This window comes from Halorubrum rubrum (assembly GCF_024494685.1).
Taxonomy (GTDB): domain Archaea; phylum Halobacteriota; class Halobacteria; order Halobacteriales; family Haloferacaceae; genus Halorubrum; species Halorubrum rubrum.
Genome location: NZ_JANHDM010000014.1, coordinates 55292 through 109137, shown reverse-complemented (window position 1 = coordinate 109137; position 53846 = coordinate 55292). Strand labels below are relative to the sequence as shown.

57 protein-coding genes and 1 pseudogene are annotated in these 53846 nt (G+C 67.1%); 29 read left to right on the top strand and 29 right to left on the bottom strand.

Annotated elements, in window-relative coordinates; translation table 11 throughout:
* Positions 1 to 128: 128 nt before the first annotated feature.
* Positions 129 to 719: pseudogene (locus NO889_RS16565) on the top strand (Eco57I restriction-modification methylase domain-containing protein); the annotation flags it as partial.
* Between the two features lie 16 nt (positions 720 to 735).
* Here NO889_RS16565 and NO889_RS14630 read toward each other — a convergent pair.
* Positions 736 to 2412 (bottom strand): DUF262 domain-containing protein, encoded by a 1677-nt coding sequence (locus NO889_RS14630; RefSeq protein ID WP_256412967.1) that lies wholly within the window; start codon positions 2410 to 2412, stop codon positions 736 to 738.
* Between the two features lie 173 nt (positions 2413 to 2585).
* Between NO889_RS14630 and NO889_RS14625 the strand changes: the two genes are divergently transcribed.
* A complete protein-coding gene (locus tag NO889_RS14625) occupies positions 2586 to 3635 on the top strand; it encodes a Cdc6/Cdc18 family protein (protein WP_256412966.1) in 1050 nt (349 codons plus the stop codon).
* A 211-nt stretch (positions 3636 to 3846) separates the two neighbouring features.
* Here the strand turns inward: NO889_RS14625 and NO889_RS14620 are convergent, their stop codons facing one another.
* Positions 3847 to 4731, bottom strand: a complete 885-nt coding sequence (locus tag NO889_RS14620) for a DUF8172 family protein (RefSeq protein WP_256412965.1) — start codon at positions 4729 to 4731, stop codon at positions 3847 to 3849.
* Positions 4732 to 4848: 117 nt separating this feature from the next.
* Here NO889_RS14620 and NO889_RS14615 point away from each other — a divergent pair, with 117 nt between their 5' ends.
* The 4 genes from NO889_RS14615 (at position 4849) to NO889_RS14600 (ending at position 6606) form a co-directional block, all read left to right on the top strand.
* Positions 4849 to 5112: a hypothetical protein gene (locus NO889_RS14615; protein WP_256412964.1), complete on the top strand. Its 264-nt coding sequence runs from the start codon at positions 4849 to 4851 to the stop codon at positions 5110 to 5112.
* 385 nt (positions 5113 to 5497) lie between these two features.
* Positions 5498 to 5893 (top strand): DUF7718 family protein, encoded by a 396-nt coding sequence (locus tag NO889_RS14610; protein ID WP_256412963.1) that lies wholly within the window; start codon positions 5498 to 5500, stop codon positions 5891 to 5893.
* A 47-nt stretch (positions 5894 to 5940) separates the two neighbouring features.
* Entirely contained in the window at positions 5941 to 6108 is a 168-nt protein-coding gene (locus tag NO889_RS14605) for a hypothetical protein (protein WP_256412962.1), read from the top strand.
* Positions 6109 to 6240: 132 nt separating this feature from the next.
* Positions 6241 to 6606, top strand: coding sequence for a hypothetical protein (locus tag NO889_RS14600; protein WP_256412961.1), 366 nt, complete (start codon positions 6241 to 6243; stop codon positions 6604 to 6606).
* A 504-nt stretch (positions 6607 to 7110) separates the two neighbouring features.
* On the opposite strand, the gene NO889_RS14595 is transcribed toward NO889_RS14600, so the two are convergent.
* Positions 7111 to 7668: a lamin tail domain-containing protein gene (locus NO889_RS14595; RefSeq protein ID WP_256412960.1), complete on the bottom strand. Its 558-nt coding sequence runs from the start codon at positions 7666 to 7668 to the stop codon at positions 7111 to 7113.
* 681 nt (positions 7669 to 8349) lie between these two features.
* Here NO889_RS14595 and bcp point away from each other — a divergent pair.
* Positions 8350 to 8817 carry a thioredoxin-dependent thiol peroxidase gene (bcp, locus tag NO889_RS14590; RefSeq protein ID WP_256412959.1) on the top strand — a complete coding sequence of 156 codons (468 nt, stop codon included), beginning with the start codon at positions 8350 to 8352 and terminating at the stop codon, positions 8815 to 8817.
* A 38-nt stretch (positions 8818 to 8855) separates the two neighbouring features.
* On the opposite strand, the gene NO889_RS14585 is transcribed toward bcp, so the two are convergent.
* Both NO889_RS14585 and NO889_RS14580 read right to left on the bottom strand, forming a co-directional pair.
* The gene (locus NO889_RS14585; RefSeq protein WP_256412958.1) at positions 8856 to 9782 is read right to left on the bottom strand and encodes a DMT family transporter; all 927 of its coding nucleotides are present in this window, start codon (positions 9780 to 9782) and stop codon (positions 8856 to 8858) included.
* A gap of 163 nt (positions 9783 to 9945) precedes the next feature.
* Positions 9946 to 10314, bottom strand: coding sequence for an Hsp20/alpha crystallin family protein (locus tag NO889_RS14580; RefSeq protein WP_256412957.1), 369 nt, complete (start codon positions 10312 to 10314; stop codon positions 9946 to 9948).
* Positions 10315 to 10508: 194 nt separating this feature from the next.
* On the opposite strand from NO889_RS14580, the gene ggt reads away from it, so the two are divergent.
* On the top strand, positions 10509 to 12137 hold the full coding sequence (gene ggt, locus NO889_RS14575; RefSeq protein ID WP_256412956.1) for a gamma-glutamyltransferase: 1629 nt from the start codon (positions 10509 to 10511) through the stop codon (positions 12135 to 12137).
* A 30-nt stretch (positions 12138 to 12167) separates the two neighbouring features.
* Here ggt and lipA read toward each other — a convergent pair whose 3' ends face one another.
* Complete coding sequence (gene lipA / locus NO889_RS14570; protein WP_256412955.1) at positions 12168 to 13157, bottom strand: lipoyl synthase; 990 nt, start codon at positions 13155 to 13157, stop codon at positions 12168 to 12170.
* A gap of 129 nt (positions 13158 to 13286) precedes the next feature.
* On the opposite strand from lipA, the gene NO889_RS14565 reads away from it, so the two are divergent.
* Positions 13287 to 14477 (top strand): trans-sulfuration enzyme family protein, encoded by a 1191-nt coding sequence (locus NO889_RS14565; protein ID WP_256412954.1) that lies wholly within the window; start codon positions 13287 to 13289, stop codon positions 14475 to 14477.
* 40 nt (positions 14478 to 14517) lie between these two features.
* Here the strand turns inward: NO889_RS14565 and NO889_RS14560 are convergent, their stop codons facing one another.
* Positions 14518 to 15117, bottom strand: a complete 600-nt coding sequence (locus NO889_RS14560; protein WP_256412953.1) for a cysteine hydrolase family protein — start codon at positions 15115 to 15117, stop codon at positions 14518 to 14520.
* Positions 15110 to 15985 carry a YqcI/YcgG family protein gene (locus NO889_RS14555; RefSeq protein WP_256412952.1) on the bottom strand — a complete coding sequence of 292 codons (876 nt, stop codon included), beginning with the start codon at positions 15983 to 15985 and terminating at the stop codon, positions 15110 to 15112. The genes NO889_RS14560 and NO889_RS14555 overlap by 8 nt, the downstream gene beginning before the upstream one ends.
* Before the next feature lie 153 nt (positions 15986 to 16138).
* Here NO889_RS14555 and NO889_RS14550 point away from each other — a divergent pair, with 153 nt between their 5' ends.
* A complete protein-coding gene (locus tag NO889_RS14550) occupies positions 16139 to 17239 on the top strand; it encodes a pyridoxal-phosphate-dependent aminotransferase family protein (RefSeq protein WP_256412951.1) in 1101 nt (366 codons plus the stop codon).
* A 35-nt stretch (positions 17240 to 17274) separates the two neighbouring features.
* Here the strand turns inward: NO889_RS14550 and NO889_RS14545 are convergent, their stop codons facing one another.
* The gene (locus NO889_RS14545) at positions 17275 to 19956 is read right to left on the bottom strand and encodes an AAA domain-containing protein (protein WP_256412950.1); all 2682 of its coding nucleotides are present in this window, start codon (positions 19954 to 19956) and stop codon (positions 17275 to 17277) included.
* An 89-nt stretch (positions 19957 to 20045) separates the two neighbouring features.
* Here NO889_RS14545 and NO889_RS14540 point away from each other — a divergent pair, with 89 nt between their 5' ends.
* Together NO889_RS14540 and NO889_RS14535 are read left to right on the top strand one after the other, a co-directional pair.
* Positions 20046 to 20414, top strand: a complete 369-nt coding sequence (locus NO889_RS14540) for a hypothetical protein (protein ID WP_256412949.1) — start codon at positions 20046 to 20048, stop codon at positions 20412 to 20414.
* Between the two features lie 107 nt (positions 20415 to 20521).
* Positions 20522 to 21073, top strand: a complete 552-nt coding sequence (locus NO889_RS14535; protein ID WP_256412948.1) for a hypothetical protein — start codon at positions 20522 to 20524, stop codon at positions 21071 to 21073.
* Positions 21074 to 21094: 21 nt separating this feature from the next.
* Here NO889_RS14535 and NO889_RS14530 read toward each other — a convergent pair whose 3' ends face one another.
* On the bottom strand, positions 21095 to 22225 hold the full coding sequence (locus NO889_RS14530) for a mandelate racemase/muconate lactonizing enzyme family protein (protein WP_256412947.1): 1131 nt from the start codon (positions 22223 to 22225) through the stop codon (positions 21095 to 21097).
* Complete coding sequence (locus tag NO889_RS14525) at positions 22225 to 23154, bottom strand: 1,4-dihydroxy-2-naphthoate polyprenyltransferase (RefSeq protein WP_256412946.1); 930 nt, start codon at positions 23152 to 23154, stop codon at positions 22225 to 22227. Before NO889_RS14525 ends, NO889_RS14530 begins: the two co-directional genes overlap by 1 nt.
* Before the next feature lie 145 nt (positions 23155 to 23299).
* On the opposite strand from NO889_RS14525, the gene NO889_RS14520 reads away from it, so the two are divergent.
* Positions 23300 to 23842, top strand: a complete 543-nt coding sequence (locus NO889_RS14520) for a carboxymuconolactone decarboxylase family protein (RefSeq protein WP_256412945.1) — start codon at positions 23300 to 23302, stop codon at positions 23840 to 23842.
* Positions 23843 to 24181: 339 nt separating this feature from the next.
* On the opposite strand, the gene NO889_RS14515 is transcribed toward NO889_RS14520, so the two are convergent.
* Together NO889_RS14515 and NO889_RS14510 are read right to left on the bottom strand one after the other, a co-directional pair.
* Positions 24182 to 24322 (bottom strand): hypothetical protein, encoded by a 141-nt coding sequence (locus NO889_RS14515; RefSeq protein WP_256412944.1) that lies wholly within the window; start codon positions 24320 to 24322, stop codon positions 24182 to 24184.
* Between the two features lie 355 nt (positions 24323 to 24677).
* Positions 24678 to 25103, bottom strand: coding sequence for a universal stress protein (locus NO889_RS14510; RefSeq protein WP_256412943.1), 426 nt, complete (start codon positions 25101 to 25103; stop codon positions 24678 to 24680).
* A gap of 401 nt (positions 25104 to 25504) precedes the next feature.
* On the opposite strand from NO889_RS14510, the gene NO889_RS14505 reads away from it, so the two are divergent.
* The 10 genes from NO889_RS14505 to NO889_RS14460 all read left to right on the top strand — a co-directional run bounded on the left by NO889_RS14505 (position 25505) and on the right by NO889_RS14460 (position 35490).
* The gene (locus NO889_RS14505; RefSeq protein WP_256412942.1) at positions 25505 to 25831 is read left to right on the top strand and encodes a DUF7111 family protein; all 327 of its coding nucleotides are present in this window, start codon (positions 25505 to 25507) and stop codon (positions 25829 to 25831) included.
* A gap of 225 nt (positions 25832 to 26056) precedes the next feature.
* On the top strand, positions 26057 to 27238 hold the full coding sequence (locus NO889_RS14500) for a LeuA family protein (protein ID WP_425498824.1): 1182 nt from the start codon (positions 26057 to 26059) through the stop codon (positions 27236 to 27238).
* A 436-nt stretch (positions 27239 to 27674) separates the two neighbouring features.
* Positions 27675 to 29507, top strand: coding sequence for a biosynthetic-type acetolactate synthase large subunit (ilvB, locus tag NO889_RS14495; RefSeq protein ID WP_256412941.1), 1833 nt, complete (start codon positions 27675 to 27677; stop codon positions 29505 to 29507).
* Positions 29504 to 30157: an acetolactate synthase small subunit gene (ilvN, locus tag NO889_RS14490; protein WP_094530690.1), complete on the top strand. Its 654-nt coding sequence runs from the start codon at positions 29504 to 29506 to the stop codon at positions 30155 to 30157. The genes ilvB and ilvN overlap by 4 nt, the downstream gene beginning before the upstream one ends.
* A gap of 7 nt (positions 30158 to 30164) precedes the next feature.
* Positions 30165 to 31217, top strand: a complete 1053-nt coding sequence (ilvC, locus tag NO889_RS14485; protein WP_256412940.1) for a ketol-acid reductoisomerase — start codon at positions 30165 to 30167, stop codon at positions 31215 to 31217.
* Between the two features lie 64 nt (positions 31218 to 31281).
* Positions 31282 to 32742, top strand: a complete 1461-nt coding sequence (gene leuC / locus NO889_RS14480) for a 3-isopropylmalate dehydratase large subunit (RefSeq protein ID WP_256412939.1) — start codon at positions 31282 to 31284, stop codon at positions 32740 to 32742.
* Positions 32742 to 33350, top strand: a complete 609-nt coding sequence (leuD, locus tag NO889_RS14475) for a 3-isopropylmalate dehydratase small subunit (RefSeq protein ID WP_256412938.1) — start codon at positions 32742 to 32744, stop codon at positions 33348 to 33350. Before leuC ends, leuD begins: the two co-directional genes overlap by 1 nt.
* Before the next feature lie 94 nt (positions 33351 to 33444).
* Complete coding sequence (locus NO889_RS14470) at positions 33445 to 34437, top strand: isocitrate/isopropylmalate dehydrogenase family protein (protein ID WP_256412937.1); 993 nt, start codon at positions 33445 to 33447, stop codon at positions 34435 to 34437.
* 84 nt (positions 34438 to 34521) lie between these two features.
* Positions 34522 to 34902 carry a DUF555 domain-containing protein gene (locus NO889_RS14465; RefSeq protein WP_256412936.1) on the top strand — a complete coding sequence of 127 codons (381 nt, stop codon included), beginning with the start codon at positions 34522 to 34524 and terminating at the stop codon, positions 34900 to 34902.
* A 48-nt stretch (positions 34903 to 34950) separates the two neighbouring features.
* Positions 34951 to 35490 carry a CBS domain-containing protein gene (locus NO889_RS14460; RefSeq protein ID WP_256412935.1) on the top strand — a complete coding sequence of 180 codons (540 nt, stop codon included), beginning with the start codon at positions 34951 to 34953 and terminating at the stop codon, positions 35488 to 35490.
* A gap of 51 nt (positions 35491 to 35541) precedes the next feature.
* Here NO889_RS14460 and NO889_RS14455 read toward each other — a convergent pair whose 3' ends face one another.
* Both NO889_RS14455 and NO889_RS14450 read right to left on the bottom strand, forming a co-directional pair.
* Positions 35542 to 35739: a hypothetical protein gene (locus NO889_RS14455; protein ID WP_256412934.1), complete on the bottom strand. Its 198-nt coding sequence runs from the start codon at positions 35737 to 35739 to the stop codon at positions 35542 to 35544.
* A complete protein-coding gene (locus tag NO889_RS14450; RefSeq protein WP_256412933.1) occupies positions 35736 to 35900 on the bottom strand; it encodes a hypothetical protein in 165 nt (54 codons plus the stop codon). Before NO889_RS14450 ends, NO889_RS14455 begins: the two co-directional genes overlap by 4 nt.
* A 216-nt stretch (positions 35901 to 36116) precedes the next feature.
* Between NO889_RS14450 and NO889_RS14445 the strand changes: the two genes are divergently transcribed.
* The 3 genes from NO889_RS14445 (at position 36117) to NO889_RS14435 (ending at position 38619) form a co-directional block, all read left to right on the top strand.
* The gene (locus NO889_RS14445) at positions 36117 to 36425 is read left to right on the top strand and encodes a DUF8134 family protein (RefSeq protein WP_256412932.1); all 309 of its coding nucleotides are present in this window, start codon (positions 36117 to 36119) and stop codon (positions 36423 to 36425) included.
* 120 nt (positions 36426 to 36545) lie between these two features.
* Positions 36546 to 38321: a nitrite/sulfite reductase gene (locus NO889_RS14440; protein WP_256412931.1), complete on the top strand. Its 1776-nt coding sequence runs from the start codon at positions 36546 to 36548 to the stop codon at positions 38319 to 38321.
* Position 38322: 1 nt separating this feature from the next.
* Positions 38323 to 38619, top strand: coding sequence for a DUF6360 family protein (locus NO889_RS14435; RefSeq protein ID WP_256412930.1), 297 nt, complete (start codon positions 38323 to 38325; stop codon positions 38617 to 38619).
* Positions 38620 to 39054: 435 nt separating this feature from the next.
* Here NO889_RS14435 and purM read toward each other — a convergent pair whose 3' ends face one another.
* From purM to NO889_RS14420, 3 genes are all read right to left on the bottom strand, one after another.
* The gene (gene purM / locus NO889_RS14430; protein ID WP_256412929.1) at positions 39055 to 40110 is read right to left on the bottom strand and encodes a phosphoribosylformylglycinamidine cyclo-ligase; all 1056 of its coding nucleotides are present in this window, start codon (positions 40108 to 40110) and stop codon (positions 39055 to 39057) included.
* A gap of 68 nt (positions 40111 to 40178) precedes the next feature.
* The gene (locus tag NO889_RS14425; RefSeq protein ID WP_256412928.1) at positions 40179 to 40847 is read right to left on the bottom strand and encodes a zinc metalloprotease; all 669 of its coding nucleotides are present in this window, start codon (positions 40845 to 40847) and stop codon (positions 40179 to 40181) included.
* A gap of 6 nt (positions 40848 to 40853) precedes the next feature.
* Entirely contained in the window at positions 40854 to 42599 is a 1746-nt protein-coding gene (locus NO889_RS14420) for a TraB/GumN family protein (protein WP_256412927.1), read from the bottom strand.
* Between the two features lie 156 nt (positions 42600 to 42755).
* Here NO889_RS14420 and NO889_RS14415 point away from each other — a divergent pair, with 156 nt between their 5' ends.
* The 3 genes from NO889_RS14415 (at position 42756) to NO889_RS14405 (ending at position 44680) form a co-directional block, all read left to right on the top strand.
* Positions 42756 to 43505: an ArsR/SmtB family transcription factor gene (locus NO889_RS14415; RefSeq protein ID WP_256412926.1), complete on the top strand. Its 750-nt coding sequence runs from the start codon at positions 42756 to 42758 to the stop codon at positions 43503 to 43505.
* Between the two features lie 122 nt (positions 43506 to 43627).
* A complete protein-coding gene (locus NO889_RS14410; protein WP_256412925.1) occupies positions 43628 to 44080 on the top strand; it encodes a bifunctional nuclease family protein in 453 nt (150 codons plus the stop codon).
* 156 nt (positions 44081 to 44236) lie between these two features.
* Positions 44237 to 44680 carry an acyl-CoA thioesterase gene (locus NO889_RS14405; RefSeq protein ID WP_256412971.1) on the top strand — a complete coding sequence of 148 codons (444 nt, stop codon included), beginning with the start codon at positions 44237 to 44239 and terminating at the stop codon, positions 44678 to 44680.
* Here the strand turns inward: NO889_RS14405 and NO889_RS14400 are convergent.
* The 11 genes from NO889_RS14400 to NO889_RS14350 form a co-directional block, all read right to left on the bottom strand.
* Positions 44677 to 45174 (bottom strand): GIY-YIG nuclease family protein, encoded by a 498-nt coding sequence (locus tag NO889_RS14400; protein WP_256412924.1) that lies wholly within the window; start codon positions 45172 to 45174, stop codon positions 44677 to 44679. The genes NO889_RS14405 and NO889_RS14400 overlap by 4 nt on opposite strands.
* 4 nt (positions 45175 to 45178) lie before the next feature.
* Positions 45179 to 45613, bottom strand: coding sequence for a thiol-disulfide oxidoreductase DCC family protein (locus tag NO889_RS14395; protein ID WP_256412923.1), 435 nt, complete (start codon positions 45611 to 45613; stop codon positions 45179 to 45181).
* Positions 45614 to 45688: 75 nt separating this feature from the next.
* Positions 45689 to 45973 carry a DUF7545 family protein gene (locus tag NO889_RS14390; protein ID WP_112078223.1) on the bottom strand — a complete coding sequence of 95 codons (285 nt, stop codon included), beginning with the start codon at positions 45971 to 45973 and terminating at the stop codon, positions 45689 to 45691.
* Positions 45974 to 46098: 125 nt separating this feature from the next.
* Positions 46099 to 47175 carry a metal ABC transporter permease gene (locus tag NO889_RS14385; protein WP_256412922.1) on the bottom strand — a complete coding sequence of 359 codons (1077 nt, stop codon included), beginning with the start codon at positions 47173 to 47175 and terminating at the stop codon, positions 46099 to 46101.
* Positions 47172 to 47915 (bottom strand): metal ABC transporter ATP-binding protein, encoded by a 744-nt coding sequence (locus NO889_RS14380; protein ID WP_256412921.1) that lies wholly within the window; start codon positions 47913 to 47915, stop codon positions 47172 to 47174. The genes NO889_RS14385 and NO889_RS14380 overlap by 4 nt, the downstream gene beginning before the upstream one ends.
* Positions 47916 to 47986: 71 nt before the next feature.
* The gene (locus tag NO889_RS14375; RefSeq protein ID WP_256412920.1) at positions 47987 to 49024 is read right to left on the bottom strand and encodes a metal ABC transporter solute-binding protein, Zn/Mn family; all 1038 of its coding nucleotides are present in this window, start codon (positions 49022 to 49024) and stop codon (positions 47987 to 47989) included.
* Positions 49025 to 49165: 141 nt separating this feature from the next.
* Positions 49166 to 50143, bottom strand: a complete 978-nt coding sequence (locus NO889_RS14370; protein ID WP_256412919.1) for an alpha/beta hydrolase — start codon at positions 50141 to 50143, stop codon at positions 49166 to 49168.
* Positions 50144 to 50246: 103 nt separating this feature from the next.
* On the bottom strand, positions 50247 to 50777 hold the full coding sequence (locus tag NO889_RS14365) for a YbaK/EbsC family protein (RefSeq protein WP_256412918.1): 531 nt from the start codon (positions 50775 to 50777) through the stop codon (positions 50247 to 50249).
* Between the two features lie 142 nt (positions 50778 to 50919).
* Positions 50920 to 51645, bottom strand: coding sequence for a ribosome assembly factor SBDS (locus tag NO889_RS14360; RefSeq protein ID WP_256412917.1), 726 nt, complete (start codon positions 51643 to 51645; stop codon positions 50920 to 50922).
* Between the two features lie 39 nt (positions 51646 to 51684).
* A complete protein-coding gene (locus NO889_RS14355; protein WP_256412916.1) occupies positions 51685 to 51861 on the bottom strand; it encodes a DUF7576 family protein in 177 nt (58 codons plus the stop codon).
* 106 nt (positions 51862 to 51967) lie between these two features.
* The gene (locus tag NO889_RS14350; RefSeq protein ID WP_256412915.1) at positions 51968 to 53386 is read right to left on the bottom strand and encodes a CRTAC1 family protein; all 1419 of its coding nucleotides are present in this window, start codon (positions 53384 to 53386) and stop codon (positions 51968 to 51970) included.
* Between the last annotated feature and the right edge of the window lie 460 nt (positions 53387 to 53846).

Genomic DNA, 53846 nt, shown 5'->3' with positions numbered 1-53846 from the left:
CGTCGGCGTATCTTCACGCGAAAATACTTCTTGATCGCGTGCTTTCGCAACCACGCGGTCGAGCATCTTCGAATCACCAATTCAACCATGCTCGGCCGCATTCTTCACGCTAAGGTTGACACCCTTTTGACCACCTCGGTAAGACAGTTATAAAAGAGTCGTCTAGTCTGACCCTTCGTGAGGCCGGGTTACTACAACCAGCGAGTAAGGATGGCCAATCATCGCTAGAAAAATCAAAAGACGATCTAGATAACCTCCGAATCGGCACTGCACGCGTCGAGCGAGAGTCCCCGAACACGGTCCTGATCGAGGCCACGGCTCGCTACAAGCCCGACGACGAGGACGCCTACGAAACGGACCAGTGGGGCTACACGGAGACGGAGTACCTGCCGGCGTTCCGGATCACGGACCTCACCGAGCGGGAGGCGGACCTGATCGAGCACTTCGTGCCGGTTGCCGTCGACGAGGCGGACGGCTTCGCGAACTTCCGGGAGACGGCGACGAAGACGAACTCGCTTATCGACCGGCTGAAGGCGATCGAGTTGCCCGACGTCGACGACGTGGCCGACGACCTGGAGAACTACCTGCGGACGAAAGAACGCGCCGAGGAGCTCGACGCGAAGATCGAGAAGACCGACTCGCTGATCGACGAGATCGTCTACGAGCTGTACGGGCTCACCGACGAGGAGATCGAGATCGTTGAGGAGGCAGTAGGGTAGAATAACAGAGCTCGAGTCAGATCGACCACCGCTCGATGAGTTCTTTCGCTAACCGTTCATTCCTCTCTTCTATCTGGTCATCATCCCACTCATCGTACTTGGCAACCTCTTCAGCGATTTTCACATCCGAATTTGTGTACGTGTGCTTCTTGCTCTCGAATGAAGTCTCATCCAGACTCGAATGATCGTTTGGCAGGAGTAGGGTGAGATTTCCGAGCTTGTCTTTTCTATCCTCAAATTCTTCTTCATCTAACATCCGCCGCCAGTCTGCGTATTTGGTGTTGCCGAACGTGTTTCGTGGTGCGATATGTTCGATATCTAGATTTGGAAGTTCCATTTTGAGTGGACCACGTCGCTCTTCTTCTATACTTACCAATTTGAGGAGAGTTCGGAAGTTCCATTGTCCTCGAATTGTCATCTGATTCGCCTTCAAGTGTTCCAAAATTTCGGCATCAGACGGTGTCTTAGAATCAATTGCATCTCTGATCACTTTTCGAATTTCTGTTGGATCTTCTTCTCGTCGTACCTCTCTCGCTGTCGTATAGATCGCGTCACGTGTACTAGCTGATGAACTGCCACCCATCTCCATGCGCATCGCTAGGACCGATGCGAGACGGAAGTTTTCTCTTAGAGAGATGTCCTCTTCAACGCTATTGTAAATTGACAGAGAGAGAACTTCAGAGTGGGTTGATGCTGAATTAAGATATTGTAGATGTCGGATCGCGTCGTCTGGGATCCCTCTTCCTGAAATGTCGTACCGGTTGCTACTGATCTCAAGATAGATATCCACCTGTTCTTGAAACCATTCAACGAACTCAGTGACGCTATCGTATTGATCGAGAACTTTCTCGAATTCACGATATAGAGCCCCCTTATCGATCTGAGTAGGCGTGGGAACGTGTGAGTTGATAAGAATCTGAGTCATCGGTCGTCGGACTCGGAGAGCTTCTTGGAATCTAGGTGTATCAAGGTTCTTCCTAAGCAGATTGTAAATATGATCCCAGCGTCCTCTCACCTCGCGCTGATCTACTTCGTCATCAAGATCTTCAGCGGCACCATGTACCCGTGCTTTTGCCAGAATTTCGGGGGAGACTTCTTTGCCTCGATCGTTTTGAGATTGGAAGACCGTGTATGCTAAACTCGTATCTTTCGCCATTGTTTCGACGACTCGGAGATATTTCGCAATATTGTCCAACAGAATATGAAGTTCTTCAGAATTGTAATTCCTGATCTGATCTACATAGTAATCATATGCTTTCTTAACTTGCCCCTCTGCCTTTCCCGAATCACCTTCCCAGATTAATTCATAATTGTCGTCGGCTTCCTTGTCTGCCAATTCCAATTTCCTCTCGCTCTCATTAGCAGGATATGTATTGATGATATCATCAATCCGCATATCATTAGGGTCTTCAAGATTGGGAGAGTCGCGGATAGCCATCATAATAATCGATAGTGTGACCATTCGTTGTTGACCGTCTACAATCTCATATATTTCGCCTGCTTTTCGCTCTAAAAGAATAATGCTTCCAAGATAGTGTTGATCGACGTGTGTATTGATCCGGTTAAGATCTAGCCATAGATCTTCCCACTGCCTCTCATCCCACTCATAGCCTCGCTGATATGGAGGGACGCGAAAAGTGACACCACGCTTGCCACCGAATAGACTCCGAATCTGCTTATATCGAGCTTCCATGAATCAATCAGTTAGACTGATAATGTATAAATTCTAGACAATAGGCGATTCTATGAAGAATATGGCTCTGTTGGGATCTCTAGAACTATCGTGTGGTAATCGGACTACTTTCAGTTTCACCCCGGAAGTCCGACTCGCTTTTTTATAACCCGTCTGCGTTAGCTGTCAGCAACATGATCGTCCGTCAGCAGATCTTCGACGACGAGACACCCCCGCCGGATCTCCGCCACCGTGAGTCACAGATCCAAGAATTGATCCGGCTGCTCCACCGGGCACGAGAGCGAACGCAGGGCGTTCTCATTACGGGTCCGAGCGGCGTCGGCAAGACCGTCCTCGGACGGACCGTCCTCGAGCGATACGCACACGAGTACGGGGTGGATTGGGCGTGGATCCAGACGCTCGGGCTCACGACGGGCGATGTCTTCCGCAAGGCCATCCGTGCCGCCGGCGGCGACGTCAGTCACAACACGCCGAACGCGGAGCTACCGCATCGCCTTCGCGAGGCCATCTCGGGCGACTACCTGTTACTGCTCGACGAGGGCGACGATCTCGCCGGGACGGGAACGCTTCGCCAGCTAGACGACGTTCCCGGTGTCGAGGTCGTCGTCGTTTGTCACGAGCCCGACGATTGGTTAGCTCGCGCCGAACACGACGTTCGGCAGCGACTCCACGGGGGGAAGATCGAACTGACGCGCTACGGCGTGGACGAACTCGCGGACATCCTCGGGGACCGGGCGCGAGTCGGGCTCGTCGACGGCGCGATCTCTCGCGAGCAACTCGAGGAGATCGCCGACGGCGTCGCCGGCGTCGCTCGCGAAGGGATCCAGACGCTCCGGTCGGCTGCCGAACTCGCGAGCGAGCGAGATCACGGGCGGATCCGCTCGGTCGACGTCGAGGACGGCTTCGAACGCGCCAAGCGGCGCATTCGGAAGGCACACCTCAACTCGCTTCCCTTCCATCACCTCGTACTCTACGAGTTGATCCGCTCGAACGGCGGGATCACCGGACGCGATCTCCACCGGCTGTATGAGGATCGGAGCGAAGAGTTGTACGCCGGCCGCAAACTGACCCCGATCAGCGACCGAGCCCGTCGAACGAAGCTCCAGAAGCTCCAGGAGTACGAGCTGATCGAGCGAGAGCGACTCGATCATCGGTGGCTGTACACGCCGATGGACCCGAGCCTTCAGGCGGATTGTAACGTCTCCGTGTCCCGACTCGTGTAACCTCCTTGGTACATCTACTGACCTGTCGAGTGCTTTTTCTCGTACAAAAGCTTCATATCGCCACCACAACTAGCAGTAGCCAGATGACCACCACCACCACCACCACCTCCCACGACGCTATTCGCGATGCCGTGGAACGACGTTCGGCAGAGCGTTCCGAGCTAGCGAAGGGCGCAAAGGAGGCGGGACGTCGCGTTGGAAATCTCCCTGATTAAGAAGAGGCTTTCAGGCGGTCGATAAACACCTGCTTTCCTTTGTCGTCCATTTCTGCTAGGTGTGAGTGGCCAGTTCGCTCAAGCAATAGATCAATAAAATCACGGCTCCTTTCCAAATGACGCCGCTTATAATACGCACGATGGTTGTTCCGATCAAAATCAACCTCCGTTAGATCGATTTCAGCACCGTCCTTTCGCCGAACTTTATCATAACCACACTTGTGCGCGTATTTTAGTAAAGAAAGCTTACGTCTGAGTGTCAAGAGTCGCTTAGAATCGAATATGAAATCCGAAGCCCAGGGATACCAACTCTGATCTTCGCCAGTATCCGGCATAGCAAAGTCGGAGTCATACGATGCCATGTACCGATCCACGACACCCAATGCGGTACGATGATTTGAGTTCGGCATCGGGTGGATCAGTATGAATTTGGATAGCAGCTCCGCCGCGACCGCTGCGACTGATTGCTTCCACTGAACACGGTTGGGCACTCTCAGTAAATCACCGTGATTCATTCTTTTGTACAGCTCCATGTAGGAATCCTCCGAATCAACCGTCTCAATAACGCCCTCAAACGCGTCAAAAACAAGTAGTAGAAACTGTGCGTCGTCCTCGCTTAATGATGTGATCCACTCCTCATAATCCATCTCTCCTTGGTATGACTTTAGATATTCGTCAGGGTTGTTCCGCGTGTAAATATGGTAGACAGCGTTCCCCTCTATCTCAACTGTTCCACCTACGACATCGGTTGAAGGATCGTCTTCATACTGCTGCCGTCTTGTTTTACCCCGTTCAATGTCATCCGAAATATACGCAATTGAGTATCGATTGTCCGTCGGTAGATGATATTTGAGTACTGGTGAGGAGTCGATCTCGGTCATTAGGAGATAAGGTGAGATTGCTGGGCTATTATGTTAACTTTCGCTTCAACTCTCGATAGGCACCCCCCGGAAGTTCGACCCCCTTTTTAGGAAATTCCTCTCGCACGTCGAGTCGCGATGGCCGCACACAACACGGCAACCCGCAAAACGATCGATGTCCGCGATCTCGGCTTCGAGCCGGGCGGTTCCTTCGGGACCGACGTCGACGTCCACGTCGACGACAGCGACGACGGGACGTTCGTCGAGGTCACCTACGAAGAGTGGGTGTGGACGCTGGAGTTCGACCGCTACGGCGACCTGACGGATGCCCCAACGCAGTCGGCTCCGCGGTGGCTCGGACCGGTGATCAAGAAGGCAGCGCCGCAACTCCGGGTGACGTAGATGCCCGTCGTGATCGAGCGGAAAACTGTCGACGAAGTCGGTGTCGGCGAGGTGCGCGTTCGGTGACCGAGCTACTCTCGAGGCGGCGCTCATGGGTTCCTCCCGCCACTCGGGTCCGGATTCAGATCGTGGCATTGTGAATATATCGAGAACACTGCCTATCGGCCTTGTTTAGACGCGGAGTGAATCGGACGAACCGGTCGCTGTCGAAAAACGAAATCGAACGGAGAGGCTCTCACAGACAGATCCTGTTCAGCCGACACAGACACCAGCCCACGTTATCGAGGGCGTCTAAACAAGGCCCTGCCTATCAATTGGTGGCTCGTGTAGTACGATGTTCCGGCCTTGGGTGAAGGTTTTGTCCCGTTCGGATAGTGTGTGTCTCGTGTCGCGTGGTGGCTATGAGAACGTCCACATCAAGGGGGTCCCAGGCACCGGCTTTCGCCGCGTTTCGCGCTTTGATACGGGTTCGGGTGAAGTGACTCGGTTCGCAGCGCAGTTACAGAAACCGCGTGAACTCGAGGAATACGAGACGATCGCCCAGTTCGACTACGATCCGATCTCTCCGGGTGGACACGACGTCTACAGCGAGGGCATCCACATCGACGTATACCGGCGGAATGCGACGGACATCAAGCTCTGGCCGAGTCACACGGGGTTACCGGACTCTCGTGGGAAGCTGCTGCGGTGGTGTAGTGAGTACTTGGAGGAGAACGCAAAGTGGCTCGGCTCGGTTCATCTGGGTGTGAAGGAACCAACGGACCCGCCGAGATATCCCTAGGGGATCCGGCGGTAGCCTTAATGATACGCGGTATCCTACAGTAGGGTATGCCGGAGAACCGCCAGCGAAACGAGTCCGATTCCACGTCGGAACTGTCGGAGTTCATCGCGGAGCACACGGACGAGTCCGCCGAAGAGATCGACTCTGGCGAGCCGACGTTCGCTCCTCCGTGGTACTCGTCGGTAGAGGAAATCGACTCCGAAGACGAGCAGTAGTTCAGAACGGATCGAAGGCGGCGACGATCGACGCCTACTCGCCGCCCTCGCGTTGATTTTTGATACGGTTTAGTTTCAGTTTCACTCCGGGTCTGGATTACTGTTTTTAAACGGACCTGCATCGGTCGGTGTATGTCGAAAACGCGCGACGGGAAGGGAGAACCACTGGAGGAACTCGTTCGCAACGCCGACGGCTCGATTCCCGACCCGATCGGCTTCGATCCGTTCGATACTGTGGGGGTTAAAACACGCTACGTCGACGACGTGGTGAAGGCGCACACGTTTCCGCTCAGTCACATTCATTGTCTCGAACGGAGGTTCACCACCCCGTGTAATCCCGATCTCGACGTAGATCAGTTGGTTGTAACGAGTCACGAGCCACGGGAAGAGCATCGGCTTCGTGTGACGCTACCCGACACAGTTACGAACGAATTCTACAACCGACTGGAGAAGTGTAAGAGAGTGAACCCGGAGCAGATCGGGTTGGAACTGGAGTGACCGGTCTTTCCTCCACCCCACGTGACATCCTCTCCGCCGTAAACGGCGGAGCTTCCCACAAGCGAAAGCTTGCTAGTTTGGGAGATTTACGGTTTAACATTCCCGAGAGAATGCTGGCAGTGCCACGCTACCGTTACCCCTATCCTCGGCGGTGAGGCGGGGATTCGGGGGTATCTTGGGCTTCTTACACCCTGTTCGTCTGATGGAAGGGTGCCTTCCACGACGAAAGGGCGAATCCCGATACTGTCTCATTGGGATAGGGCGAGTAGACCGCCTCGGTTAGCATTCAACACGTCGTAGAATCCCTTAAAACCACATGCGGGCGCTGTATCCCCGCGCTGAAGCGCGAGGTTTTAGCGCCCTATCCCGCTAGATAATAGTAGTTGTAGGCTCTGTTGAAATCCTCAGCAGCTGATAGTTTTTCACCCCAATCGCTCAGTACAGGAGACGTACGTATCGCTTCAATCATAGAGTTTCTCTCTATTGTGCGGATAAATGCTGTCCTCAACTCTCCGAACTAATTGAGTGGAGACACGCCGTCTCGTCGCCGGTCTCAGTCTCGCCGTCACATCCGAAATTCTCGTAAGAAACCGTAGCGACGAGTTCGTTCTCCGTGTCTCGGACACGTACGGTCCCTCTCTTACCGAGTAGCGGAGCCGTATCAGCTGCCAGATACCGGAGATGAAGAGGTGGACTCATTTGGAACACCGAGTCCTCTCCATCCCGGCTCATTAGGGCGAACTGTGCGCCCGGTTCGAGCACGAGATCCGCTATCTGGTGGGAGTAACCGGTTGGGTACTCAACAACATATCCCGAGACATCGAGCGGGTCCGTACTGGTATTCTTCATGAGGAGATACTCTCCGTCGAGAAACTCCCGATCGATGTCGTCTGCGTAGACCCCAACGATGCGCAAACCGTTGGTTGTGTCTTCAGCTCTGTTGTCCGTCGGTGTGGTCTCCGGTTGCTCCGAATCGTCACTTCGGTTGAGTAGGGTCTGACAACCGGCGATTCCGACGGCGAGTCCCACGCAACTCGTTGCGAGGAACGTGCGTCGATTCATATCTGTGGGTCGGCGCGTCCGTCGAAAAGCCCTTCAAAAGCACAAATTACTCTTTGCGTCTCAGGCGATGATGCAGAAATCTCCGCAAGGACGCAGTATAACGATTCAAATGTAAATAAATTGAACTCAAACCCGTTTCATGACCAACTCGTGCGTCGTATCTCACACAGCTAGCAGCATATCAATTGGGGCTGAGATCATCTCTGTGGCCGATAAGCACTCTTCAGCGACTGGCTGTTTCTGGCAGTAATATGTCTGAAGAAGAGGATTTCAACGGAGCCTAGTTGTACAAAGATTATCTCAGGGATCGAAGTTGGAGCCGTGTAGGGTTTCCCTGCTACCCTAGGAGGTGTGAAGCGGGATGAGAACTCGTAGTGTCAGGGTAGAATTCGCTCTTTCCAAGCTCATCACCTAGATGGAATTGGTGGTCAAGCCCTGAATCGATATTTTCTATGATCGGTGAGGTTTGAGCTTCACGAACGTCCGAGGGACGGTGACGAATACGAACTCGCTTCGCTCGCGGCGAACGACGAGGCGACCGCAGAGGGTCTCACGCGTTTCGATTCGAAGAGATCACGAACATAACGCCGAGATCGGCTCTACGCCGGTCGTAGCGAGGTCGTCCGGTTCGATTCGGCGACGGATCGGAGCCGATAAGCGGCCGCCGGCTCGACGGGCGGTATGCTCGACCCCGGTACGGAGGCTCCGGCGTTCACGCTCGAGAACCAGCACGGCGAATCGATCTCGCTCGGCGACGGCGACGCCGCCTACACGGTCGTCTACTTCTATCCGCGGGCGGACACCCCCGGCTGTACGGCGGAGGCGTGCGGCTTCCGCGACGAGTGGGACGCCTTCGAGGCGGCCGACGTCGACGTCCTCGGGATCAGCGACGACCCCGTCGAGGACCTCGCGGACTTCGCGGCGAAACACGACCTCCCCTTCCACCTCCTCTCGGACCCCGACGGCGAGGTCGCGAGCGCGTACGACTCCTACGGCGAAAAGGAGATGTTCGGGGACGTCTTCGACGGCGTCTTCCGGAACACGTACGTCGTCGACGCCGCGGGAAGGATCGTGCTCGCGTACGAGGGCGTCTCCCCGGAGGAGCACGCCGCGCGGATCCTCGAGGACGTCGCGGCGCTCGAGGACTGATCCGGCGCGTTCGACGCGGAGGCCTTCGCGGCCCTCCGTCAGAAGAACCCGCCGACCTGCGAGACGAGCTTCGGCACCTCCTCGGCGATCGCGTGCCGTTTGACCAGTCCGAAGCCGCCGAGGATGGTGACGAACCCGGCGACGGTCGTCGCCGTCACCGGCTCCGCGAGGAGGACCGCGCCGGCGACCGTCGCGACCACGGGGACGACGTAGGAGACGAGGTTGATCTCGAACGCGCCGAGCCGGTCGAGAAGCGTGAAGTAGATCGTGTACGCCACCGCCGAGGAGAGCACGCCGAGGAATCCCAGCGCGACGAGCGCCGGGAGTTCGGTCGCGGGGAGCCGCTGTCCCTCGCCGAGCCCGAGGCTGAACCCGTGCATCGCGAGCCCGCCGAACAGCATCGCCCACCCGGTGAGCGCGACGCTCGAGAACGTCGTCTCCACGACGCGGAGCCCGACGCTGCTGAAGGAGACGGAGACCACGCCGACGAAGATCAGCGCGACGCCGATCGTCACCCCGCCGGCCAGGTTCGCGGGGTCCGGCTGGGCGACGAGGCCGACGCCGACGAACGCGAGGACGACGCCGAGGCTCCCCCGGAGGTCGAGTCTCGACTCGCCGATCCACAGCGCCGCGACGGCCGCGGTGACGATGGGGACGAGGCTGTAGGTGATCGAGGCGATCCCGCTCGTCGTGTACTGCTGGCCGGTGAAGAGCAGCGAGTTGTTGACGGCCACGTTGAACCCGCCGCTGAGCCCGATCGCGGCGAGGTCGCCGCGGGTCCGCGGAAACGGGCTCGAATCGGTGAGCAGGACGTAGGTGACGAGGACCAGCGCCGCGATGTCGAAGCGGTAGGCCGCGTACAACACGGGCGGATAGTACGCCAGTCCGACCTCGATGGCGACGAACGAGCCGCCCCAGAGGGAGGCGAGGAGGAAGAACAGGAGGACGTCGCGGTACCTGGACACGCTGGTGGAGACGACGGCCTCCCGTATATCGGTGTCCGTTCCGGTCACCGATCGGGGGGATCGACCTCGATGGCGCGAAAAACGACGCGTGCCGAACGGACGCGAGAGAAACGGCGTGACGGCGAACTTCGGGGGATCGGCGATCGACGGGGAACCGAGCCCGTCAGCTCTCGATCTCGATCTCGGTGCCGGTCATCACGGCGTCGACCGCGATCGGGAGCCGGACCGTGAGGATGCCGTTCTCGTACTCGGCTTCGATCTCCTCGTCGTCGATCGTCTTCGGGAACCGGAACCGACGGTGGTAGGTCCGGCGTGTGCCGCGGGTTTCGTCCTCGTGCTCGCCGGAGACGTTGAGCATGCCGTCGTCCCACGTGACGGTGAGCTCCGCCGGGTCGAATCCAGGAAGCTCGACCGTGAGGACGAACTCGTCGTCCTGTTCATACAGTTCGTAGTCGGTACCGTCGCGTTCGAACAGTCGACTCGGGAGGTCTAGACCTCCGTTCCACGCGTTTGCGGGTCGTGGAAGCGCCATATGTACCACCTCGTACCCACTTGGCGATATGGTTGCGGTTCGTAATAAAATAAACGGTTCATGTTTCATGCTACCATTTTCAAGCACGTCGACGGACCTGCGAGTACCGTCGTGCCGTCTCGGGCGAGCAGAAAAGAGGCACCATCCGTCAGGGATATCGGGTTATTTAGGCCGTTACCTCGTGAGCGTGAGCCATGGAACCAGATCTCGACCGGTTCACGTCGCGTCGTTCGACCGTCTACGGTCAAGGTGGAGTCGTCGCCACGAGCCAGCCGCTCGCGAGCGAGGCGGGCATCGGCGTCCTGCGGGACGGCGGAAACGCCTTCGACGCCGCGGTGGCGACGGCGGCCGCGCTCAACGTCGTGGAGCCGACCTCGACCGGGCTGGGCGGCGACGTGTTCGCGCTGTACCGGACCGCCGACGGCGACGTGGGCGCGATGCGCGCCTGCGGCGGCGCGCCCGCGGACGCGACGATCGAGAACGCTCGGGAGGCCATCGCCGCCGACGATGAGAGTGACGTCGACGACCCGGCGGAGGCCGAAATGCCGACGACCGGTGCGCACGCGGTCACCGTCCCCGGCACCGCCCGCGGCTGGGAGGCCACCGCCGAGACGCTCGGGACGATGGACCTCGGCGACCTGCTCCGACCCGCGATCCGGCTGGCGACGGAGGGATACCCCGTCTCGGAGGTCGTCTCCGCGCAGTGGGAACACGGCGAGGAGCTCTTCGAGACCGACCACGCGCGCGAGGCGTTCCTCTTCGACGGGGAGTCGCCGTCGGTCGGCCAGCGGGTGACGCTCCCGCGGCTCGGCCGGTCCATGGAGCGGATCGCAGAGGAGGGTGCGGACGTGGTCTACGAGGGCGAGATCGCGGAGGCGATCGCGGCGGAGGTCCAGCGCGCGGGCGGGTTCATGACCGTCGACGACCTCGCGGACTTCGAGGTGGAGTGGCCCGAGCCGGTCTCGACGACGTACAACGGCGCCGAGGTGTACGAGCTCCCGCCGAACAACCAGGGCCTCATCGCGCTCGAGGCGCTCAACGTCGCCGAGGAGCTGGGCGCGGGCGAGTACGACTACGACTCCGCCGAGCGCGTCCACTACTTCTCGGAGGCGCTGAAGGTCGCCTTCCACGACGGCCACCGATACATCACCGATCCGGAGTACGAGGACCACCCGCCGCTGGGGTCGAAGGCGTGGGCGAGGAAACGCGCCGCGGAGATCGGCGAGACGGCGAACCACGACGTGAGCTTCGGCGTGCCCGACGCGAACGCCGAGGACGCCGACACCGTCCTCCTCACCGTCGCCGACGAGGCGGGGAACGTGGTCTCGTACATCAACTCGCGGTTCGCCGGGTTCGGCTCCGGGCTCGTCGCCGGCGACACCGGGATCGCCCTCCAGAACCGCGGCTCGTCGTTCTCGCTCGACCCCGACCACCCGAACAGCCTCGAGCCAGGCAAGCGGCCGTTCCACACCCTCATTCCGGGGCTCGCCCGGTTCGGCGAGGACGACTGGGCCGCCTTCGGCGTGATGGGCGGGTACATGCAGCCGCAGGGACACGTCCAGACGATCGCGAACGTGGTCGATTACGGGATGCCGATCCAGCGCGCGCTCGACGAGCCGCGGTGGCGGTACCGCGAGGACGGGACGCTGGCGCTGGAGCCGCACTTCGACGACGACGTGGCGGCGAAGCTCGTCCGGAGGGACCACGACGTGCGGACGCTCTCGCCGTCGGCGTTCGGCGGCGCGCAGATCGCACGGAACGAGGGGGGCGTCCTCTCGGCGGCGACGGAGCCGCGAAAGGACGGCAACGCACAGGGGTACTGACGCGCGGAGGGACCCGACGAACCGGACCGCTCAGTCCCCGCCGGCCGCCCGTGCCCGCCGTCTCGCGTCCTCCGGCGAGCGCCCCTCTCGGAGGAGGGCGTCGACGAACAGCTCGCCGGCCTTGTACGACGAGCGGACCATCGGCCCGGACGCACAGTAGAGGAAGTCGAACTCCGTCTCGGCCACCTCGCGCCACGTCTCGAAGACGTCCGGGTGGACGTACTCGAAGACGTCGAGGTGCGAGCGCGACGGCTGGAGGTACTGGCCGAACGTGACGACGTCGACGCCGACCTCCCGGAGGTCGCCGAGCGTCCGGTACACCTCGTGGTCGTACTCGCCGACGCCGAGCATGAGGCTCGTCTTGGTGTGGATCTCGGATTCGCGGTCGACCCGGTCGAGCACCGAGAGCGACTGCTCGTAGGTCGCCCGGCGGTCGCGCACGGGCCACTGGAGCCGCTCGACCGTCTCGACGTTGTGGGCGATCACGTCGGGGCCGGCGTCGATTATCCGATCGACGGCCCCGGGATCGCCGCCGAAGTCCGGGATCAGCGTCTCGACGAGGATCCCCGGATCGCGCCGTTTGATCGCGCGGATCGTCTCGGCGAAGTGCGCGGACCCCCCGTCCGCGAGGTCGTCGCGGTCGACGGACGTGAGGACGACGTACTCCAGGCCGATCTCCGCGACCGCGTCGGCGACGTTCTCCGGCTCGTCGGGGTCGAGCGGCTCCATCCCGCCGGTTTCGACGTCACAGAAGTTACACCCGCGCGAGCAGCGGTCGCCCATGAGCATGAACGTCGCCGTGCCCGGCCCGCCGCGGCCGCCCTCGGCGGCGTCCGACGCCTCGTCGTTCGGAGGCGCGTTCGTGCCTCCGGACCAGCACTCGCCCATGTTCGGGCAGTTGGCCTCCTCACAGACCGTGTGGAGGCCCCGATCGCGGAGGATCGCCTTGATCTCCGTGAACCGGCTCCCCGAGGGAGGACGCGACTTCAGCCAGTCCGGTTTCCGCCGGCCGCGTTGCATGCTCGATCCCTCGGGGGGCGGGAGCAAAAGCGTGCGGGTCGATCGAGGTCGCCGAAGGCGTCGAAGGCGTCGGAACCGGCTTCCCGGCGACGGGAGAAGCTATATGGAACCCCTCCACGCTGGAGACGTATGGACGATCCTCCGGAGCGTTCGAACGACGCCTTCGAGACGAAAGCGATCCACGCCGGCGAGGAACCCGACCTCGACCCCGGCGGCACCGGCGACCTCGTGTCGCCCATCCACCTGTCGTCGACGTTCGCGATGGACGAGGCCGGCGACCCGAGCCACGGATACAAGTACTCGCGACTGGGGAATCCGACCCGTGAGGCCCTCGACGAGCGCGTGGCGACGCTGAGCGATGCGAACCACGCGATGACGTTCGCGTCCGGCATGGCCGCCATCGCGACGACGTGCCTGAGCGTGCTCGAATCCGGCGACCACGTCGTGGCGTTCGACGGCATCTACGGCGGAACGAAGGTGTTCTTCGACGACTACCTCGCCGAGCACTTCGACGTGGCCGTCGAGTACGTCGACGCGACCGACGCGGACGCCGTCGCCGACGCCGTCGCCCCCGAGACCGCCCTGCTCTGGATGGAGTCGCCGACGAACCCGCTCTTGAAACTGTGTGATATCGCGGCCATCGGCGGGATCGCCGACCGCCACGACGTCCTCCTCGCGGTTGACAACACCTTCGCGACGCCGTACTTTCAGCGCCCCCTCTCGCTGGGTGCGGACGTGTCGGTCTACAGCACGACGAAGTACCTCAACGGCCACACCGATTCGATAGGCGGTGCGGTCGTGACGAACGACGACGCGCTCGCCGATCGGATCCGGTTTGTCCAGGAGTACGCACTCGGTGCGATGCTGCCGCCGTTCGACTGTTACCTCGTCCTCCGCGGTAGCAAGACCCTCCCGCTTCGAATGCGCCAACACGAGGCGAACGCGAAACGTGTCGCGAGGTTCCTGTCGGAACACGACGCGGTCACCGCGGTCCACTACCCTGGGCTCGAAACGCACCCGCAACACGGCCTCGCCGCGCGTCAGATGGACGGCTTCGGCGGCGTCGTGTCGTTCGAGATCGACGGCACGGGCGCGGAGGCGAGGGCGTTCGTCGAGTCGCTCGACCTCTTCACGGTGGCCGTCAGCCTGGGGAGCGTCGAGTCACTGATCGAGCATCCGGCGAGCATGTCCGCCTCGTACGTGCCGGAAGAAGAGCGACTGGCGTCCGGCATCACGGACTCGCTGATCCGGGCGCCCGTCGGCGTCGAGAGCGCCGACGACCTGATCGCCGACTTAGAGCGGGGGTTACGACACCTCTAGTGCCGGCTCCGCCCCCCACGCCGGTCGACGTCGGTCGAACTCAGCCGAGGTCGGCCGCCTCGACTACCGTCGCGAACTCGCCGGAGAGGTGTGCGAGAGCGACGCGATGGGAGGTCTCCGGGTCGATCCGTCCCCCGTCCGGCCCCTCGCGCTCGTGGGTCGCGGTCGCGTCGGCGACGACGTACGCGTCGTAGCCGCGATTCTCCGCCATCCGGACCGTCGTCGAGACGCAATGGTCCGTGGTGAGCCCGCAGACGACGAGGGTGTCGTGGCCGCGCTCCGTCAGCCAGTCGTCGAGGTCGGTTCCGAGGAACGCGCCGTTGACCGACTTCACGAAGGTCGCCTCGCCGTCGGCCGGGGCGGTCTCCGCCTTCCAGGCGAACCCCGGCGCGTCCCCCCGGAGCGGCGATTCGGGTTCGGTCGAGTCGTGTCGGACGTGTACGATCGGGCGGTCGGCGGCGCGCCAGCGCGCGAGCAGGTCGGCGGCGACCCCCTCGGCCTGGGGATTGTTGCGCTCGCCCCATCCCGGCTCGTCGAAGCCGGTCTGGAAGTCGACGAGGAGCAGGACCGCGTCGTCGGGGAGCGAGACGGCGTCCGCGGGCGGCGAGGCGGCGTCGTCCGAGCCGACGGGATCAGTCATCCCCGACCCCCGAGACGGTCGCGGCCGACTCGTCCGGGTCGTCGGAGCCACCGTCCGCGAAGCGCCGCCACGCGCCGCGTTCGAGCAGCTCTCCGGACGCTTTGGGGTGCTCGCGGGTCGGCTCCAGCGGACACTCGTCGGGACTCTCCGCGTCGTCCTCGCGGAAGAGGTACTGTCTCCACTCGCGGTCCCCCTCCGCGCCCCAGTCGCCGAGGTCGGCGTGCGGACAGACGCCGTCGTACGCCTCCATTCGGGAGCGGATCGCGTCGCGGGCACGCTCGCCGGCCTCGGTGTCCGCCGTGATCCCCTCGAAGACCGCCCGCGGCTGGAAGGTGATCTCCAGGCCGACCGGCGAGTACCGACTCCGGCGGTCGTCGTAGAACGGGGCCCGCGAGGTGGGAAACAGCGGCTCGCCGCCGAAACAGAACTCCCAGCAGGGGTCGTCGGGGTCGGTCGGGATCTCCTCGGGCCACGGCTCCGGGTCGTGGACGTGGAGGAACTCGAGGACGTGCCAGAGCGCCTCGTGGTAGTCGGCCTCCGTCGCCTCCTCGTCGAGGGGGGCGAAGAACACCGCGAGCGGCGCGCGGTCGGCGTGGTCCGGGTACGTCTCGAGGTACTCCAAGAGGACGTCGCGAAGCCGGAGGAGCGCGGCGGGATCGCTCGTGGACGAACACGCCGCGTACAGCAGGTCGCCCTCGCGTTCGACCTCGATCCCGAAGTAACACGGGAACGGTGACCCGTCACGCTCGCCCAGCATCGACTCGCGGAACGTGCGGTAGTGCTCGGCGAGCCAGCCGGGCGCGTCCCCGAGCCGACCGTGGAGCGTCCCCTGATCCAACAGCACGCCCTCGGTTCCGGGCTCGTTCATGGGCTCACTCCGTGCGCGACCGGCTTTTGGCTTTCGGCGGGACCCGCTTCGTGGGACCGGCGTTCCACCCGCGACCGCCCAGGTCCCCTCCTCGCCGACGCGTGCCGCCACACCCGGCGGGGCGTTTATCACGACGGCCGCGAGTGACGAGGTATGCTCATGACGCCCGGACCGACCGCGGTCCCAGAGCCCGTCCGCGAGGCGATGAGCCGCGAGCTGATCAACCCCGACGTCGACCCCGCCTTCCAGGGGATCTACGCCGACCTGGTGGACCGGCTCGAGACGGTGTACGGCGTCGGCGGATCGGCGGACTCGACCACGGACGACGCCGCGGCCGCCTCACACGACGTCGTCGTCCTCGGCGGCGAGGGGATCTTGGGGCTCGAGGCCGCGATCGCCTCGCTCGTCCAGCCCGGCACCGAGGTGTTGTGCCTGTCGAACGGGCTCTACGGCGACGGCTTCGCCGACTTCGTCGAGTCGTACGGCGGCGAGGCGACCGTGATCGACGCCCCCTACGACGCGCCGCTTCCGCTCGAGAGCCTCGACGCCGCGCTCGCCGAGGCCGACGCCGACTACGACCTCGCGACGATGGTCCACTGTGAGACCCCCACGGGAACGCTCAACGACCTCGGCCCCGCGCTCGACCGGTTGGAGGCGGCTGACGGGGAGATCATCACGGTCGTCGACGCGGTCTCCTCGCTCGGGGGGGTTCCGGTGCCGACCGACCGGATCGACGTCTGTCTGGGGGCCTCCCAGAAGTGTTTCAGCGCGCCGCCGGGACTCACGACCGCCGCGATCAGCGACCGCGCGTGGGCGGCGATGGAGGCGCGCGAGCCCCACTCGCTGTACACGAACTTCCTCCCGTGGCGCGACACCGACGGGGGATTCCCGTACACCCACCTCACGACGAACGTCGTGGCGCTCGAGGAGGCGCTCTCGCTGCTGCTCGAGGAGGGCCTCGACGACGTCTACGCCCGCCACGAGGCGGCCGCGGAACGGTGTCGCGGGCGCGGCGCGGAGATCGGGCTGGAGCCGTTTCCCGACCCCGAACGCGCGTCGCCGACCGTGACGGCCTTCGAGGTCCCCGGTCGAGCCGGAACGCTCCAGCGGCGGCTCCACGAGGAGCGCGACGTGCTCGTCGCGACCGGCCTCGGGGACCTCGCCGACGACGTGTTGCGCGTCGGCCACATGGGCCACGCCGCGCGAGTCGACCGCGTGGACGAGACGATGGACGCGCTGGAAGCCGTGTTGTGAGGGCGTGACGCCGGGCCTGCCGGCGTGAACGACCGCTACCGCCGCGCCCACTCCAGCATCCGTCCGTAGAAGGGATCGGACCCGAGCGCCTTCGCGTCGCCGACGAGGGTCAACTGCTTCTTCGCGCGAGTGAGCGCGACGTTCACCCGGCGGTGGTCCTCGAAGATCGGGCCGTCGAGGTCGCCGGTCGCGACGAACGAGACCACGATCACCTCCTTCGAGGAGCCCTGGAACCGGTCGACGGTGTCGACGGTCACGTCGGTCCGCCGACCGATCTCCGCGACCTGCGCGCGGAACGGCGCGATGACCCCGATCTCGTCCGGGTCGACGCCGGCCGCGAGGTAGGCGTCGACGGTCCCCGCGACGCGTTCCGCCTCCCGGACGTTGCGGTTGCCGTCGCGCTCGCCGCCGGGGTCGACGAACCCGACGCCGCCGACCAGTTCGGGCGCGAGCGCGCCGGGGTCGACGCCGAGGTCGCTCAGTCGTTGCCCGGCCACGTCGGGGGTGGCGGGACGGAGCGCGCCGTCGTAGAACTCCGCGGACGCGAACGCCTGGATCCGCTGGCTCATCCGGTACTGGCGGTCGAGCATCACGCTCGCGTCGGGGTACGTCTCGATGAGCCGCTGAAACAGCGAGGTCTTCAGGTCGTTTTCGGCCCTGACGACCGGCGGGAGCTGCTCGTGGTCACCCACGAGGACGAACCGGTCGGCGAGCGCGATCGCGGCGTGGGTGCTCGGCTCCGTGAGCTGGGAGGCCTCGTCGACGAGCGCCACGTCGAACCCGCACTCACGCATGACGCGCGAGCCGCAGGCGGCGGTGGTGGCGGCGACGACGGGGGCGTCCCGCAGCTCCGCGGCCTTCTCGTTCGGGTCGCCGCGCTCGATCAGCCGCACGTCCTGCATGTCGGCGCGGACGCCGGTCTCGCTGCCGACGCGGAGGACGTCGCCGAACCCCTGGTCACGGAGCGCCTCGAGGGCGTTGTCGACGGCGCGGTTCGTGAACGCCGCGAGCAACACGCGGTTTCCCTCCTCGACCAACGCGCGGATCGTCCGCGCGATGGTGTAGGTCTTCCCCGTCCCCGGCGGGCCGTGGATCAGCGCGCAGTCCTCGGCGTCGACGGCGAGCGAGACGGCCTCGTTCTGGGCCGCGTTGTTGTCGATGTAGGTCGGGGGGTCGGCGGTCCTCTCGGCGAACTCCGGCTCCCGCCGACCGAATATCACGTCCTTCCGGCGCGCTCCCCCCTTCAGTACGGCGTCGTGGAGGGCGGTGAGCATCCGGTCGACGGAGATCTCCGAGGGGTAGACGTCGAGCCGTCGGAGGTCGACCGGCTCGTCAGTCTCGACGACGACCTCCCCGCCAAGCTCGCGGATCCGGCCGAGCTCGGCGTGGCCGGTCACGGGGTCGCCGTCGCTCGCGAGTGCCACGTCGCCCTCGCGCAGCTTGGAGACGGCGTCGTCCGACTTCCGGGCGCGAAGCTCCCAGCGGTTGTCGTCGATCTCGGTCCGTGAGACCGGCTCGAGCCCGATCAGCGCGCGGTCGTCGGCCGCGCGCTCCTCCGGGGTCTGCTCCCAGAGCTTCCGGTACTCGGCGTGGGTCTCGCGGCGCTCCTCCTCGATCGCGGTGTAGAAGCGGTCGAAGTAGTCGCGCTCGTCCTCCGGGACGGGATCTCCCACCTGCCCCGCCTTCGACTCCTGGTCGAGGCGGCCGGAGACGACCAGACACGTGTCCTGTTCGAAGCAGTAGTTACAGTTCGCGTCCGCCTCGTACCCCGTGGGCACGGTCGGGCGCTCGCCGGGATCGTTGAGCGCGCGCCACTCCATCGCGGCGAGCGCGTTGCGCTCGCGCACGACGAACTTCAGCAGGCCGTCGCCGACCGTGAACTCCTTGGCGGGCGCGAGGTCGCCGCTCTCCTCGTTGCGCTCGAGCGCGGTGTTCTTGGTGTACAGGAGCGTCCCGATGTCCGGGTCGACGCCGCGCTCCTCGAGCATGAGCGCGTAGCAGGCCGCCTGGATCTTGTCCTGAAAGCGCGGCTCGCGGTTGGTGTTCTTCCCCGTCTTGAGCTCCACCGGAGTCCCGCGCCGGAGGGCGTCGGCGCGCCCCTTCAGGCCGAACGTCGGCGAGAGGAGCGTGAACTCCGAACGCCACGTGTCCTCGTCCGTGAGGGTGCCCTGCTCGAGCCACCCCTCGATCGCGGCCGCGTTGCGCCGCACCTCGTCTTCCACCTCCGCCGGCTCGTAGCCGAGCAGGCCGAGCTCCAGCCCCGCCTCCTCGACGCGCTCTCCGACCGACTCCTCAAGGTCCATCCCGCGGAGCAGGTCGCCGAACACCTCGTGGACGATGGTCCCCTTGACGACCGGGTAGTTGAGCGGGATCCCCGAGAGCTTGTTGAGGTAGTACATCCGCGGGCACTGGACCCACGACCGGATCCCGGTCACGTCGACGAGGAAGTCGGGCTCGAGGACGACCCACGAGTCGCCGGTGGTCGCGTACCCCGTCTCCCCGCCGTAGTCGTCCGCCTCCGCTCCCGTGACGAGCAGTTCCATGCCGGGTTCGGCGTGTTCGCCCGTCTCGGCCCAGTCGCCCCACAGCGTCACGTCGACCGGTTCGGCCGCGCCACGCTCCGGCCGGACCCGAAGCTCGCGGAGGTCGCGCTCGCCGTACGACGTCGACACCGTTCGCGTCTCCCCGAGGGAGACGATCGGCCCCCGAACGTTCACGCCTCCCATCCTCGTCGGCGGCGAAAAACGCTGTCGGTGTTGGGGATCGGACCCGAGGATTCCTTACCCCTCGCCGCGTGGAGACGGGTATGAGTGACTCGGTATATGACCGATACGGGCGACCGGTCGTCGTCGGGTTCGTCGTCGTGTTGGCCGGGCTGTCCGTCGCGAGCGCGTACCTCCGCGTCTCGAGCGCCGGGCTCGCGGCCGCCGGCGACGCGCTGATCAGCCTCTACATCGCCGGGGTCGTCGTCTGGGGGACGTTCCGCGAGGGGTACGACACCGCCCGCTTCCGGATCGCGCTCTACGGCGTCCTCGTGCTCTGGGGGTCGGCCGATCTGATCGCCGGGTCCGAGGGGGCGCTCCCGTACCTCTTCCTGATCGGCGGCTTGCTTTTGATCGCGCGGGAGTCGTACGCCCACGCGGGAGCGCGGGACGATCCCGCCGAATCCGACTGACGGACGGTGAAGCCGCCGATCGTCGCCGCTCCCGTCGCCGCATCGTCGCCGCTCCCGTCGCCGCGACCGACACCCTCATGCGGGCGCCGTCGTAACGTGACGCCGACATGCGCGTACGCGACTGGCAGGAGATCCTCGCGGACGTCGCGAGCGACTCGACCGACCCGGACGGCTGGCGCGCCGTCGCCGGCTCCCGCCGCGAGGGACTCGGCGAGGACCTCTACTTCGGTCACCCGAGCGTCGGGGTCTACCACCTGAAGACGTACGCGAAGAACCCGCGCGACCTCCGCGGGGTTGGAACGCGGGTGGCCCGCAAGGTCGACGACGACCTCGACCCGCTGCTCCCCGACGAGGGGTCGCCGGGGCGGTTCGCCGTGCGGACGCCCCCCGAGAGCGAGGACGAGGCGAAGCGCGCGGCGACTCGACTGGAGGAGACGCTGAAGGTCCACGCGGAGGCCCCCACGGAGCCCGACCACCTCTTCGAGGACGTGATGGAGGCGATCGACTCGCCGGCGTTCGGCCCCATGGCCTACGAGTTCGACGGCCGCCCGGACGAGCTCGACGACCTGGGAGACACCTTCGAGGAGGCCGAGGAACTGCTCTCGGCGGAGCTCGACGACCTGATCGACGAGGACGACGTGGACCGCGGGTTCCACTAGGGAACCGTCAGGGCGACGGGATCACACCAGTCCGTCGAACGCGCCGCCCGCGATCCCCGGCCCGTCGGGCACCAGCATCCGGCCGTCGACGACCGGACAGGGGTCCGGCGCGAGGTCCTCGGCGAGCAGCCCGCCGGTCGCGAGCCCGCAGGCGGCGACGTCGGGGACCGCGCCCGCGACGTGGACGGCCGCGGTCCGCGCGACGACGGCGTCGATCGTCGTCGTGATAACCGGCTCGATGCCCGCCCCCCGCGCGCGAAGCGCCGCCTCGAACGCGCGGTCCGGTCCGCCGAGCGCCATCGGCTTGACGACGAGCGCGTCGGCCGCGCCGGACGCCAACACGTCCGCCATCGAGTGCGCCGCGAGCGACTCGTCGAGCGCGATCGGCACGTCGGTCTCGGCGCGGAGCCTCGCGGTCCCGTCGAGGTCCGCCGCCGGAAGCGGCTGCTCGACGTACGCGAGATCGAGGGGAGCGAGTCGGTCGAGCGCCCGGCGCGCGCCCGACCGGTCCCACGCGCCGTTGGCGTCCGCGCGGAGGTCGATCGCGGGACCGACCGCCCGGCGGACCGCCCGCAGCCTGTCGAGGTCCTCCTCGAGCGGGCGCGCGCCGACTTTCACCTTCAGACAGCGGTAGCCGTCCGCCACCGCGCGCTCCGCGTCCGACGCCGCGGCCCCTGGAGACCCGTCCCCGATCGTGGCGTTCACGGGGACCGAGTCCGCGGGTTCCGGGAGCCCGGCCCGGTCGGCGTCGCGGGCGACCCGGTCGGCGAGGTGCTCGGAGAGCGAGCGGTCCGCCTCGCGGGCGGCCGCGTCCCCGAGCGCGAGCGCGACCCCGTGGCGGGCGGCGGGGGTCTCGCCGGCGTCGAGGTCGGCGAGGGCGGCCGCCGGACCCCCCGGTCCCCGCGACGCTTCCGCGAGCGCGGCCGCACACGCCGACCGCGACTCGGTCCAACCGGGCAGCGGCGTCGCCTCGCCGATCCCGGTCGCGGGCGCGTCGCGATCGATATCGTCGCCGCCGGTATCACCGCCGCCGACATCGTCGTCCCCGTCGTCGGCCCCGACGCCGACCAGGAATCCCTCCCGCTCAGTCAGCGCCTCGCGGGCGGTCCGGAGCGGGCTCGCGAGCGCGACGGAGAAGGGACGGATCCGCATTACAGCGCGAGGCCGACGGCGAACGCGACCGCGTACGCCGCGAGCAGCTTGCCGGTCGACTCCAGCGCCGGGTTGAGCGCGTCGCCGGACGTCTCGGTTAGGACGGTTCGGGCGACGCGCGCCGCGAGCGGGAGGGTGGCGAGCGGGAGAAGGGGCGCAAGCCCGCCACCGGTCGCGACGAACCAGAACGGGGTGACGTACGCGAGCGCGAGGAGGCCGACGTACTGGACCCGCGAGAACCGGTAGCCGAACCGGACGGCGAGGGTTCGCTTGCCCGTCTCCGCGTCCTCCTCGCGGTCGCGGACGTTGTTGACGACGAGGATGTTCGTCGAGAGCGCGGCCACCGGCAGGCTGGCGACGACGGCCGCGAGCGTGACGGTCCCCTCCGGGATCCACAGCGGAAACGTCTCGCCCGCGAGCGCCGCGGCCTGGACGTAGTAGGTGCCCGTGACCGCGATCAGTCCGAAGAAGACGAAGACGAACACGTCGCCGAGCCCGTGGTAGCCGAGCGGGTAGGGGCCGCCGGTGTAGGCGATGCCGGCCGCGACGCTCGCGAGCCCGATCACGAGGATGGGGACGCCGCCGACGGAGACGAGGTAGGTGCCGACGCCGATCGCGGCCGCGAACGTCAGCCACATCGCGCGTTTGACCTCCGCCGGCTCGATGAGGCCGCTGGCGACGACGCGGGTGAACCCCTCGCGGTCGTTGGTGTCCGCGCCCTGGATCGCGTCGTAGTAGTCGTTCGCGAAGTTGGTCCCGATCTGGATCAGCGCCGCGCCGACGAGCGCCGCGAGCGCCGGCATCGGGGCGAACACGCCGGCCCCGATCGCGAGCCCGACGCCGACGATCACGGGCGCGGCCGCCGCGGGCAGCGTCTGCGGTCGCGCGGCGATCACCCACGCCCGCCGACGCGACACCTCCGTAGCCATTATCGACGCTTGGTGGGTGCCGCCCCTTAACCTTCCCATCGACGGGGCGCTCGCCGGAGTCGACGCGGAGGGCTCGTCGGGATCGACTCGCGGTGAACGCTACCGACTCACGTACACCTAATCCCCGTGCGACCGCGTCGGGCGTATGGCGCGTGTCCCATACGTCGAGACGGCGGACGTCCCGGACGACTACGAGGCGCTGCTGGAGTCGGCTCTCCAGGGGAAGCCGCTCAACGTCTACCGGTCGATCGGCAACAACCCGGCGGTGCTCGCGGGGATGCGGGCGTTCCTGCGCTCGCTGTGGAACGACAGCGGGCTCACGGATCGGGAACGGGAGCTCACCATCCTCGCGACGGCGGCGACCATCGACAACCGGTACGAGTGGCACCAGCACGTCAACATCGCGCGCGACGTCGGCATCGACGACGCGGTCATCGCCGGGATCGGAACCGACGACCCGACCGCGCTCGACAGCGACGAGCGGACGCTCGTGGAGTACGTCCGCGCCGTCGTCGATGAGTCGGTCGACGCCGTCACACACGAGTCGATCGCCGGGCTGTACGACGACGACGAGATCGTCGGGATCGCCGCCACGGCGGGCGGATACGCCGCGCTCGGCGCGCTCATTCGCGCGTTCGACCTCGAGTTGGAGCCGGGGACGACGTTCCACGGGTGGGACCCGCGGTGATTGGGGGGATCGGCTCGGTGGTCGAAGCGATCCGGTGAGGAGATCCGGACGACGTCGTTGAACTCCTCTGAACTGATGCGCTCCGACCTGAATCGGTCAATACGGGTGATCCACAGACCATCCATCTCACCGATCTACTCACACTGTGTCAGAAGCAACGTGCGAGATACAGAGGATACAGTCAGCACGGGCGCTACATTATGTTCTCCATTTGAACCTTGAACCAACCGGCAGAACGTGTCTGCTTTTAATCGGAGTATTTCCGACGTAGATTATCGTTGGTTCTCTGCTTCAGTCGTTCCGATTTCATAGTTCACCCTACCACCTTACAGCGATTTTCTAGAGCCATTGCCATCCAAGAACGTGTATCACGACAACTGCCAATACTCCAAAAATGGCCAGGGCCACCATGTACAGAATCATGATAACCCCCATTTGTTTTGTCGTCATATCCCCTTCAAGAATATCTGACACTCCCATGATACTCCGTTATAGCCTAACGTTATAATTACGTACAATCGTGTATCTATCCTCTATATTACAGTACTTATTTTAATATATTCTCCGATGACGTACCCTCCTCTCTCGGGACGGGCCGCAGTATATCCGGTAGGTAATCCGTCGATCTGGTGCCTATGTTGTGCGAGTTACTTTGATCGAATTGGGGACCGATTCTGTGCGAGATACGCGCTATCTACTCAGCACGCCCGGATTGACCTAGTCGCTGATTGTCAGACGGTGACTGCTGCATGTAGAGGATGAATCTCGCGTTCCTATCCCAGCGCAGGTCAACTTGCCACGGGAGGGCACTGTACGCCGCATTCCGAGGGTTCGGTCAGGCTTGCCGGTTCGGGAAAACCATCACCGGAACATCTGCTTCTCGTATGAGCTTACCTCCTGGATCGCCGGCGATCGTCCGCTCCCACGTGTCCATATCTCGAGGTGTGAAGGCGACGAGTGTCGCATCCACCATATCGATCGCATCGGTGAGTGCCTCCGCGACCTCGCGCCCTTCGAGCGTCGCCCATTCGAACTGGAGATCATCCCGGTATAGAATGTCTGCGAACCTCTCGTAAGTCGCTCCTGCGAACTGATCTCTGCCAGTCTTTATCGTCGTCTCAGCGGCCGTTCCCTGGGTTACGTGTGTTACAATAATAGTTGTATCCGAGTCCAAATGTGGCCGAACCGCACGTGCCGTCGCTTCAGCGTCGTCGGGACTCGCGATCGGAATTAGAATACGTTCGAATAAGTCGTCGTCCATGGATGTACCGTGTCTGACGCTAGAGAAAAGCGTACGGGTTATCAGACTCGCAGGCCCGATCCGAGTGGCACTCCTCAACTACTGCTTAAAACCTCGAACCACGAGAGAACTAAGAACAGTCCCGTGCCGCCCGTGGCGATGATGCCGGCGCCGAGCGCGCGTAACTGCTTGCGATATGTCGAGTTGGCTCTGATCGAATCGGAAAACGATTCGTTGCGAGACTCGCGTCCTGTATCTCGCACGGCCATCGGAACTTCACTCTAGGCTGGTATAATTCTCGGCGGTCAACACGCACTCGAAACATCGAGGCCGATTCGGAGGGGAACCGGTCCGGAGAGTGAACGCTCGAGGGAGCGGATCCGGACCGACAGATACGACAGGGTTCGGAGCCAACGTCGCGTATGACGGATACGACCGAGTCGGACGCGACGGAGTCGGAACACGCCGAACCGGGCGAGACGGCGACCGCCGAAGCGGAGGGCGTCACGGCCCGCTACGAGGAGACGGACGCAGAGCGGCTGCTCACGTTCTCGGCGGACGGACGGACGGCGACGGTCGCACAGAACCGCGAGGGGTACGCCATGCTCAAGGTCCGATCCGGTCCGGACGGCGACGAACTGGAGCGGTACTACGGGTTCGACATGGCGCTCGATCACGCCGCCGAACTGGTCGGCGTCGCGGCTCACGACCTCCCCGTGCCAGGGGCCGCGGCCGACATGGGCATGTAGTTCGTCGGCGCGCCGCTCTCCACCGTGACGCTTCACAATGACCCGTCTCCGTGATTTCGCCGTCGTTCGTCGCTTCCGTCGACGATTTCTCGACTCCCCGTCTCACACGCGATCAGGAGTGATCGAACGATCGGATCCCTCGCGGGACGTAATACTTAAGTAGACAAACGTTCTGCTGTCAGTCGATGACAGACATCACGGAGGCTTCGTCGGACACCCCGGCGGATCGAGTTCTTCCAGGGCACGATAGCTTCTAACATCGAAATCGGTCCTGTACGGATCTTCGACACGACGTTACGAGACGGCGAACAGTCACCACGTACTTCGTTCAGCTACGACGAGAAACGCGAGATAGCGGCGGCGCTGGACGACATGGGGACCCACGTCATCGAGGCCGGGTTCCCGGTGAACTCCGACGCGGAGTTCGAGGCCGTGAGCGATATCGCAGCCGCGACGGACACGACCGTCTGCGGGCTCGCCCGCGTCGTCGACGGCGACATCGAGGCCGCCCTCGACTCGGGCGTGGGGATGGTCCACGTGTTCGTCTCGACGAGCGACGTCCAGCTCGAGGACTCCATGCACGCCACGCGCCGCGAGGCCAAGGAGCGTGCCGTCGACGCCGTCGAGCAGGTGAAAGACGCCGGCGTCGAGTGTATGTTCTCGCCGATGGACGCCACGCGGACCGACCCCGACTACCTGACGGAGATAGTCGAGGCGGTCTCGGACGCCGGCACCGACTGGATCAACATCCCGGACACCTGCGGCGTCGCGATGCCGACGAGCTTCGGCAAGACGGTGAAGGCGGTCGTGGAGGCGACGGACGCCCGCGTCGACGTCCACACCCACGACGACTTCGGGATGGCCGCGGCCAACGCGGTCATGGGGTTCGAGAACGGCGCGGAGCAGGCGCAGGTGTCGGTCAACGGGATCGGCGAGCGGGCCGGCAACGCGGCCTACGAGGAGGTCGTGATGGCGGTCGAGTCGGTGTACGGCGTCGACACCGGCATCGACACGACCCAGATCACGAAGCTGGCTCGGATCGTCGAGGACGCCTCGGACATCCCGGTGCCGGCGAACAAGCCCGTCACCGGGCGGAACGCGTTCGCCCACGAGTCGGGCATCCACGCCGCGGGCGTGATCGAGAACGCCGACACGTTCGAGACGGGCGTGATGACCCCCGAGATGGTCGGCGCGGAACGCGAGTTCGTGCTCGGCAAGCACACGGGCACCCACAGCGTGCGAAAGCACCTGGTGGAGGCCGGCTTCGACCCCACCGACGGGGAGGTCCACGAGATCACGAAGCGGGTCAAGGAGTACGGCGCCGGAAAGCGGCAGGTGACCGCCGGCGACGTCGAGCGGTTCGCCCGCGAGGCAGGCGTCGAGCGCGAGGAGGAGGTCCGGATCTGATGGCCCCCTCCGTGGTCGTAGCGACCCGCCAGCGACTGCCGAACGCGTCGTTCGGGCGATCCGCCGACGGATCCGCTCCTACCGGAGCCGTCGAGGACGGCTCCGCGCCTGACGGATCCACGTCGGAGCGCCGGTGTGTGCCGGCGGATCGCCGTGCGGATCGCTCGCGTCGACAGGAATTTATAGGCGGCCCGCGTGGGTTCGGATCGAATGCGACGGTTACGGCACATCCGCGCGGCCGACGCCCGGACGGGAGCCGTCGCTGTAGCCATCGTAGGGGTTTGATCCCCTACCACACCACTTCCTCACCGATCCGACGTACCGACGGACGCGGACGCGCCGCCGCCGACCCGCATACGGCCGGCGACTCGCCGGCGCGGCCCGCGTTCGGACCGATCGACGCTCGCATCCGAGAGACACCCACACACCACACACGATGAGCGATTCAGCAGCACACCCACGAGAGGACGACCCCGACGCCGAACCGGCGTCCGATCCGGCCGACGCGGACGGCCCGGACGCGGCGGACCCGACCGGCGAGGAGAACCGACCAGACGGCGAGCAGACGGAGGTGTCGACCGGCGCGGAGTCGGTCGTCGCCGCCCTCGAGGCCGCCGGCGCGGAGACCGCCTTCGGCGTGCAGGGCGGGGCGATCATGCCGGTGTACGACGCGCTGTACGGCTCGTCCATCCGTCACCTGACGATGGCCCACGAGCAGGGGGCCGCCCACGCGGCCGACGCGTACGGCGTCGTCGCCGGCGAGCCCGGCCTCTGTCTGGCCACGTCCGGCCCCGGCGCGACGAACCTCGTCACCGGCATCGCCGACGCGGACATGGACAGCGACGCGATGCTGGCGCTGACCGGCCAGGTCCCGACGGAGTTCGTCGGCAACGACGCGTTCCAGGAGACCGACACCGTCGGCGTCACTCGCCCGATCACGAAACACAACTACTTCGCCGACGACGCGGACGCCATCGGCAACGTGGTCGGCGAGGCGTTCGAGCTCTCGCGGGTCGGCCGTCCCGGCCCGACGCTCGTCGACCTCCCGAAGAACGTCACCCTCGATGACACCGATGAGACGCCCGGTCCCGCGGAGGCTCCGGCGGGAACCGATCCGGACCCGCGGGCCCGCGAGGACGCGGTCGAGGCCGCGGCCCAGGCGATCGAGGACGCCGACCGGCCGCTGTGTCTGTTCGGCGGCGGCGTGATCAAGGCGGAGGCCAGCGAGGTCGCGCGGGAGTTCGCGCGCACCTACGAGATCCCCGTGACGACGACGATGCCGGGGATCGGGTCGTTCCCCGAGGACGACGAGCTGTCGCTGTCGTGGGCGGGAATGCACGGCACCGGCTACGCCAACATGGCGATCACCCACACCGACTGCCTGATCGCGGTCGGAACCCGGTTCGACGACCGGCTGACCGGCGGGATAGACACGTTCGCGCCGGAGGCCGAGGTCGTTCACGTCGACATCGACCCGGCGGAGATCTCGAAGAACGTGTACGCCGACTACCCGCTTATCGGCGACGCCGGGACCGTCCTCGAGCAGCTGTCCGAGGCGGTTCGCGACGCGCCCGACGCCGACGAGTGGCGCGAGCAGTGTCAAGAGTGGAAGGAGACGTACCCGATGACGTACGCGACGCCGGACGACGAACCCCTGAAACCGCAGTTCGTCGTCGAGGCGTTCGACGAGGCGACCGACGACGACACCGTCGTGACGACCGGCGTCGGCCAACACCAGATGTGGGCCTCCCAGTTCTGGACGTACACGGAGCCCCGGACGTGGGTCTCCTCGCACGGGCTGGGGACGATGGGATACGGCGTCCCGGCCGCGATCGGCGCGCGCGTCGCCGCCGACGCGATGGGCGAGCCCGACCGCGACGTGATCTGTTTCGACGGGGACGGCTCCTTCCTGATGACGATGCAGGAGCTGTCCGTCGCGGTCCGTGAGGACCTCGACATCACGTTCGCGGTGCTCAACAACGAGTACATCGGGATGGTGCGCCAGTGGCAGGACGCCTTCTTCGAGGGGCGACACATGGCGTCCGACTACAACTGGATGCCGGAGTTCGACAAGCTCGCCGAGGCGTTCGGCGCGCTCGGGATCCGCGTCGACGGCTACGACGAGGTCGCCCCGGCGGTCGAGGAGGCGCTCGCGTACGACGGCCCCGCCGTGATCGACTTCCACGTCGACCCCGAGGAGAACGTGCTGCCGATGGTGCCGAGCGGCGGAGCGAACGGTCGGTTCGCCCTCACGGAGGACCAGCTATGAGCGGCGAGGACGCGGCCGGCATGCCCGGTCCGGCACCGGACGAGCGCCCCCAGCCGGAGGGCCGACGGAACCTGGAGGGCCACCGGATCGACCCCGTCGTGGAGGCGGAACACGACTCGCGGCGCGCGGTCATCTCCGCGCTCGTCGAGGACGAACCGGGCGTGCTCGCTCGCGTCTCCGGGCTCGTCTCCCGCCGGCAGTTCAACATCGAGAGCCTGACGGTCGGCCCGACGACGGTCGAGGGTCACTCCCGTATCACCATGGTCGTCGAGGAGACCGATCCGGGGATCGACCAGATCGAAAAACAGATGGCGAAGCTGAAGCCCGTTATCTCCGTGGGCGAGGTCTCCGGGAGCGCCGTCACCTCGGAGCTCGTCCTGTTGAAGGTCCACGGAGAGGAGCCGGACAAGGTCCACGCCGTCGCGGAGATGTACGACGGTCGGACGCTCGACGCCGGACCGGAGACGATCACCGTTCAGCTTACCGGCGACGAGTCGAAGATCGACGACGCGATCGACGCGTTCGACCAGTTCGGGATCATCGAGATCGCACGGACCGGTCAGACCGCGCTCGCGCGGGGGAACATCCCCACCGCGCCAGGAGAGAAACCCGGAACGGCCGGCGAACCGACGACGCCGAACACCCAGTGACCTACAGATGACAGAAGACGACACCCAGACGTTCGATTCGACAGTGTACTACGACGACGACGCCGACAGCGAGGCGATCGTCCAGAAGACCGTCGCCGTACTCGGATACGGCTCGCAGGGGCACGCGCACGCGCAGAACCTCGCGGACAGCGGGGTCGACGTGGTCGTCGGCCTCCGCGAGGACAGCTCCTCGTGGGAGGCCGCCGAGGGCGACGGGCTCCGCGTCGCGACCCCCGCGGACGCGGCAGCGGAGGCGGACATCGTGAGCGTGCTCGTTCCCGACACGGTCCAGCCGGACGTGTACGAGAACGCCATCGAGCCGAACCTGGAGGCGGGCGACACGCTCCAGTTCGCGCACGGGTTCAACATCCACTACAACCAGATCCAGCCGCCCGAGGACGTCGACGTGACGATGGTCGCGCCGAAGTCGCCGGGCCACCTCGTGCGCCGGAACTACGAGAACGACGAGGGGACGCCCGGCCTGTTGGCGATCTACCAGGACGCCACCGGCGACGCCCACGACGAGGGGCTCGCGTACGCGGCCGCGATCGGCTGTACCCGCGCCGGCGTCGTCGAGACGTCGTTCCGCGAGGAGACGGAGACGGACCTGTTCGGGGAGCAGGCGGTCCTCTGTGGCGGCGTCACCTCGCTCGTGAAGCAGGGGTACGAGACGCTCGTCGACGCCGGCTACTCCCCCGAGATGGCGTACTTCGAGTGTCTCAACGAGCTGAAGCTCATCGTCGACCTGATGTACGAGGACGGGCTCGGCGGCATGTGGGACTCGGTGTCGGACACCGCCGAGTACGGCGGGCTCACCCAGGGCGACGTCGTCGTCGACGAGCACGCCCGCGAGAACATGGAGGAGGTCTTAGAGAAGGTCCAGAACGGCCAGTTCGCCCGCGAGTGGATCGCGGAGAATCAGGCCGGCCGACCCTCCTACACCCAGCTCCGTCACGCCGAGAAGAACCACGAGATCGAGGCGGTCGGCGAGGAGCTCCGCGGGCTGTTCGCCTGGCAGGAGGAGACGGACGAAGAGGAGTCGGCCGAGGTGAAGGCCTGATGACCGGGGTACCCGCCCCCGGCCAGCGCTCGGTCACGACCCCCGACTCTCCCGGTGACCGCCGATGAGCGAAGGGACGCTGTACGACAAGGTGTGGGACCGCCACAAGGTCACGGAGCTGCCGAACGGACAGGACCAGCTGTTCATCGGCCTCCACCTCGTCCACGAGGTCACGAGCCCGCAGGCGTTCGGCATGCTGCGCGAGCGTGACCTCGAGGTCGCGTATCCCGATCGGACGTTCGCGACGACCGACCACATCGCGCCGACCGAGGCCGACAAACGGGAGCGACCGCTCGCCGACGACCAGGCCGAGGAGATGCTCTCCGCGCTCGAGCGCAACACCGACGAGAGCGGGATCACCTTCTTCGGGTTCGAGTCGGGTAAACAGGGGATCACCCACGTCGTCGCGCCCGAACTGGGGCTCTCCCAGCCCGGCATGACCGTGGCCTGCGGCGACAGCCACACCGCGACTCACGGTGCGTTCGGCTCCATCGGCGTCGGGATCGGCACGAGCCAGATCCGCGACGTGTTCGCCACGGGCTGTATCGCCGCGGACAAACAGAAGGTACGCCGGATCGAAGTCGAGGGAGAACTCGGCGAGGGCGTCTACGCCAAGGACGTCATCATGAAGATCATCCAGGACCTCGGCGTCGACGGCGGGGTCGGCCACGTCTACGAGTACGGCGGCCCGGCCATCGAGGCGCTCGACATGGAGGGGCGGCTGGCGGTCTGTAACATGTCCATCGAGGGCGGCGCCCGCGCCGGGTACATCAACCCCGACGAGACCACCTACGAGTACCTGAAGGGTCGCGAGTACGTCCCCGAGGGCGAGGCATTCGAGGAGCGGAAGGCCTACTGGGAGTCGATCGCGTCGGACGCGGACGCCGAGTACGACGACGTGGTCACGGTCGATGCCGACGGGATCGACCCGCTCGTCACCTGGGGGATCAACCCCGGCCAGGTCATCGAGATATCGGACGTCGTTCCGCACCCCGACGACTTCGAGGCGCGGACGGACCGGGAGGCGGCCGAACAGGCGCTCGACCACATGGCGGTCGATCCCGGCCAGTCGATGCTCGGCTACGACGTCGACGTCGCGTTCCTCGGTACCTGTACCAACGGCCGCGTCTCGGACTTCGAGAAGGCCGCCGCGGTGCTGGAGGGTCACACGGTCGACGAGGGCGTCCGCGCGCTCGCGGTGCCCGGCTCCGAGAGCGTCCGGACGGAGTGTGAGGCGCGCGGCCTGGACGAGGTCTTCATCAACGCCGGCTTCCAGTGGCGTCGCGCCGGCTGTTCGATGTGTCTCGCGATGAACGACGACTCGCTCGAGGGCGACGAGGTGTGTGCGTCCTCCTCGAACCGGAACTTCATCGGGCGGCAGGGGTCGAAGGACGGCCGGACCGTCCTCATGAACCCCGCGATGGTCGCGGCGGCGGCGGTCGAGGGACAGGTCGCGGACGCGCGCGAGTACCTCGACGAGGGGCCGACCGGCGGTGCCGGCGGCGTCGAGGAGGTGGCGGACTGATGAGCGGAGACGATCAGCACATCACCGAGGTCTCCGGCACCGGCGTCCCGATCCCCGGCGACGACGTCGACACCGACCAGATCCTGCCGGCGAAGTTCATGAAGGAGGTCACGTTCGACAACATGGCGGACTACCTCTTCTATGACGCTCGGCGGGACGACGACGGGGAGTTCAACGACCACCCGCTCAACCGCTTCGAGGGCGCGTCGATCGCGGTCGTCAACTCCAACTTCGGCTGCGGCTCCTCGCGGGAACACGCCCCGCAGGCGATGATGCGCTGGGGCGTCGACGGGGTCGTCGGCGAGTCCTACGCCGAGATCTTCCGTGACAACTGTAAGTCGCTCGGCATCCCGGCGGTGACGGCCGACCACGAGACCGTCACGGAACTCCAGGAGTGGATCGAGGCGAACCCCGACGGCGAGATCGACATCGACGTCGAGGACGAGACGGTGACCTACGGCGACACCGTCATCGACGTCGACATCGACGACGCGATGCGGGAGGCGCTCGTCGACGGCATCTGGGACACCACCTCGCTCATGTACTCCAACCGGAGCAAGGTCGAGGAGACGGTCGCGGACCTCCCGTACGCCGAGGGCGACGACTGAGTCGCTGGGTCGCCGTCGCGGAGACGGCCGCCCGGCGTCGGTTCGCCGATCGCGACATCGACATCCTCTTTTGACCGTTCCGCGGACAACGTCCATGAGCGAACGCATCGCCGTTATCGAGGGCGACGGGATCGGGAAGGAAGTCGTGCCGGCGGCAATCGACGTGCTGGAGGCGCTCGAGATCGACTTCGAGTTCGTCGAGGGCGAAGCCGGCGACGCCGTGGAGGAGTCGACCGGCGAGGCGCTGCCCGCAGAGACGTACGACCTGGTCGCCGACGCCGACGCGACGCTGTTCGGCGCGGCCGGCGACACCGCGGCCGACGTCATTCTCCCCCTTCGCGACGCGGTCGACTCCTTCGTGAACGTCCGCCCGGCGAAGGCGTACCCCGGCGTCGACGCGCTCCGCCCCGAGACGGACGTGGTCTTCCTCCGTGAGAACACCGAGGGCGTCTACGCCGGCCACGAGGACCGACTCAGCGAGGACCTCTCCACGCTGACGCGCGTGATCACGACCTCGGCCTCCCGCGAACTCGCCGAGTACGCCTGCGAGTTCGTCGCGGACGGTCGAGGGCCCGACCATCGCGACGGGTTCACGGTCGCACACAAGTCGAACGTGATGCGCGAGACCGACGGTCGGTTCCGGGAGGCGGTACTCGACGTCGCCGCGGAGCGCGGCGTCGACGCCGACGAGGAGCTGATGGACGCGTTCGCGACGAAGCTCCCGCTCGATCCGAGCCAGTACGGCGTCGTCGTCTGTCCGAACCTCGCGGGCGACGTGCTCTCGGACCTGGCCGCCGGGCTCGTCGGCGGGCTCGGCCTGCTCCCCTCGGCGAACGTCGGCCACGACAACGCGCTGTTCGAGCCGGTCCACGGCACCGCGCCCGACATCGCCGGCGAGGGGATCGCGAACCCGACGGCGGCGGTGCTCTCGGCCGCGATGCTCTTGGAGTACCTCGGCCACGTCGAGGAGGGCCGGCGCGTTCGGACCGCGGTCGAGTCCGTGCTCTCCGACGGTCCGCGCACCGGCGACCTGGGCGGCGACGCGACGACCGAGGACGTCACCGCGGCGATCGTCGACCGGCTGTAGGTCGGTCCGCGCGCCTCCCGTCTCCCCATCGGACGCCGCCGACGAACCACAAGAGACGAAACCCTGCGGCCCCTCGAAGCGGGTATGAGCAACTACGCGGTCGCGATGGAAGCAGCCTGGTTGGTCCGTGACGTCGAGGAGACCGACGACGCCATCGGCGTCGCGGTCAGCGAGGCTGGAAAGCGACTCAACGAGACCGACAAGCAGTACGTCGAGGTCGAACCCGGCGTCACCGGCTGTCCCGCCTGCGGCGAGCCGTTCGACGCGGCCTTCCTCGCGGCGAACACGGCGCTCGTCGGGCTGCTCTTGGAGATCGACGTGTTCAACGCCGACAGCGAGGAGCACGCGGAGCGGATCGCGAAAAGCGAGGTCGGCGGCGCGCTCAGAGACGTCCCGCTCGAAGTCATCGACGTGATGGAGACCGAGGCCGACGACGACGAGGAGTCGGACGGGAACGCGCGCTGAGCGACCGACCGGCGAAACCTTTTCTAATAACCATAGGTTATTAGACGTATGGAGCTCCCGACGCCACAGGACCTGCGCGAACGACGGACGTCGCTCGAGTTGACGCAGAGCGCGCTCGCGGACGCCGCGGGCGTCTCACAGCCGCTCATCGCGCGGATCGAGGGCGGCGACGTCGACCCCCGGCTCTCGACGCTGCGACGGATCGTGAACGCCCTCCAGGAGGCGGAAGGGGAAGTCGTGCGCGCGACGGACCTGATGAACGAGACCGTGATCAGCGTGGCCCCCGACGACGCCGTGAGCGACGCGGTCGAACTGATGGAGCGGGAGGCGTACTCCCAGCTCCCCGTCCTCCAGAACGGCGTCCCGGTCGGCTCGATCAGCCAGGGGGACGTGGTCCACGCGGGCGAGAACGTCGGCGACCACCCGGTCAGCGAGGTGATGAGCGAGTCCTTCCCCACCGTCGCGCCCGGAGCGACCGTCGACGAGGTGCGGAACCTGCTCGACCACTACAAGGCCGTGATGGTGACCGACGGCGGGGAGACGGTCGGAATCATCACCGAGGCCGACATCGCCGCGCACCTGTCGTAGTCGGGGTCGGACTCGTCGGCGGATCGGTCCCTTCTCCCCGTCGCCGCCGGGTCACTCGCGATTCTCCGAGAGGTGCTCCCAGATCTCCGTACAGCCGGCCCCGTCCTTCAGGTCCTCGAGGTGGTCGCCCTCCCCGCCCGGAGCCTCGCTCGGCGCGGATCCGTTCGTTTCGTCCGCGTCGTCCCCCTCCGCCGATCCGGTCGGTCGCTCGTCGTCGGTCAGCCGTCGCGACTCACTCGTTCCCGTCATGGCCGGCTCCGGGGCGACTCGTGGCTCCGGGTCGACGCGTGGCTCCGGATCGGATCGAACAGTTCGGGCGCGACGTCGGCGGACGCGTGCTGGCGGTGCAGTCGGTCGTCGTCCGCGCCGCCGCGACGATCGATCGCGGTCTCGGGTGTCGTCTCGGTCATCGACGCGTCCTACCGCCGCGGCGATCATAAGGGACGCCACACGAGTAAATCGCACCACTACTCCCCGATACCGGAACCGACCTCCGGTATCCGTGACGCGGTGATCGGCGTCGATCGGTCCGCAGTCAGGCGATGTTCTCGTCCCGCGTCGTCCTCGACGGCGACCCGGCTTGCGCGCACCGACACCCATTGGGTCGCGACGGTCCAACGGGGGGTGTGACGACCCGCCTGCGCGTGCTCGACGACGGCGCATGGATTTCGGTCGACGACCACCGGGAGGTCCGCGTGAGCGAGCTCTGGCGGCTCGACGAACCCGGTTTCTGCGGCTGTGATCTCGCCGACCTCGTCGTCGAGAACTTTCAGGAGGTCGGCGTCGACGGGTCGCGAGTGGAGACGCGCGTCTACGGACAGTGTATCGAGTGCGGCGAGACCGGCGTCACCGACTGGCTCCCGGTCGGCCGGGTTCGAGGGGGCGAGTTCGTCGAACTCGACCGTTCCTGCGTCCGTCGGACCCGCCGGGAGTGAGCGGGGCGACCGGGCGACCGGGGCGTTCGATCCGGCAGGTGTTGCCCCTTCGAGGGGGCACCGGGCAACGTTGACTCCACGGCTCGCCCTATGTGGTCGGGGGTCGTGTGTCGGGACACGATGCCCACGGACGTAGAGAACTGGAAGTCGGAGGTCTACGGGAACGAGATCCGCGAGCACCTGTTCGAGTTCGCCGAGCGGGGGTTCGACTCGATCCCGGACGACGAGCGGGACGCCTGGTTCGAGCGGTTCAAGTGGTGGGGGCTGTACCACCAGCGGAACGGCCAGGAGGGGTACTTCATGCTGCGGATCGGGACGCCGAACGGCGTGTTGGAGCCCGGACAGCTCCGCGTCGTCGGCGAGATCGCCGACGAGTACGCCCGCGGGCCGGGGACGAACCCGATCTTCGGCGACGCCTACGCCGACTTCACGACCCGCCAGTCGATCCAGCTCCACTGGATCGAGCTGTCGGACGTGCCCGCGATCTTCGAGAAGCTGGAGGCGAACGGCCTCTCCGCCCAGCAGGCCTGCGGCGACTCCTGGCGGAACATCGTCGGCAACCCCGTGGCCGGCAAGGACGGCCAGGAGGTTATCGACGCCTGGCCCGTCATCCGCGACCTCAACGAGACGTTCAAGGGCAACGACGACCACTCGAACCTCCCGCGGAAGTGGAAGGTGTCCGTGACCGGCTCCGCGGACGGCTCCGGGCAGGGCGACATCAACGACCTCGCGTTCGAGCCCGCCTACAAGGACATCGACGGGGAGGGCGGCGGGAGCGGCGAGGGCGGCGAGGACGCCGTCGGCTTCAACGTCCGGGTCGGCGGCGGGCTCGCGCGCAACGAGCCGCGGTTCGCACGCGACATCGACGTCTGGGTCCCGCCCGAGCGGGTATCCGACGTCGCCGGCGGGCTCTCCGCGCTCTTCCGCGACCACGGCGACCGCGAGGACCGCTACAACGCGCGGATCAAGTTCCTCGTCGACGAGTGGGGACCCGAGGAGGTCCGCGAGACGCTCCAGGCCGACTACGTCGACTTCGAGCTGGAGACCGCCGGTCGGGACGTCCGCGAGGAGTACACCTACAACGCGGGCGAGGGCGAGCGAAACGACCTGATCGGCGTCCACGACCAGAAGGACGGGGCGAACTTCGTCGGCCTGAACGTGCTCGTCGGGCGGATGGGCGCGGGGGACGTGCTCGAGCTGGCCGACCTCGTCGAGGAGTACGGCTCCGGTGAGGTGCGGCTCTCACAGCGCCAGAACGTCATCGTGACCGACGTGCCCGACGACGCCCTCGACGACTTCCTCGCCGAGGACCTGCTCGAGCACTACTCCCCGGAGCCGTCGCCGTTCATGCGCGGCTCCGTGGCGTGTACGGGCACCGAGTTCTGCTCGCTCTCCATCGTCGAGACGAAGAACCGGCAGGTGCGGTTCGCCCGGTGGCTCAAGGAGAACGCGGAGCTCCCCGACGGCGTCGAGGAGTTCCACGTCCACCTCTCCGGCTGTACCGCCTCCTGCGCACAGCCGCAGATCGCGGACGTGAGCCTGCGGGGCATGAAGACGCGGAAGGACGGCGAGCCGGTGGAGGCGCTCGACGTGGGGCTCGGCGGCGGACTCGGCGAGGAGCCGGGATTCGCCCGGTGGGTGACCCAGCGCGTGCCCGTCGACGAGGTGCCGGGCGCGATCGCCAACCTGCTCGAGAGCTTCGCGGACCAGCGCGAGGAGGGCGAGTCGTTCCGCGCGTTCGTCGCCCGTCACGACGACGAGGAGCTCGACGCGCTCGTCGATCCGGAGGAGACCGACTACGAGGACCCGATGATGCACAACACGAAGCGCACCTGGTACCCGTACGCCGAGGAGGACGGGCTCGACGACGCCCCGCCGGTTCCGGCGGACGACTGAGATGTCCGACCGTCTGCTCCGCGTGAACGCGTACACGACGCTCGACTTCGTGGACGCGAGGGTGCGCGGCCACGGCTTCGAGGCGGACGCGCCCGGCGTGGTGAACGTCACTGCGCCGCGGGTGGACCCCGACCGCGTCGACCTCCAGGTCGAACTCGACGACACGGCGGTCGACGACCTCCCCGCCCACGCCGACGAGGTCACCCTCTCCCCGGCGCAGGCGCGAACGCTCGCCGAGGCGCTGGAGTCGGCCGCGGACCGCGTCGAGGCCGCGCAGGGCGAGTCTGACGGCGAGTGAGTCGCGGCGGCGAGACTCACCGATGGGTCCTGGCGGTGGCGCGCCCGGTCGCGGGCCGAAGGCTCGCGGCCGGAACGCGAGGGACGTCGCGAACGGGGCGAGGTGCGAACGGGGTGAGCACCTCGGTAGCGAGCGGGAAACCGCGAGCAGTGAGCGACGAGGCTGGGGAGGCGTGAGGTGCGGTCGCAGTGCTGTGCGGTTCGGGAGGGGGACTCAAAGGGGCAGTCGTGAGGACGAAGACGCGCGATGCAAGCACCGCAACGAAGGAGCGATAGCGACTGAGTGAGGAGCACAGCGAGCGCATCGAGTCCTCACGACTGGGGCTTTGTCGGGGATCCGCACGACCCTGTTTTCTGCTTCGTACTACCGAACGACTGGAGATTCGGTGGCGTCGATCCAACCGGAAACGACGTGGATCCGGGCGACTGTCGCCTCTTATAGCTCCAGTCCGCGGATCGCGACGCTCCCCTCGCTGTCGCCCTCCTCGTCGTCGTCCTCGCCGTCACCCTCCTCGCCGTCGCCCCCTTCCACTCGTCCGATCACGCGACCCCCCGTCTCCGCCGCCAGCGACTCGGCGGCCTCGGGTGAGAGCGCGGCCACGAAGCCGGTCCCCATGTTGAACGTTCGGTGCATCTCCTCGTCGGAGACGTTCCCCTCGGACTGGACGAACTCGAAGACGGGTTGGGCGTCGAAGGGCTCGGCGATCACGTATCGGCGTGCGCCCAGTCGCGTCAGGTTCGTCCAGCCGCCGCCGGTGACGTGGGCCGCGGCCCGTACGCCGTGCTCGCGCATCGGGTCGAGGAGGTCGGTGTAGATGCGGGTGGGCTCCAACAGCGCCTCGCCGAGGGTGTCGTAGCCCTCGAAGGGCGCGGGGTCGGTGTACTCGTGCTTGCGCGTGACCGCCTCGCGGGCGAGCGTCAACCCGTTGGAGTGGATCCCGGAGGACGCCCAGCCGACGAGCGCGTCGCCGGGCTCCGCCTGCCCGTCGAAGACCCCGTCCTTGGCGGCGAGGCCGGCGCAGGTCCCCGCGAGGTCGAGCCCGCGGACGACCTCCGGCATCACCGCCGTCTCGCCGCCGACGAGTTCGATGTCGGCCCGCTCCGCGCCCGTCGCGAGCCCCTCGCCGACCTGCTCGGCGAACGCCTCGTTCGGCTCGTCGACCGCGAGGTAGTCGACGAACGCCACGGGGCGGACGCCGGCGGCGACGAGGTCGTTGACGTTCATCGCGATACAGTCGATCCCGACCGTCGAGTAGTCGGCGAGCGCCTCCGCGACGAGCAGCTTCGTCCCGACGCCGTCCGTCGCTAACGCGAGGTAGCGGTCGCCGATGTCGAGCAGGCCGGCGTAGTCGCCCTCGCCCTCGCCGACCATCCCGACCAGCGCGGCGGTCGCCGCCTCGCTCGCGTCGATGTCGACGCCCGCGTCGGCGTACGTGAGCGCCTCGTCGTCGCCGTCACCGCCGCCGTCCCCGTCGCCGCCGTTCTCGGTCATACGCGTGTCGTGGCGCGCCGGAGCAAAAGGACACCGCTTGTCCGCGAAAGCGGAGACCGCGTGCCCGTTCAAAACGGGCCGCCGAACCCGAGGCCGAGCACGAACACGAGAAGCACCGTGAGCAGGACCGAGGGAACGAACGCGACCGCCCAGACGACGCGGCTCCAGTCCATCACCGTCCTCCCGTCGAGCGGCCCGTACGGGACCAGATTGAACGCGGCCAGGAAGACGTTGATCGCGATCCCGCGTTCACCGATCAGCGTCAGGACCTCGCCGCCCAGCAGGGTTCCCGCGTACAACACCGGGAGAAAGACGACCATGAGGAGCAGGTTGACGACGGGACCGGCGAGCGCGATCCGGCCGTGCTCGCCCGCGGTCAGCCGCCCGCGGTGGTGGACCGCTCCGGGCGCGGCGAAGATGAACCCGAGCAGGGCGCTCGCGACGGCCAGGAACAGCATCCCGTTGTCCGCGCGGAACTCCGCGACCTGGTCGTAGCGGACCGCGACGACCTTGTGGGCGATCTCGTGGAGGAGGAATCCGACGCCCGCCGTCAGGAGGCCGACGAGGAGCGGAAGCACCACGCCGGCGGCGACGATCCGGGAGATGCCGGCGCTCCCGCCGACGAAGAAGAGCGTGAACGCCACGCCCAGCGCGAGCCACGCGACGAGGAGGTCCTTGAGTTCGGTGCCGCTGAAGTAGAGGCCGCCGATCCGGCGGCCGGCGATGGTCGTTACCATGGAGTGTCAGGGAGCCACCAGTCCGCGGAGCAGTTCGGCACTGTTTCGCGCGCCCTGGATCATCAGCCGGGAGACCTCCTCGACGCCGCCGATGTCGCCGAACATCGCCGGCAGGACGTAGACGGCGAAGAGGAAGCTCGCGACGATGCTGCCGACGTTCGTCATCGCGACGACCACGATGAGCTTGAACAGCGGCACGTCGAGCATCTCCCTGACGAGTTCGCCGGGCGGCCGGGTCTCGTCGGACAGAAGCTCGTTGAGCGTGCCGATATCGCCGACGTTCACCGTCAGGTGACGCAACTCGACGTAGCCCGTGAACCAGCCCGGCGCGAGAAGCGGGTTGATCGAGGTCATCCACGCGACCGCGCCCCCGACGCCGGCCGAGGACCACCGCGCGCCGGCCAGCTTCGCGAACCCGGCCGCGAAGGCGGCGTTGATCAGGAACCACGCGCCGAACAGCCGAAGCAGGAAGCCGTTCCGGACCCCGGCCATCGCGAGCAGGACGAAGAAGCCGACGAACCCGACCGTGATCCCGTAGCCGACGAGCTTCTTCCAGGGGAACCCCTGCCCCGACTCCTCGCCGACCAAGTCGGCCATCGGCGGCAGCGTCTCCGGGCTCGCGAGGTACGTCTCGATCCCCGCGCGGTGGCCCGCGCCGACGACGGCCACCACGTCGCGGCCGGCCTCCCGCAGCGCGACGAGCCGGTGGGCGATGAACGCGTCCCGTTCGTCGATGAGCGCCTCCGCGCCGCCCGGCGAGAACTGTCTGAACTCCTCCATCATCATCGTCACCACGTCGGTGTCCGTGAGGTCCTCGATGTCGATCTCCTCGATCCCGCCGTACTCCGCGTCTCCGGAGGGTCTCGCGAGCCCGACCAGTCCGAGCAGCGTCGCGCCGACGATCCCGACGGACAGCCCGAGCGCGAGCCCCAGCCCGAGGCTCCCGATCGCCCGGACCGTGAGCCCGCCGAGGTACGCCGCGACGAGCCCGTCGGCGACGCCCGAGGCCGCCACCGCGAGACCCGCGAGCGGTCCGGCCGCGGCCGCGGCGTACAGCCGCGCGTCGGGCGAGAGGCCGGCCTTCCCGACCTGGTCGACGACGAGCGCGACCAGGACCGCCGCGAGCATCCCCGCGGTCACGCTGGTCAGGAGCGGCTCCGTGACGCCGAAGGAGCCGCCGAAGAGCCCGATCGCGGGCCCGGCGATCACGCCGATCAGGATCCCGGCGACCACCCCGACGACGCGGGAGTCGGTGACGCCGAAGGCGAGTCCGCCGACCATCCGGAGCTTCTCGATCAGGGTCATGCGCGCCCAGAACCGCTGGATCGTGGTCTGGATCTCGCGGTCGACCAACGCGACGTCGATCCCGAGGCGCTCGGCGACGTCGACGGCGGCTTTCATGTCCGCGCCGGGCTCGATGTCGAACCGCTCGCCCAGTTGCGCCTGGACGTACGAGAGCATCCAGTAGGCGAGGAACTGAAAGACCGTGTTCCCGCGCAGCAGGTCGCTCGCGTCGAGGTCGTCGGGGGTCTCACCCTGCATCTGCCGGTAGCGACCCTCGTCCAGTTCGACGGCGACGACGTCGGGCTCCTCCCGCGCTATCGCCTCCTCCACCTCCTCGACCGAGCGCTCCGAGACGTGTGCGGTACCGACGACCGTCACCGACCCGGACTCGCGGCCCTCGGCGGCGATTGGAGTGCTCTCGGAGGGGGCCGACGCGGCGTCGGCCGGTCCCTCGGGCGTCTCTGTCATCACCCCGACGTACTGCGTCACGTCGTTTAGGGTTTGTGAGTCGATATCGAGCGCCCGCGACCAGTCGGACAGGGGCACCGAGCCCCACCGAGACCGCCGCGAGTTCGACGCGTCGGTCCCAACAGATTTGTATCCACACCCCGCGCATGTCCCCGTATGTCGCGGCTGTTGCCCTCCCTGCCGGACCCCGAACCCGACGACCGCGAACCGCGCGTCGTCGGCGTCGACGACGAGGAAGCCGACGAGCTGCTCGCGGCGCTCGGCTCAGAGACCGCTCGGAACGTCCTCTCGACGCTTCACGAGAGGCCGGCGACGACGTCCGAGCTGGCCGACGAGCTCGACACGTCCCTCCAGAACGTCCAGTACCACCTCTCGAAGCTCAGCGACGCGGAGGTCGTCGACGTCATCGACACGACCTACTCGGAGAAGGGTCGCGAGATGAACGTGTACGCGCCCGCCGACGAGCCCCTGGTCTTGTTCGCGGGAAGCCAGGAGCAGTCCTCCGGGATCAGGACGGCGCTGAAGCGGCTGCTCGGCGGCTACGCGCTCCTCGGACTCGCGGCGTTCGCCGTCCAACGCCTCGCGGCGATGGCGAGCCCCGACGCCACGGCCGGACAGTACGGGGCCGCCGGCGGCGACGATGCCGGAGGCGGCGGTACCGATGGCGGAGACGGCGGGGACGTCGGGATCGCGACGGAGGAGTCGGACGAACCCGCGACGGGACCGACGGTGGACGCGGAGCGAAGCGACGGGGTCGTCGACGTCGTCGTCGACTCGGCGAGGGACCTCCTCGTCGATATCGGGGCGGCGCTCACTGAGCCGGGCGTCGTCTTCTTCCTTGGAGCCGCGCTCGTGTTCTCGATCGGCTGGTTCTACTGGTACCGGCGGAGTCGGGGCGCTCCCTGATCGTCGGGGGTGATCGAACGATCGGCGACCCCGCGCTCGTCGCGTCGATCGATCGACGATCGGACCCCGTCGCGTCCGACGAGCGGGGACAGCTATTCATGCGGGTGTCACCATCTCCCCGTATGGAACACGAAGCCGAGGTCGTCGGGGTCGGAGCCGGCTCGGCACCCGGCGGCGACGTCCCGGCGGTGGTCCTCAGCGTCCGCGACGAGTACGTCCCCATCTTCGTTAGCGGCGACCAGGCCCGCTCGATCGGTACCGTCCTCGAGGGCGAACCGTTCGACCGCCCGCTCACGCACGACCTCCTCGTGGAGATACTCACCGAGTTCGGCGGGGCGATAGACCGAGTGCGGATCGACGATCTCGCGGACGGGACCTTCTACGCGAAGGTCGACGCCGAGCGCTACGAGTCCGGCGAGCCCGAGCGGTTCGTCTTCGACGCGCGGCCCTCCGACGCGCTGGCGCTGGCCGTCCGCGTCGAGTGTCCCATCGTCGTCTCCGAGGAGGTGATAGACGAGGCGGGTCGGCCGCCGGACTCGATCCGCTTCGGCGACGGTCGCCGCGACGATCCGTAGCCGTGGGGCGCGTCGCTGCGAGTGCTGTAGCCGCGGGTTGAAGTGACCGCCCGACCGAGCGGACCCATGAGCGACCCGGACGACGAGTCGGCGGAGGACGGAACGGAGCCGGCGGTCGGCGCGAGCGACGCGACCCTCGCCGAGTCCCACACGGAGATGACCGAGATGCTTCTGCCGAACGACACCAACAACCTCGGCCGGGCGCTCGGCGGGGCGGTGTTACACTGGATGGACGTCTGCGGCGCGATAGCGGGCATGCGATTTTCTCGCCGACAGGTGGTCACCGCGTCGATGGACCACGTCGACTTCATCGCGCCCATCGAGATGGGCGAGGTCGTCGTGATCGAGGGGTACGTGTTCAACACCGGACGGACGAGCCTCGACGTGAAAGTCGAGGTCCACGCGGAGAACCCGCGGACCGGCGAGGAACGCCGCACGACGGCGTCGTACTTCACCTTCGTCGCGCTCGACGAGGAGGGCCAACCGACCGAGGTTCCGGACCTCGCGTGCCCGACCGACGCGGAGGAGGCCCTCCGGACGCGCGCGGTCGAGGGACGCCGCGAACAGCTCCGCGAGGTCGTCGACCGGTACGACCTCTAAGTCCCGGACTCGTCGATCCGAACGCTCGCGCCCTCGGCGTCGTACGCGCGGGTCACGCGATCGATCAGGTCGCCGAGGGTCGCCGCCGCGGAGAGGTGGCTCGAACACCCGCAGTCGGACGCGCCGAACCCGTCGACCGGTCCCGCCGGGAGCCGGGCGGCCACCGCGCACTCGGCGTCGACGCCGGGCGCGTGGACGACGCGGTCGACCCGCGCGTCCGTCTCACCGAGCAGGTAGTCGACGTGCCAGTGGCGCACGTCGTGGTCGCCGCGGGCGGTTCGTCGGTGACGGCTGACTCGCGAGAACCCGCCGGAGCCGAGCGCGCTGCCCGTGTACGCGTACCCGCCGGCGGGGAACCGGCGCTCGCCGAGCGCGCCGACGGAGAGGCTGGTCGTCGAGGACAGTTCGACGAGGAGGGTGTAGGTTCCGCCGACGGCGCCGGCCGGGAGGTCACGAGCCGTCCGCGAGGACGCGGCCGCGTTCGGTTCGGACACGGTCTCAGGCGGTCGGCTCCGGCGGCTCGCTCGCGGCCGGCCGGAGCGTTCCGACCAGGTCGGTGGCCTCGTCGGTGAGGTCGTAGGCGTCGTGGAAGTCGTCGGGATCGCGGTCGCGACCCGACAGTGCGCCGACGACGCCGGCGATCCGGTCGTAGTTGTCGCGGACGAGTCCGCCGACGATCCCCGGCGTCCCGGCCCGCTCCGCGAGCTCCTCGGCGGCCGAGCGCCCCGCGTACACCCGCCGCTCGTCGGGATCGACGAACACCATCGCGAACGGCCGCGCGCCGAACTGGGCGTCGAGGAACGGGCCGACGGGGTCTGCCTCCCACGGCACCGCCGCCACGTCGTCGAGCCGGCGGAGCGCGACCGCCGCGATCGAGCAGTACGGGCAGTCGCCGTCGAAGATCAACACCGGCGATCCGGCGGTGTCACTCATGATTCGATCTACGTTCGGGGGCGACTTAAGCGGTCGCCCGCCGCGTCGCGCGGTCCCGTCTCGCGTCCGAGCCGGCTAGTGCGAGTGGCCGAGCGCGTCCTGGAGCGACTGGCCGAACCGCTCCTCGAACAGTTCCTCCGCGGTCTCGTTCATCTCGGCGATGTCGTCGGGGACGCCGCCCTCGCTGTGGTGAGCGATGACGTGCGCCTGTTGGGCCATCGCCTGGACGATCACGTCGGTGACGACCCGCGTCGACGGTTCGCCCTGCTCGCTGAGCACGTCGACGAGGCCGGCGGGCAGCTCGAACGACTCCTCCTCGCCGTCGGGGCCGGTGACGGTGTAGGTCTCGGTGTCTCCCATACTCCCCACTCGCGGTCGGGACATAAGGGTCTGTGGAAACCGCACTCGACGCGCACGAGCGGGGATGGTCGCCGGATCGCGCGCCGCGGGGGATGGCGCTCGTTCGCGTTCCACCCCGTTCGCACTCACCCGTGCGTCGAGATCGCCCGGACGGAGAAGCCGGAGGCGGCGACCGCGAGCAGGTAGATCCCGATCGCGACGACCACGATCGACCCGCCGGAGGGAAGCTCCCCGCCGATCGCGACCGCGAACCCGCCGATCACCGACAGCTGCCCGAAGATCACCGATAGGTACGTCGTCTCCCGGAAACTCCGGGCGATCTGGGAGGCCGCGGCGACGGGAACGACGAGCATCGCGGCGACGAGGATCACTCCCAGCACCTGCATCGCGCCCACGACGACCACGGCGGTCAACACCACGAGGAGCGTGTTGTAACCGGTCACGTTCAGCCGCGCGACGCGGGCGGCCTGCTCGTCGAAGGTAATGAAGAGCAGCTGTTTGTAGGTGGCCGCGACCGCGACGACGACGACGACGGAGAGGGCGGCCATCAGCCGCGCGCCCTCGACGGTCACCACACCCAGGTTGCCGAAGAGATACCCCTCGATGGCGATCCCGGTGAGCCCGCGGCCGTAGCTGACGATCAGCGTCCCGACGGCGAAGCTCCCCGAGAGCATGATCGCGATGGGCACGTCGCCGTAGGCGTCGGTTCGTTCCGTGAGCCACTGAACGCCGAGCGCGCCGACGATCCCGACGACGAGCGCGACGAGCAGCATCGGACCGTTCCACCCGGTGACGGCGTTCAAGAGGAAGCCGAGCGCGACCCCCGCGAAGGCGGTGTGTGCGAGCGTCTCCCCGATGAGCGCCATCTCACGGTGGACGAGGAACGTCCCGACGAGCGGGGCGACGACGCCGACCAGCACGCCGGTCGCCATCGACTGCCACATGAACGGGTGTCTGAACACGTTGGTCCCGAACGCGGCGTCCATCACGCGACCCACCGAGCGGAAGCCGGCGTACAACTCGCTCGCGATCGGGAGGTCCTGCGCCCAGTAGAGCAGCACGAACCCGATCATGGCGGCCGCCAGGGCGGCGGCGGCGGCCACCCCCGCGAGCTCGATCGTTCGGCGGGGACCGCGCGTCGATCCGGCCGCGTCGACGGTCCCCGCGTCGTCGCTCGTGTTCTCCGGTCCCTCGCCGGTCATGGGTGGTGGTGGTGGACGACCTGTCCGGTCGCGCCGTAGGCGTCGGCCAGGGCGTCGCTCTCGACGAACGACTCGGTGTCGCCGTGGTGGTACAGTTCGGTGTTGATACACGCCACGTGGTCGGCACGATCGGTGACGACGCCGATGTCGTGTTCGATCAACACGATCGTGATGCCGTCGTCGTTGAGCCGGTCCAAGAGCGCGTAGAAGGCGTCCCGCGACTCGGCGTCGACGCCGACGGTCGGCTCGTCGAGCGCGAGCAACTCCGCCTCGCTCGCCAGCGCGCGGGCGATGTACGCGCGCTGCCGCTGCCCGCCCGAGAGTTCGTTCATCAACCGATCCGCGAGATCGACGATCTCGACCGTCTCCATCGCGGTCGCGACCGCCTCCCGGTCCGCCTCGCCGAGCCGACCGTGGCCGACGTGGGCGAACCTCCCCATCGTGACGCACTCGCGGACGGTGACCGGCATCGTGCCCCCCCGGCTCGTCGCCCGCTGGGAGACGTACCCGATCCGGCTCCCGTCCTCGACCGCGTCGATCGGGCGGTCGAACAGCCTGACGGTCCCCTCGTCGGGAGTGTGAAGCCCCAGCATGAGGTGTAAGAGCGTGGTCTTCCCGGAGCCGTTCGGGCCGACGAGCCCCAGGAAGTCGCCGGCCTCGACCGTCAGCGAGACGTCTCTCACGGCGACGGTGTCGCCGTACGCGAACGTCACGTTTTCGAGCTCGATGACCGGGTCCACTGTGTGTCTCCTTGTTCCGTCCTTCGGCGGTTTAGCTCTTCGATCCGATCCGGCGAGGCGGTCGGCGGCGATCACTCGGCACCGAGCGCGCGGCCGAAGGCGGGGAGGTTGACCTCGAGCATCTGCTCGCGGTAGCCGTACCCCGCCTCGTTCCACTCTCTCGTCGACCCGCCCACCGGCGTCACCGCCATCGTCTCCGTCGCGTCGCTGTTCTCGACGATCGTCTCCGCGAGGTTCGGCGACTCGAACCGGTCGTACAACACCACGTCGATCCCGTTGTCGTCGACGACCGCGACCGTGTCGGCGATGTCGCTCCCGCTCGGCTCGTTCTGCGGCGACACGCCGACCGGCGAGTGGACCTCGAAACCGTACCGCTCGGCGAGGTACTGAAACGAGTCGTGGCCGGCGAGGACGACGACGTCGCGCTCTGCGGCCTCAACGGTGGTGGCGAACGCCTCGTCGACCTCCTCGAGCTCCGCCGCGTACGCCTCGGCGTTCTCGGCGTAGTCGTCGGCGTTGTCCGGATCCGCGTCGCCCAGCCCCGCCGCGATCGTGTCGACGACATCCGTCGCGAGGACCGGATCGACCCAGACGTGCGGGTCGATCTCGCCTTCGTGGTCGTGGCTTGCCTCCTCTTCGTGGTCGTGGCTTCCCTCCTCGTGTGATTCCTGTCCGTGGTCCCACGCGAGCAATCGCTCGTCGAGACCGCTCAGGCCGTCGATGACGACCACCTCCTCGTAGTCCGACTCGAGCGTCGACGCGATGTCCTGTGCCCAGGTGAACTCGGGACTGTCGAAGTAGACGAAGACGTCGCTCGCCGCCACGTCGGTCGCGAGAGTCCCGCTCGGCTCCCAGCCGTGACCGAGCTGTCCCACGTCGACCGGGTTCGTGAACGTCGCGTGATCGCCGGCGATCCGGTTCGCCCAGTCGTAGAGCGGGAAGAACATCGCGTATCCGGAGTCGATCCTGTCGCCGGATCCGCTCGTCTCGTCCCCGTCGTCCGCGCCCGATCCGCCGCCCGCGCCCGCACACCCCGCGAGGGCGCCGACGGCGCCCACGCCGAGCATTCCTGCGCTCCGCCGCAACACCGATCTGCGCGTGTCGTCCATACCTATCGCAACGTCCGTTTAACACAAAAGTGTTGTTATTTCATAACTCATAGTTAATAACATTGGGTGGCTGGCGGTCGCGAGTTAACAACGACCCCGGACTGCCGAATCGGTGACCCGTCGGACCGTATCGCCGCGTCGCTACGCGTCGAACGCGCGACGGAGGGCGTTCAGGCGAGTCTCCCACGTCTCCCGCGAGAGCCGCGCCTCGGGCGCGAACGTCTCGTAGGCGTGGTAGGCGCCGGGCCAGAGGTGGAACTCGGTCTCGACTCCGCCGGCGAGCAGCCGCTCCGCGTAGGCCCGCGTCTCGTCGCGGAAGGCGTCGTGGGTCCCGACGTCGAGGTACGTCGGCGGCAGCCCCGAGAGGTCCTCGACCCGTCCGGGCGCGGCGTACGGCGGGAGGTCGCCCGCGCCGCTCAGTTCGTCGAGGTACGCCTCCCAGGCCCGGACGTTCATCCCGCGGTCCCAGATCCCGATGTCGGTCACCTGCTCGCTGGACTCGGTGACGTTTCGGTCGTCCAACATGGGATAGATCAGGTGTTGGTGACACAGGTCGGGTCCGCCCTCGTCACGCGCGCGGAGCGCCACCGCGGCCGAGAGCCCAGCGCCGGCGCTCTGGCCGCCGATCGCGATCCGGAGGGCGTCCGCGCCGAGGTCCGCGGCGTTCGCCGCGACCCATTCGAGCCCGGCATAGCAGTCGTCCACCGGGGCCGGATACGGGTGTTCGGGCGCGAGCCGGTAGTCGACCGAGACCACGACGCAGCCGAGTTCGTCCGCCAACCGCTCGCAGGTGGGGTCGTCCTGGTCTAAGTCCCCCAACACCATGCCGCCGCCGTGGATCCAGTAGACGCACGGCAGCGGCCCTTCCGCGTCGACGGGTCGGTAGACGCGCAGCGGGAGGTCCCGGTCGTCCGTCGGACCGGGTGCGGCCACGTCCTCGGACTCGACGCCGGGGCGCTCCGGCATCTCCTCCAGCATCGCCTCAAGCAACTGCGTCATGCGCTCTCGCGTGCCGGGCAGGTCGTCGAAGTCGACGACGTTCGCGAGGAGGAACTCGTCCGGGATCTCCTCGAGAGCGGCCGACAGCTCCGGGTCCATCGGGGGCAGATCTCGCGCCATGGTACCGAATGTCTCGCTAACGCGATAAACGTCGGGATCGATCGGGCGGGTTGCCGCTACGAGTCGATCTGGTCGCGACTCGATCGGGGGCGACTCCGGCGGGTCACGACTCCGTCAGATCCACCACCGTCGCGTCCGCCAGCTCGGCGAGCCGGTCGGGCTCGATCGGGAACACCGCGCTCGGAGTCCCCGCCGCGGCGTACACCGTCTCGAACGTCCCGAGCGTCGGGTCCATCACGGTCGGGACCGCCTCGTCGTGACAGATCGGCGGGACGCCGCCGATGCTCCAGCCGACGACCTCGCGGATCCGTTCGGGGTCGCCCATCGAGGCGGACGACGCGCCGAAGTGCTCGGCGACGGCGTCCAGATCCAGGCGGTTCGCGCCGCTCGTGATCGCGGCGACGAGGTCGTCGGGTGAAATACGACTGCCGGAGGCGCGTCGCGCCCCGTCGTCGTCGCGGTCGCCGCCGGAGAGCGAGATCACGATGGTCGAGGCGATCGCCGCGGTCTCACAGCCGACCGCGTTCGCCGCGGCCGCCGCCGTCTTCGTGCCGGCGTCGAACTCCAGGACCTCGACGTCGACGCCGTACCGTTCGTGCGCCCGCTCCGCGAACTCCGAGGCTCGCTGATGCATGCCGGATCCCGCGCAGTCGTGCGGTATCAACCCTCGGGATGCGGTGAACGTCGGACGATCCGGAAGGTCTCGGGGCGACCGCGGCCTCGCCGCAGCCCCGACCTCGCTGCAGTCCCGTGGCGTCCGCGCGACCGCCGGCCGCTCACCGCGTCCGCAGCTCGTCCTTGTCCTTGATCACGCGGGCGTCGCCCTCCCCGGAGGTCACCTCGTTGACGAGGTCGTAGAGGTCGTTCTGTAACCCGGCGGGGAAGGTGAGCACGCCGACCCACGAGCCGTCGTTCTGCCACTCCTCGCGCTCTAAGTCGCCGAACTCTCGAACCTTCGCCTGTCCGGACCCCGCGTAGTCCGCGGGCAGTTGGACCGCCATCGTCACCTCCTCGAACCGGATCGGGATGACGGGGCGGAGCGCCTCGAGCGCGTCGTCGACCTGGTTCTCGACCGGCTCCATCGGGTCGATCTGGAAGCCCGCCTCCTCCAGCGCGCGTTCGATCCGCTCGGGCGGGTGCGGCGAGTCGTCCATCTGCGGGTTCACGGCGTTGCGCGTGATCGTGTTCACGAGCTGTTTGTGCTTCCGCTCTTGCATCTCCTCGCGTTGCTCGGCCGTGATCTGGATCTCGCCGCGCTCGACGATCTGCGGGATGATCTCCAGTGGATCGGTCGTTCCGAAAACCGTCTCCAGGTCCTCCTCGGCGGGCCTATCGCCTCGAGACGCGTTCTCGAAGACGTCCTCTGCGGCGATCACCTCCTCCAGTTCGCCCTCGAACTCCCCGCGTTTCATCGCCAGCGCGGCGTCCGGGTCGATGAGGACCTCGAACCGCTCCCCGTGTGACTCCAGTCTGGCGGTCACCGCCTCGTCGAGTGAGATCATGCGTGAGGCTTCTCGCCCCGTGGTAAAAAGCCTCCCGCGCTATCGACCCCACCCCTCGCGACACGCCTCCCCGCAGAAGTGTCGTCGTTCGATCTCGCCGTCCTCCACCCACGTCACCGTCCGCCTCTCGACGCCGAGGGCGGGCTCCCCGCAGGACGCACACCGGGGCGCGGACTCCTCGTCCTCCTCGCCGAGATCGGATGTCGGATCCACCATACCCGCCCGTGGGCTCGCGGCCACTTGAACCCGCGAAGCGCGGCAGTTCTGGCCGGGCGAGGGGGTCGCTCCCGTCCGCTTTCCCCGCTGTTTGCTCTCCACTCGCTCACTCGACGCGCGCGGCCGGGTGCGCGACGTCGAGTTCGACGTTCGCGTCGGGGTCGGCGATCGTCCGCTCGCGGCCGTCCGGCCAGCGCACGACGACGCGCTCCGGTCTCGCGTCCCCGAGCCCGAAGTGCGCGACCGGCTCCGTCTGACAGAGGTAGCCCCCGCCGGCGTCGATCACTCGCCGCTGCGTTCCGCCGCCCGCGACGCGGAGCCGAACGGTCGCCCCGCGGGCCGGCGCACCCTGCGGCGTCGTCGGACGGACCCGGATCCGGTCGTTGTCGGCCGCGGCCGGCGCGGCGTACACCGAGATCGGCTGGGCCGCCACCTCGCCGTGGACGACGACGAGCTCGAGGACCCCGTCGCCGTCGAGGTCGGCGGCGACCGCGCCCGTGCCGAACCCCGTCGGCTCCGTCGCCGCGCCGACGTCGCCGGGGGCCCAGCGGGGCCCGTTCGCCGCGTCGTCGACGTCCGTCCCCGTCGGATCGACCCGCTCGAAGAGCCGGCTGGCCTCGCCGAAGCCGTTACAGAACAGCTCCTGTCGCCCGTCGTTGTCGAAGTCGGCGGCGACCACCGACCGGACGCCCTCCGCCGCGCGAAGCGCCGACGGCGCGACGTCGCGGTACCGTCCCTCGGCGTCGGGTCTGAGCAGCCGGCTGTGTCCCTCCCAGTTGCCGACCGCGAGCGCGAACGACCCGTCCTCGTCGACCAGCGCGACGCCCCGAGCGTCGCCGGCGGGGTCGGCGAGGTCGGGCCCGCCGTCGACCGGCTCGTAGTGGCCGCCGTCGTTGCGGAACAGCCGGTTCGGTCCGGCCTCGACGCCGACGAACAGGTCGGTGCCCTCCGAGCAGAGGGGGCCGGGGAGCAGCGACCGGCAGCCGTCCTCGACCGCAAGCCCGACCGCGTCGGCCATGTCGGAGGCCTCGCCGTCGTCGCCGAGCTCGTAGAACGCCAGCGGCGCGCCGTAGCTGGCGACGGCGACCCCGTACCGCCCGGTGCCGAGCCGATCGAGCGCGGCGACCGAGCGGCCCGCCCGGAAGTTGAGCCGGTCGCCGTTGACGGGCAGCGCGAACGTGTCGGTCCAGCGGTACTTGTCCGCCTCCAGTCGGTCGAGGAGGAGGTCGGAGTCGCCGGCGACGCCGACGCTGTTGGCGCAGTTGTGGACGTATATCTCCTCGCAGCCGTCCGCGTCGACGTCGGCCGCGCACACCCCCATGGCGTGTCTGTCGCCGTCGGCGACGATCCCGCACGCGGTGTTCGAGAAGCGCCCCGACCCGCCGTCCTCGCGGGCGTACAGTCGGTTCGGCTCCCCGTATCCGGCGACGAAGACCAGCGGTCCGTCCCGTCCGGGCGTCACGGCGACGCCGTACCCGCGGACGGGATCGGCGTCGGCGAGCAGATCGGAACGGTCCGCGAACATGGCCGCCCGTCACCGCCCAGGGGTAATGAACGCACGGGTTGGATCCGCCGCCGCGCGGTTTGCCTTCCTATCCCCTCACGCCCCGTACCACGCTCCACGTCCTCGGCGTCGAGCCGTACTTCTACGTCCCGACCGCGGGGTTCCCCCTGAACGGAATGTGACCGCGACACCGGCGTCGCCGGCGCGGGACCTCCGTCACGCGTCGGTTGGTTGGGATTACTCCCCGTGTCAGGGGTTCCGGGATCCGCCGGGCTGATCCGGGCAGTACAGCCGGGAGTCGCTACTAAGCGGTCCTTATCGGCCGCGGCAGAGACCCGTCAATCGTCGGAGACCACCGGTCGAGAGTAAGCCGAGCGAAATCTGACCACGACGACGCATAACAAACCTGGGCCGGGTCGTGACGTGCGCTGTGGTTCACACGAGGGTTGCGGCCGAGCGATCGGAGGACAGTTCGACGAAC

What these genes read in the sequence shown, in the direction of transcription:
- NO889_RS14630 (WP_256412967.1), bottom strand. Translation starts at nt 2,412, where the DNA reads ATGGAAGCTCGATATAAGCAGATTCGGAGTCTATTCGGTGGCAAGCGT.
- NO889_RS14625 (WP_256412966.1), top strand. Translation starts at nt 2,586, where the DNA reads ATGATCGTCCGTCAGCAGATCTTCGACGACGAGACACCCCCGCCGGAT.
- NO889_RS14620 (WP_256412965.1), bottom strand. Translation starts at nt 4,731, where the DNA reads ATGACCGAGATCGACTCCTCACCAGTACTCAAATATCATCTACCGACG.
- NO889_RS14615 (WP_256412964.1), top strand. Translation starts at nt 4,849, where the DNA reads ATGGCCGCACACAACACGGCAACCCGCAAAACGATCGATGTCCGCGAT.
- NO889_RS14605 (WP_256412962.1), top strand. Translation starts at nt 5,941, where the DNA reads ATGCCGGAGAACCGCCAGCGAAACGAGTCCGATTCCACGTCGGAACTG.
- NO889_RS14600 (WP_256412961.1), top strand. Translation starts at nt 6,241, where the DNA reads ATGTCGAAAACGCGCGACGGGAAGGGAGAACCACTGGAGGAACTCGTT.
- NO889_RS14595 (WP_256412960.1), bottom strand. Translation starts at nt 7,668, where the DNA reads ATGAATCGACGCACGTTCCTCGCAACGAGTTGCGTGGGACTCGCCGTC.
- bcp (WP_256412959.1), top strand. Translation starts at nt 8,350, where the DNA reads ATGCTCGACCCCGGTACGGAGGCTCCGGCGTTCACGCTCGAGAACCAG.
- NO889_RS14580 (WP_256412957.1), bottom strand. Translation starts at nt 10,314, where the DNA reads ATGGCGCTTCCACGACCCGCAAACGCGTGGAACGGAGGTCTAGACCTC.
- ggt (WP_256412956.1), top strand. Translation starts at nt 10,509, where the DNA reads ATGGAACCAGATCTCGACCGGTTCACGTCGCGTCGTTCGACCGTCTAC.
- lipA (WP_256412955.1), bottom strand. Translation starts at nt 13,157, where the DNA reads ATGCAACGCGGCCGGCGGAAACCGGACTGGCTGAAGTCGCGTCCTCCC.
- NO889_RS14565 (WP_256412954.1), top strand. Translation starts at nt 13,287, where the DNA reads ATGGACGATCCTCCGGAGCGTTCGAACGACGCCTTCGAGACGAAAGCG.
- NO889_RS14560 (WP_256412953.1), bottom strand. Translation starts at nt 15,117, where the DNA reads ATGACTGATCCCGTCGGCTCGGACGACGCCGCCTCGCCGCCCGCGGAC.
- NO889_RS14555 (WP_256412952.1), bottom strand. Translation starts at nt 15,985, where the DNA reads ATGAACGAGCCCGGAACCGAGGGCGTGCTGTTGGATCAGGGGACGCTC.
- NO889_RS14550 (WP_256412951.1), top strand. Translation starts at nt 16,139, where the DNA reads ATGCTCATGACGCCCGGACCGACCGCGGTCCCAGAGCCCGTCCGCGAG.
- NO889_RS14540 (WP_256412949.1), top strand. Translation starts at nt 20,046, where the DNA reads ATGAGTGACTCGGTATATGACCGATACGGGCGACCGGTCGTCGTCGGG.
- NO889_RS14535 (WP_256412948.1), top strand. Translation starts at nt 20,522, where the DNA reads ATGCGCGTACGCGACTGGCAGGAGATCCTCGCGGACGTCGCGAGCGAC.
- NO889_RS14530 (WP_256412947.1), bottom strand. Translation starts at nt 22,225, where the DNA reads ATGCGGATCCGTCCCTTCTCCGTCGCGCTCGCGAGCCCGCTCCGGACC.
- NO889_RS14525 (WP_256412946.1), bottom strand. Translation starts at nt 23,154, where the DNA reads ATGGCTACGGAGGTGTCGCGTCGGCGGGCGTGGGTGATCGCCGCGCGA.
- NO889_RS14520 (WP_256412945.1), top strand. Translation starts at nt 23,300, where the DNA reads ATGGCGCGTGTCCCATACGTCGAGACGGCGGACGTCCCGGACGACTAC.
- NO889_RS14515 (WP_256412944.1), bottom strand. Translation starts at nt 24,322, where the DNA reads ATGGGAGTGTCAGATATTCTTGAAGGGGATATGACGACAAAACAAATG.
- NO889_RS14510 (WP_256412943.1), bottom strand. Translation starts at nt 25,103, where the DNA reads ATGGACGACGACTTATTCGAACGTATTCTAATTCCGATCGCGAGTCCC.
- NO889_RS14505 (WP_256412942.1), top strand. Translation starts at nt 25,505, where the DNA reads ATGACGGATACGACCGAGTCGGACGCGACGGAGTCGGAACACGCCGAA.
- ilvB (WP_256412941.1), top strand. Translation starts at nt 27,675, where the DNA reads ATGAGCGATTCAGCAGCACACCCACGAGAGGACGACCCCGACGCCGAA.
- ilvN (WP_094530690.1), top strand. Translation starts at nt 29,504, where the DNA reads ATGAGCGGCGAGGACGCGGCCGGCATGCCCGGTCCGGCACCGGACGAG.
- ilvC (WP_256412940.1), top strand. Translation starts at nt 30,165, where the DNA reads ATGACAGAAGACGACACCCAGACGTTCGATTCGACAGTGTACTACGAC.
- leuC (WP_256412939.1), top strand. Translation starts at nt 31,282, where the DNA reads ATGAGCGAAGGGACGCTGTACGACAAGGTGTGGGACCGCCACAAGGTC.
- leuD (WP_256412938.1), top strand. Translation starts at nt 32,742, where the DNA reads ATGAGCGGAGACGATCAGCACATCACCGAGGTCTCCGGCACCGGCGTC.
- NO889_RS14470 (WP_256412937.1), top strand. Translation starts at nt 33,445, where the DNA reads ATGAGCGAACGCATCGCCGTTATCGAGGGCGACGGGATCGGGAAGGAA.
- NO889_RS14465 (WP_256412936.1), top strand. Translation starts at nt 34,522, where the DNA reads ATGAGCAACTACGCGGTCGCGATGGAAGCAGCCTGGTTGGTCCGTGAC.
- NO889_RS14460 (WP_256412935.1), top strand. Translation starts at nt 34,951, where the DNA reads ATGGAGCTCCCGACGCCACAGGACCTGCGCGAACGACGGACGTCGCTC.
- NO889_RS14455 (WP_256412934.1), bottom strand. Translation starts at nt 35,739, where the DNA reads ATGACGGGAACGAGTGAGTCGCGACGGCTGACCGACGACGAGCGACCG.
- NO889_RS14450 (WP_256412933.1), bottom strand. Translation starts at nt 35,900, where the DNA reads ATGACCGAGACGACACCCGAGACCGCGATCGATCGTCGCGGCGGCGCG.
- NO889_RS14440 (WP_256412931.1), top strand. Translation starts at nt 36,546, where the DNA reads ATGCCCACGGACGTAGAGAACTGGAAGTCGGAGGTCTACGGGAACGAG.
- NO889_RS14435 (WP_256412930.1), top strand. Translation starts at nt 38,323, where the DNA reads ATGTCCGACCGTCTGCTCCGCGTGAACGCGTACACGACGCTCGACTTC.
- purM (WP_256412929.1), bottom strand. Translation starts at nt 40,110, where the DNA reads ATGACCGAGAACGGCGGCGACGGGGACGGCGGCGGTGACGGCGACGAC.
- NO889_RS14425 (WP_256412928.1), bottom strand. Translation starts at nt 40,847, where the DNA reads ATGGTAACGACCATCGCCGGCCGCCGGATCGGCGGCCTCTACTTCAGC.
- NO889_RS14420 (WP_256412927.1), bottom strand. Translation starts at nt 42,599, where the DNA reads ATGACAGAGACGCCCGAGGGACCGGCCGACGCCGCGTCGGCCCCCTCC.
- NO889_RS14415 (WP_256412926.1), top strand. Translation starts at nt 42,756, where the DNA reads ATGTCGCGGCTGTTGCCCTCCCTGCCGGACCCCGAACCCGACGACCGC.
- NO889_RS14410 (WP_256412925.1), top strand. Translation starts at nt 43,628, where the DNA reads ATGGAACACGAAGCCGAGGTCGTCGGGGTCGGAGCCGGCTCGGCACCC.
- NO889_RS14405 (WP_256412971.1), top strand. Translation starts at nt 44,237, where the DNA reads ATGACCGAGATGCTTCTGCCGAACGACACCAACAACCTCGGCCGGGCG.
- NO889_RS14395 (WP_256412923.1), bottom strand. Translation starts at nt 45,613, where the DNA reads ATGAGTGACACCGCCGGATCGCCGGTGTTGATCTTCGACGGCGACTGC.
- NO889_RS14390 (WP_112078223.1), bottom strand. Translation starts at nt 45,973, where the DNA reads ATGGGAGACACCGAGACCTACACCGTCACCGGCCCCGACGGCGAGGAG.
- NO889_RS14385 (WP_256412922.1), bottom strand. Translation starts at nt 47,175, where the DNA reads ATGACCGGCGAGGGACCGGAGAACACGAGCGACGACGCGGGGACCGTC.
- NO889_RS14375 (WP_256412920.1), bottom strand. Translation starts at nt 49,024, where the DNA reads ATGGACGACACGCGCAGATCGGTGTTGCGGCGGAGCGCAGGAATGCTC.
- NO889_RS14370 (WP_256412919.1), bottom strand. Translation starts at nt 50,143, where the DNA reads ATGGCGCGAGATCTGCCCCCGATGGACCCGGAGCTGTCGGCCGCTCTC.
- NO889_RS14365 (WP_256412918.1), bottom strand. Translation starts at nt 50,777, where the DNA reads ATGCATCAGCGAGCCTCGGAGTTCGCGGAGCGGGCGCACGAACGGTAC.
- NO889_RS14360 (WP_256412917.1), bottom strand. Translation starts at nt 51,645, where the DNA reads ATGATCTCACTCGACGAGGCGGTGACCGCCAGACTGGAGTCACACGGG.
- NO889_RS14355 (WP_256412916.1), bottom strand. Translation starts at nt 51,861, where the DNA reads ATGGTGGATCCGACATCCGATCTCGGCGAGGAGGACGAGGAGTCCGCG.
- NO889_RS14350 (WP_256412915.1), bottom strand. Translation starts at nt 53,386, where the DNA reads ATGTTCGCGGACCGTTCCGATCTGCTCGCCGACGCCGATCCCGTCCGC.